This window comes from Devosia ginsengisoli (assembly GCF_007859655.1).
GTDB classification, from domain to species: Bacteria; Pseudomonadota; Alphaproteobacteria; order Rhizobiales; family Devosiaceae; genus Devosia; species Devosia ginsengisoli.
In genome coordinates, this window is record NZ_CP042304.1 from 2,373,628 (window position 1) to 2,429,904 (window position 56,277).

Genomic DNA, 56,277 nt, shown 5'->3' on the forward strand with positions numbered 1-56,277 from the left:
CTTCTGCGCCTCGATCTCGACCAGGCCCATGCCGCGGCGCAGCGCATTATGATGGCTGAGCAGGCGTTCGATCTTGACCATCAGCGTATCGGGTTCGCTGAGGTCGATCAGGCGGATGGCGCGGCGGCCCACCTTGTCTTCGTAGGCCGGGCCGATGCCGCGCTTGGTGGTGCCGATCTTGAGGCCGGAATTGGAGTCTTCCCTGATGGCATCGAGCTCGCGATGCAGCGACAGGATCAGCGGGGCATTGTCGGCAATGCGCAGCACTTCGGGGGTGATCGTCACCCCCTGCCCGCGCAGCTTTTCCATCTCGGTGACGAAATGGTGCGGATCGACCACCACGCCATTGCCGATGACGCTCAGCTTGCCCTGTACGAGGCCCGAGGGCAGCAGAGCCAGCTTGTAGCTCACCCCGTCGATGACCAGTGTGTGGCCGGCATTGTGGCCACCATGATAGCGCACCACCACATCGGCACGCTCGGAAAGCCAATCGACGATCTTGCCCTTGCCCTCGTCGCCCCACTGCGAGCCGACGACAACCACATTAGCCATTAGATTACCTTCTCCAGGATAGGCGCAACACCGGGGCTCCGGCCGCCACGGCCGCACCCCATCTTCCCTTGGACGACTGTCCCTCCGGCCACCTTGGGTAAATTTTGATCGCGGCCGAATAACTGCTAAGTCCTGATGTCCTTACATCACCCTGAAGACGATGACAAAGCCGCTAGAGAACCAAAATCGCGGCATATTTGCCCGACTGCTCGATCGGCCTTATCTCCTGTTGATTCTGGCGCCCCTGTTCTGGGGTGGCAATGTGGTGGCGGCCAAGCTGGTGGTCGGCGAAATCGACCCCGTGCTGCTGCTGGCCAGCCGCTGCGTGCTGGCGACGGCGGTCATCCTGCCCTTTGCCTGGCGCTACCTGCTGGCCGACTGGGCCGTGGTGCGCCGCCACTGGCTGGTGCTGATGGCGTTTGGCGCCGTGGGCTATGCCTTGTTCAACGTGTTTCTCTATATCGGCCTCACCAGCACGACGGCGGTCAATTCGGCCATCGAACAGGCCTCGCTGCCCATGCTGATTCTGGGCGCCAATTTCATCGTGTTTCGGGTGCGGGCCAGGCTAATCCAGATCGTGGGCGTGCTGCTGGCCATATCGGGCGTCATCCTCACCGCCACCCATGGCGATCCGGCGCGGCTGCTGACGCTCGACATCAATGTCGGCGACGGCTTCGTCATTCTCGCCTGCCTGGCCTATACCACCTATACGCTGGGCCTGCGCTTCCGGCCCAAAATGCATATCATGAGCTTCATGGCCGTATCCTTCTTCGGCGCGGCGGTGACCGGGGTCATCATGCTGGCCTTTTCCGGTGGCGGACTGGGCCAGGTGACAACGCTCGCCCATGCCTCGCCCACGGTCTGGGCCGTCATCGCCTATGTGGCGATCTTCCCCTCCATGTTCAGCCAGGTTTCCTATGCGCGCGGCGTCGAATTGCTGGGCGCCAACCGCGCCGCGCCGAGCCACAATCTCATCCCGGTCTTCGGCACGCTGGGCTCGGTGATCATTCTGGGCGAGCGGCCGGAAGCCTATCATTACCTGGCCGCGGTGATCATCATCAGCGGCATCGTGCTGGCCGAATGGGCGGCTCGCCGAAAAATATCCGCCGAGGCCTAGGCAGGGCACATCCATGTAACCATGTAGCACTCTCCCGGTCACGGAACCGTGACCAAACACGGAGAGAGGACTCCATGAATACCCATCTTTCCCCCCGCCCGGACATTGCCAGCCTTGCCCGGACCCTGGCGGGCCGCGTCACGCTGCCGGGCAACCCAGAATATGACGAGAGCCGCGCCGTGCTCTTCGACCCCGCCGGTTGCCGCCCTGCCGCCGTCGCTCGCGTCGCCCATGCGGATGACGTTTCCCAGGTCATCGGCTTTGCCCGCGAGCATGGCTTCGATATCGCCGTGCGCGGCGGTGGGCACAGTTCATCGGGGCATGGCACGGTGGATGGCGGCATCGTCATCGACCTGCGCGACCTCAATGATGTCTCGGTTGACGAGGCCAGCAAAACCGTATGGGTCGGTGGCGGCGCAACGGTCGGCGCTACGCTCAAGGCGCTGGAACCGCATGGCCTGGTGGTCGGCTTCGGGGATTCGGGCGATGTGGGCGTCGGCGGCATCGTCACCGGTGGCGGCGTCGGCTACCTGTCGCGCCTGCATGGCGTGACGGTCGACTCGGTGCTATCTGCCGAAGTGGTGCTGGCCGATGGTCGCGTCGTCATGGCCAGCGCGCAGAACGAACCGGACCTGTTCTGGGCGATCCGGGGCGGCGGCGGCAATTTCGGCGTGTTGACGCGCATCCAGTTCCAGGCGCAGGAATTGCCGGCGTTCAGCGGCGGGATGTTGGTACTGCCCGGCACCGCCGAGGCGATCGCGGCTTTCACCGCGGCGGCCCAGACGGCGCCCGACGCGCTATCGGCCATCGCCATGGTCATGCCGGCGCCACCGGCACCCTTCATCCCGGAAGCGATGCGCGACCAGTTGATCATCTTCGCGCTCATGGCCTATGCCGGGCCGGACGACATGGCCGGTGCGGCGCTGGCGCCCTTCCGCGCGCTCGGCCCGATCCTCGATACGGTCAAGCCGGGGCCTTTCCTCGACCTCTATGAGGGGCCAGGCGGCGAGCCACCCGGCCTGCCCGAAACACGGACGCTGTTTGTCGATCGCATCAGCAAGGACAATGCCCGCACCATTGCCGGCTTCCTGACCGAATCGGACTCGGCCATGCGCATGGTGCAGATCCGCGTGCTGGGCGGCGCGGTGAACCGGGTTCCGGCCGAGGACACGGCCTATGGCCATCGCGATGCTCAGGTCATGCTGTTTCTCGCCAATTTCTACAGCGACCAGGCCGACCGGCCGCAGCGCGTGGAATGGGTGGAGGACCTGATGTCGGCCCTGCGCCAGGACAATGAGGGCGTTTACGTGAACTTTCTCGGCGACGAGGGCGCGGCCCGCACCCGCAACGCCTATCCCGGCAAAAGCTGGGACCGGCTCCGCCGCATCAAGCGGCAATATGACCCGGACAATGTGTTCCGGCGCAACCAGAACATTCCACCAGCGGAATGACAAAGGCCGGCCCGACGGGCCGGCCTTTGTGTTTTCGGGTATTCATCGAGCCCCCTTCTCCCCTTGAGGGAGAAGGTGCCCGAAGGGCGGATGAGGGGTCCTGCGTTATCCATCTGCATCGAAGCATGGGAGAACGCAGAACCCCTCACCCGGTTCTTCCGCTGAACGCGGAAGAACCACCCTCTCCCTCAAGGGGAGAGGGAAGATCGGTGCCTAAAACCGCAGCGCTTTCGCCTGCTTGACGCCTTCCAGTGCGGCGATTTCGGCCAGTTGGGGTTCGGTCAGCGTGCCGTCAATGGAGACGAGCGCGATGGCGTCCGAACCGACATCGACGCGGCCGAGGTTGAAGTTGGCGATATTGATGCCGAGCGTGCCCAGCAGCGTGCCGAGGCGCCCGATATGGCCCGGCTTGTCCTCATTGGTCACATAGAGCATGGACGGCGTCAGTTCGGCTTCCATGTTGATGTTCTTGACCTGGATGATGCGCGACTTGCCGTTGGCAAACAACGTGCCGGCCACGCCGCGCTCCTGCCGCTCGGTGGTGACGGTGAGGCGGATATAGCCCTCATAGGCGCCCTGCTGATCGCGGGTGGTGGTTTCCACCGTGATGCCGCGATCCTTGGCGACCTGGGGGGCCGAGACCATGTTGACGTCGCCCAGCGAGGGCTTCAGCACGCCATTGACGGCCGCCGCGATCATCGGCTTGACGTTGAGATTGGCGACATTGCCCTCGAACTCGAGCTTGATGCCCTTGATCGCCGTCTCGGTGAGCTGGCCAGCGAACAGGCCGAGATTTTCGGCCAGTTTCACCCAAGGGGTCAGGATCGGCGCTTCCTCGGCCGAGATGGACGGGAAATTAAGCGCATTGGTGATTTCCCCGCTCATCAGATAGGCCGAGATCTGCTCAGCCACCTGCAGGGCGACATTCTCCTGCGCTTCGGTGGTCGCCGCGCCCAGATGGGGCGTGCAAATGACATTGGGCAGCTCGAACAGCGGATTGTTCTCGGCCGGCTCCTGCAGGAACACGTCGAGCGCCGCCCCGGCGACATGGCCGGACTTGAGGGCCTCGTAGAGCGCCGTCTCGTCGATCAGCCCGCCACGGGCGCAGTTGATGATGCGCACGCCCTTCCTGGTCTTGGCGAGATTGTCGGCATTGAGAATGTTGCGGGTGGCGTCGATCAGCGGCGTATGCAGCGTGATGAAATCGGCGCGGGCCAGCAGGTCTTCGAGCGCCACCTTTTCGATCCCCAGTGCCTGGGCACGTTCGGGCGTCAGGAAGGGGTCATAGGCGATGACCTTCATCTTGAGGCCGATGGCGCGGTCGGCCACGATGGAGCCAATATTGCCGGCGCCGATCAGGCCGAGGGTCTTGTTGGTGACTTCGACGCCCATGAAGCGGTTCTTTTCCCATTTGCTGGCGCGGGTCGATGCATCGGCTTCGGGCAACTGGCGGGCCAGAGCCATCATCATGGCAATGGCATGTTCTGCGGTCGTGATGGAGTTTCCGAAGGGCGTGTTCATCACGATGATGCCCTTCTTGGTCGCGGCGGGGATGTCGACATTGTCGACACCGATGCCGGCGCGGCCGATGACCTTGAGATTGGTGGCGGCAGCGATGATCTTTTCGGTCACCTTGGTGGCCGAGCGGATCGCCAGGCCATCATACTGGCCGATGACTTCGAGCAGCTTTTCCTTGTCCTTGCCCAGATCGGGCAGGTAGTCCACCTCCACGCCATTATCCTTGAAGATCTGGACGGCGGTGGGGCTGAGCTTGTCGGAAACGAGAACCTTGGGCATTGCGCCCTCCTGGTTTTGGTTGCGGGAGCAGGATTTGAACCTGCGACCTGCATGAAACTGGGTGAGGCCTCATCCTGAGCTTGTCGAAGGACGAGGCCGGGTTCGGTGCAGGTCACCCTCGTCCTTCGACAGGCTCAGGATGAGGGTGACTGCGAGATCGCGTGATCAGGCGGCGGCAGCCGTAAGAGCCTTGAGCTCTTCGGCGAAGGCATAGTCCAGCCACGGCGTCAGCGCCGCGAGGTCGGAGGCTTCCACGGTGGAACCGGCCCAGATGCGCAGGCCCGAAGGGGCGTCCTTGTAGGCGCCGATGTCATAGGCGACGCCTGATTTGTCGAGGCGCGAGACGATGGCCTTGGCAAAGGCCGCCTGCTGGTCGGCCGCGAGCGCCGTTACAGCAGGATCGACGATGGACAGGCACACCGAGGTGTTGGAGCGATTGGCCGGATTTTTCGCCAGGAAATCGACCCAGTCGGTCTTGGCGACCCAGTCGGCCAGCACCTTGAAATTGGCGTCGGCGCGGGCCTGCATGCCCTTGAGACCGCCAACCGTCTTGCCCCATTCCATCGCGTCGATGGCATCTTCGATGCAGATCATCGACGGGGTGTTGATGGTCGCCGCCTGGAACACTTCCTCGAGCAGCTTGCCGCCCTTGGTGAGGCGGAAAATCTTGGGCAGCGGGCGGTCTGGCTTGAAGCTCTCGAGCCGTTCGACGGCGCGGGGGCTGAGGATCAGCACGCCATGGGCGGCTTCACCGCCCAAAGCCTTCTGCCAGGAGAAGGTGACGACATCGAGCTTGGCGAAATCGAGATTCTGCGCGAAGGCGGCCGAGGTCGCGTCGCAGATGGTCAGGCCCTTGCGGTCGGCGGCAATCCAGTCGCCATTAGCGACGCGAACGCCCGACGTCGTACCGTTCCAGGTGAAGACCACGTCGCGGTCGAAATCGACCTGGGCGAGGTCGGGCAATTCGCCATAGGGAGCGTCGATCACGCGCACATCATCGAGCTTGAGCTGCTTGCTCACATCGGTGACCCAGCCGGCGCCGAACGACTCCCAGGCCAGCATGTCGACGCCGCGGGCGCCCAAAGCGCTCCACAGGAACATCTCCACCGCACCGGTATCGGAAGCGGGGACGATGCCGATGCGGTAGTCGGCGGGAACGTCGAGCAATTCGCGCGTCAGGTCGATGGCGCGCTGGATGCGGGCCTTGCCCGGCTTGGAACGGTGCGACCGACCGACCAGCGCATTGGCCAGCGCTTCAACCGTCCAGCCAGGACGCTTGGCACAGGGGCCCGACGAAAAATTGGGGTTAGCCGGTTTGACCGCCGGTGCGGTTTGGGGCGTATCAGCCATATCAAGCGGCCCTCCCAGGCCTATGCGCCTCTCGTTAGGGAGAGGTGTCCTGAGGCGGGAGATACGCCCAACGGGCCTTGGCCGTCAATGAGTCTTTTGCAGGTGCCTGCTTGGGCATTGTCGCGGCTTGCAATCGGCGCAGCTGCTGGTGCAGGCTTTCGGCCAGACGGTTCGCGGTGAACCGGCCACATGAGGTATATAGGCGTGGCTAGGAAGCTGGATGCCAGTCTCGCATCTGATCTGTGGTTCTTCCGGGTGGCCGCCGAACAGCGGTCGATGAAGCAGGCGGCCAGCGAACTGGCGCTCACCCAGAGCGCCGTGACGCAGCGCATCCATCGCCTTGAAGAGCGGCTGGCGATCAGGCTCTTCAACAGGACTAACAAGGGCATCCACCTCACCGAGGCCGGCGCGATGCTCTATGCCGACCTCAGCAAGGGCTTTGACCTCATCGCCACTGCGCTGACCAATGCCAGCAATGTTGCGGCCTATGGCCGGGTGACGGTGAATTGCGTTCCATCCCTGGCGTTGGAATGGCTGGCGCCCCGCTTGTCCGACTTTACCGAGGCCAACCCCAATATCACCGTCACCTTGCTGGCGGACATGACCATGCTCGACACGACGCAGATGAGCATGGGCGGCATCGACGTGGCCATCCGCTATTCTCCGACGCCACCGTCAAGAGTCCAGGTGATCGCCGAGTTTCAGGAATGGCTCTATCCCGTGGCAACGCGCGACTATATCGAGCGCTACCAGGCCAATCCCGAGGAACGGATCACCCTGATCCACGATGCCGATCCCTGGACCGACACGCCCTCCAAGGTCGCCGAATGGATCATGTGGATCGAGGCCAATGGCCGGCCCTGGGGACGGCGCACGCGGAACACGTATTTCAACATGGCCTACCTGGCCTATCAGGCGGCATCGGGTGGCAATGGACTGGCCATGGGGCGCCATTTGCTGGTGAATGCTTATATCCGCAATGGCCGCATGATCGCCCTGCCCGGCCATGAACCCATGCCCGGCCCGCGCTATTTCGTTTTGAAGCGCCCCGCGGAAAACCGCGATGATATCGACATTTTTGTTGCGTGGCTGATCGAGCAGATGCAGGGCGTGGCCCCGCCGGACAAACCGTCTGTCTATTAGCTCAACTAATAGCAAAGCTAGGAGATGTAATTCGTTTCGCCCCGGAGCCGCGGGCTATGCTGCGCCCCAATGCGATGGCTGCTGACGCGGCCTGCCTGCTGCAGATTGGGAGCGAGACGATGAAGCCTACTGCCCGCGATTATTCCCTGATCGGGCGGAACGCGGAACTGGCCGTGGCCTCCGGCCTGGCAGCAGCCGAATGGTACCAGACCGATATACCCCGCTCGACCATAAAGGCGCTGATGAAGCGCTCGGACGGACCGGCCATCCGGGACACGCTCATATGGTTTGCCCTGCTCGTAGGGTGCGGCGCGGGCGCCTGGTATTTCTGGCCCTCGGCGTGGTCGATCCCGTTCTTTCTTGTCTATGGCGTGTTCTACGCATCGGCGGCGGATTCCCGCTGGCACGAATGCGGGCATGGCACCGCCTTCAAGACGCGCTGGATGAATGACGTGGTCTATCACATGGCCAGCTTCATGATCCTGCGCGAGCCCACCATCTGGCGCTGGAGCCACACAAGGCACCATACCGACACCATCATCGTGGGCCGGGACCGCGAGATTTTCGGGCGGCGCCCGATCGACTTCGCCAAGCTGATCCTGAGCATCGTGCCGGTCTGGAACGTGTGCAAGGCGGTCTACAATATCACCCTGCATGCGCTGGGCCGCCTGACCGCGGAGGAGAAGACCTTCATTCCTGAAATGGAATGGCCGAAGGTTTATCGCGATGCGCGGATATGGCTCTCGGTCTATGCCGGCATCATTGCGCTGGCCGTCGCGCTGCAATCATGGATGCCCGTGCTGCTATTCGGGCCGGTGCCCAAGATCTATGGCCACTGGCTCGCCTATTACCTGGGCGTGCTGCAGCATGCCGGGCTGGCCGAGGATGTGCTGGATCACCGGCTGAACTCGCGCACCGTCTACATGAATCCGGTGCTGCGCTTCGCCTACTGGAACATGAACTATCACATCGAGCACCACATGTTCCCGATGGTGCCCTATCACAAGCTCCCCGAGCTGCATGAGATCATGAAGGCGGATACGCCCCCGCCGGACAAGAGTACCTTCCACGCCTATCGCGACATCCTGCCGGTGCTGTGGCGGCAGAGCAAGGACCCCGACTATTTCCTGATCCGGGAATTGCCGCCCACCGCCAAGCCATACCGCTCGGACCTGCATGGCGGCACCGTTATCGTCAACGCGGCGCAAGCCTCATGAGCGGTGAACTGACCTGGCACCAAGCCTGCAACAGCGACGACGTCGAGCTGGAAGACGTGCTGGGCGTCACCATCGCCGGCAATCGCGTCGCCATCTATCGCAGCCCCGATGACCGTTTCTATGCCACCGAGGGCCTGTGCACCCACGAGCAGGTCAAACTCGAGGACGGGCTGGTGATGGACGACATCATCGAATGCCCCAAGCATAATGGCCGGTTCAACTATCGCACCGGCGAGGCCAGGGGCGCCCCGGCCTGCATCAACCTGCGCACCATGCCCACCAAGGTCGAGGGCGGCGTGGTCTATGTCGGACTGGCCAATGGCGGCTGACCCCATTGTCATTATCGGCGGCGGGGAAAGCGCGGCCTGCGCCATTGCCGGACTACGGTCCGAAGGCTATCGCGGCCCGGTTGTGTGGGTGTGCGAGGAAGCCATCCACGCCTATGAGCGCCCGACGCTCTCCAAGCAGTTTCTCGGCTCCGGCGATGCGCGGCCATCGAGCGTCATTCCGGCGGAACTGCTCGACGACCCCGGCATCGACATCCGCCTCGATACCAGGGCAACGCACCTCGATGCCGGCAATCGCCTGGTGACGCTGAATGGGTCGGAGCAGATCGCCTATTCCGGCCTGCTGCTCGCGACCGGTGCCGAGGCGCGCGACCTCGACCTTCCCGGCCGCAACCCCGCCCGCTGGTTGACCCTGCGCCGGGCGAGCGATGCGGCGCGGTTGCGGCCCTGTCTCAACGCGCAGAGCCGCATCGTTATTGTCGGCGCCGGCCTGATCGGGCTCGAACTTGCTGCGGCGGCCCGCATGGCGGGTGCCCAGGTCACTGTCATCGAGAGCCAGGACCGGCCTCTCGCCCGAGTCCTGCCGCCCGCCATAGCGGACATCGCCCTGGCCCGGCATCGGCGCATGGGTGTGGCGTTCCAGTTTGGGGCGAGCATTGCCGGCGTGGAGAGCGGGCCGGAGGGCGAACGGATCGTGCTCGGCTCGGGCGCCGAAATCACTGCCGATCTGGTGCTGGTCGCCATCGGCAGCGTGCCCAGAACCGAGCTGGCGGAAAGCGCCGGCCTCGCCATCGCCAATGGCGTGGCCCTGGATGCGCAATTGCGGACTTCGCATCCTGATATCTGGGCCAGCGGCGATTGCTGCGCCTTTCCGCTCGATGGCCGCATGGTACGGCTCGAAAGCTGGGAAGCCGCGCGGCTCTTGGGCGAGATCGCCGGACGCAACATGGCCGGCCGTGCGCTGCAGGCCGATATCCTCCCATGGTTCTGGTCGGACCAGTATGACCTCGGCATCCAGGGCCTCGGCCTGCCGCCGGATGGGGCGACGGTGGTTCACCGCACCTTGGGGCCGGACAGCGCGCTCGCGTTTGTCCTCTGCCCAGAGGGTCGCCTGCGGGCCATTCAGGGCATAGGGCCGGAAACCTCGATCGCCAAACATATCAAGCGCGCCAGACAGTTCATCCGCGACGGCGCGGTCTCCGACCCCGCAATCCTGCAGGATGCGGACCAGTCCATCTGGGCGGCCTTCCGGCCGCTGGCGGTCGCGTCATGAACCAGCTTCCGTTCAATCCCGCCCTGTCGGCAAGCATCTATGCCGAAGCGCTGGCCGAACTGGCGGCGCTCGACCTGGCCCCCGGCACCAAGGGCCTGCTGCCGCAAAACTGCCCGATCCCGTTCGGCGACGTGGGCCGGAAAGGCTGGAACCTGTTCCGCAGCGACGTGTCCTTCCCCGTCGCCACGCTGCGCATGTCGGCACTCGAACGCAACAGCCGGACCATGCAGACCTATCTGGGCGCCAACGGGGTCTCGCTGGCGCCGCATGGCAAGACCAGCATGGCGCCGCAGCTTTTTGCCCGGCAGATCGCCGACGGCGCCTGGGGCATTACCATTTCTAGTGTCGCCCATCTGGCCGTGTGCCTGCATTTCGGTTTCAGGCGCCTGATCATCGCCAACCAGGTCATCGGCACTGCCGAGATCGACTATGTGGCGAGCGTGCTGGCCCGGACGCCCGACCTGGAACTCTTCATCCTGGTCGACTCGGTGGCGGGCGCGGAAAGGCTGGCGCGCTGCCACCAATCCGGAAACCTGCCGCAATGCCTGCTGGAAATCGGCTATACCGGCGGCCGCGCCGGTTGCCGTAGTATCGAAGACGCACTCGCCACTGTAGCCGCGATCCGCAGCGCCGGCCTGCCGCTGCACGGTGTTGCCGGCTTTGAGGGTCTGCTTCCCGATGTGGCGCTGGTCGACGAATTCCTCGACCGCATCTGCGGCATTGCCGTGCAATGCGACGCGCTGAATGCCTTTGCCGATCCCGGTGAAATCCTGCTGTCGGCGGGCGGCTCGGCTTACTACGATCGCCTGGCGCAGCGGCTGCAGGCCTCGGCATTGGCCGGGCGGACCCGGATGGTCGCCCGCAGCGGTTGCTACCTGACCCACGATTCCGGCACCTACGAGACGGCTTTCGCCGCCGTGCGCCAGCGCGATCAGGCTCTGCCGGCCGATGGCTTCGAGCCCGCTCTGCTGGTCTTCGCCCAGGTCCTGTCCCGGCCCGAACCCGAAAAGGCGATCATCTCGCTCGGCCGCCGCGACGTGGGCACCGATGGCGGCATGCCGGTGCCCTTGCTGCATTTCCGCCCCGGCCGTGACGCCGGCCCAGCGCCTCTCGGCAGGGACATGCACCTTACCGGCGTCAACGACCAGCACGGGCATCTGGCCCTGCCGGCCGATGCCGACCTGGCGGTGGGAGACATAGTCGGCTTCGGCATCTCCCACCCCTGCACCACCTTCGACAAATGGCAGGTGCTGCTGGCGGTCGATGACGACTGGACGGTCATCGATGCCATCAAGACCTTTTTCTAGCCCGGCGGCGCGCTGCCTTTGCGCCTGCCGACCACCAATACGGCTCTGGTAAAATCAGGAGGAAGACCGAGCATGATGAAGAAGACCAAATGGATGCTGGCCATGGCGGCCGCGATGCTGGCCAGCACGGCGGCATTGGCACAGGATGTTCCCACCCTGCGGATCATGACCCTGTTCAATCCCGACGCCACCTGGACCAATGATGGCGTGGATGCGGTCGAAGCCGCGCTGAACCCGGTTCTGGAGGAAAAGATCGGCGCCCATATCGATCTGATTCCGATTCCGTGGGGCGACTACAACCAGCGCATGAGCCTGGTCATGTCGTCGCGCGAGCCGTTCGACATCGCCATGACGTCGTCGTGGATCAACAATTTCTACCGCAATGTCAGCCAGCAAAACCTGCTGGCGCTGGACGAGTATCTCGATGACGTGCCGCAACTGCAGGCGGACATTCCGCCCGAACTGCTGAAAGTCGGAACCGTCAACGGCAAGCTTTACGGCATTCCGGTGCAGCAGATGTTCCCGAAAACCTTCGGCTTCAACACCCGCGCCGACCTGGTCGAGAAATACAATATCGACCTGGCCTCGATCACCTCATACGAGCAGTTGACGCCCATCTTCGAGGAAGTCGTGGCCGGCGAAGGCGAGGGCTTCTATGCCTTCGGCGGCAAGGTGGCGGCGGCGGCCGAACTGTTCGGCTATGACCCTGTCGCGACCTCGGGCACCTACACGCTGCTTGCCGTGAAGATGGACGATCCGGAGCGGAATATCGTCAACTTCTACGCCACGCCCGAATATCGCGCGCAGGTCAAGCTGCGCCGCCAATGGCATGAAATGGGCCTGACCGATCCCAACCCGATGAACCGCGACCAGTTCCTCTCCGCCGTCACGGCGGGCACGGTCGGCTTCAACATGGACAGCGCCCAGGACCGCCCGACGCATCGCATCTTCCAGGGCCTGCCCTTCCAGCCCAAGCGCATCGCGCCCATTGCCTTGACCACCGCGGCGATGAACGCCTCCATGTGGTCGGTATCGGCCGACAGCGAGCATCCGGTGGAAGCCCTGCGGCTGATCCATCTGCTCAATACCGATGCCGAAGTGGTCAACGGTCTGGCGCTCGGCGTCGAGGGCGTCAACTGGCAGTGGAATGCCGACAAGACCCTGGTCGAGCTGCTCGACAAGGCGTCCTATTGGCCCAATATCAAGTGGGTCTGGGGCAACAGCTTCCTGATCTATCCGCAGAAGGCATCCGATATCGCCGATAACGAGGAATCCCTGCGCATGAATGCCGAGGCGACACCCTCCGTCATGCTCGGCTTTGCCTTCGATATCACCCCGGTCGAGAATGAAATGGCCGCTCTGGGCTCCATCATTCCCAATCTCGAAGCCCTCGATAACGGGCGCGTCGAGGATGTGGACAGCTTCCTTGACCAGCAGCTCGCGGAAATGGAGGTTGCCGGCCTGCCGCGGGTGATCGAGGAATTGCAGCGCCAGATCGACGCCTGGCTGGCCACTTCGAACTGATCTATGCGGGCCCGCGGAAATCCTGCGGGCCCGACCACATTCGCCCATGGAGGGGTTCATGACCGGCGCCGTCACTACACTGACCGAGCTCAATTTCGACGACAGCCTGGTATCGGAAGCGGTCCCTGCCCTCTTTGAAGCCGGACGCGTGCCCGAGAATGCGCGGGCGACCTGGCTCGATCGCTTCGCGCGGGAAATCTATGGCGTCATGCCGCCGGCCCCCGACAGCATCACCATCGAACGCTTTCCGATTGCCGGCGAGACCGCCGAGCGTATTTCCATCACGCTGAAAGTCGCAGAACGGCAGTTCAGGGTAGACGCTGCGCTCTGGTTGCCCGCCGGGCATGACGGCAAGCCGCTTCCGATCGCGCTGGGCCTCGATTTTCTCGGCCCGGCCGGCACGTTTTTCGGCGATGGCTATCCCATCGACCCCGATGCGCGGATTTCCCGCTCGTCGGGCGGCCGCCTGTCCGAGAGCCATCGCGGCATTACCGGCTATCGCTGGCCGGTCAAGCAGATCAACGACGCCGGCTATGCGGTCCTGACCCAGCTGCTACGGCTCATGGGTGCCGGATTCCGAGAGTGAATGGCAGGGCGTCGGCGTCTGGCCGCTCACCCGGCCGGACCCGGCCCAGCCGCAACCGGGCGCCATCGCCCTTTGGGCCTGGTCGATCAGCCGGCTGATCGATGTGGCCGAACGGCTTCCCGAGATCAACGCGAGCCGGGTGATCGCCGCCGGCCATTCGCGGCTTGGCAAGGCCGTCCTGCTCGCGGCGGCCAGTGACACCCGCATCGGCGCCGTGCTGGTCAACAATTCCGGTTGTCTCGGCGCCAGCCTCAGCAGTCGCGATCTGGGTGAGACCCCGGCGGAAATGCTGGCGCGGTTCCCGCATTGGACCTCCCCCAATCCGGCGCCGGCAGGCGCAGCCCCGCTTGATCAGCACCATCTGCTGGCTTCGGTTGCGCCGCGGCGCCTCTATGTCGCCAGCGCCTCGGAGGATCACTGGTGCGACCCCAAGGGGGAATATCTCGCTCTCGCGGGCGCCGCGCCGATGTGGCAGCAGACCCTGTCCCCGTTGCAGGAAGCGTGGCACGAGGATGCCGAATGCCGGTCCGGCGCCATCGGCTGGCACCTGCGGCCGGGGCCGCACGACATTCGCCCCTATGATTGGGCGCGCTTCCTGCGCTTCGTCGCCTGACCGGCAGTTACTGCACTGCGGCAACAACGTTGCGCAGCAATCCGACCCGCTCGATTTCCACCTCGACCACCATGCCCGCCGTGAGGAAAACCGGCGGCTTGCGCCCGGCACCGGCGCCGGCAGGCGTGCCGGTGACCAGCACGTCGCCCGCGGCCAGTGGCGTGAAGCGGGAGACATAGGCGATGATGTCGCGAACCGAGAACAGCATGTCCGCCGTGCTGGCGCTCTGCATGACAGCACCGTCGACGCGCGTGGCTATGGCCAGTTGGCTCGGATCGCCGACCTCGTCCGCCGTGACCAGGAATGGCCCGAAAGCGCCGGTGCCGGGAAAGTTCTTGCCGGCGGTATATTGGCTGGAATGGCGCTGCCAGTCCCGCATCGTCGCGTCATTGTAGCAGGCATAGCCCGCGATATGGTCCAGCGCCGCCGCCTCTGCGATGCCGTGGCCGGGCGTGCCGATGACGACGGCGAGTTCGCCCTCGAAATCGAACATCGCCGATTCCGCTGACAGGGTCAGATTTTCGCCATGCCCGATCTGGGTATCGGCGAAGCGCACGAACAGCGCCGGGTAGTCCGGGCGGCCGGTTTCATCGCCATGGGCGCGGTAATTGAGGCCGACGCAGATGATCTTGCCCGGATTGGCGATCACGGGCGCATATTGCAGCGACGCGAGCGGATAGGGCGTGCCGTCCCGCAGGGCCGCAGCCGCCACCTGCTCCAGAGCCTGCCCGGCAATGGCGCTCTTGAGGTCGGGAAACTGCCCCCGCATTCTGTCGGGAACGGCGTGGATCACCTCACCGCTGACAGGGCCGTAATGGGCGCTATCGCCGACGTTGAAGCTGGCAAATTTCATGATCCATGGGCTCCGTCTGGTGTTGAGGCACCGCCTGCAAGGGCGAGCGAAAAGATGATTGGGGCCGGCCGCCAGGGCTCAGCAAAGCATTCGGCAAGCGAGGCATGCCAGCGCGCGGCCTGTTGTTTGCTCTCCTCGGTCGGCTCGACCGGTGGGCCGGCATGGCGCCGGGTCAGCATGACGAGCAGGTCGTCGAGCCGGTAAATGTCCAGGATGTCATAGCCGCGCCGCGTATTGGCCGCATGGGGCGGCGTCATGCCATCGTGGATGGCTTCGTAGAGCGCGATCTTGTCGCGATGCAACCGGCAGACAAAGACCTGCAATTCAGGCTGTGCGGTCATGCGCATCCTCCAGTCTGTAGACCCGCATGGCATTGCCGCCGAACACCGCCGCGGTTTCCGCTTCATCGAGATCATCGAGCAGTTCCCGGCACAGCTGCAGCCAGTTGCCATAGCTGTCCCCCTTGGTCAGCACCGGCCAGTCGCTGCCCCAGAGCAGGCGCGACGGCCCGAACAGGTCACGCAGAATGGCGACATGCTCGGCCACGATGGTGCGATCTGCCCCCGGCGGAAGCCGGGTCAGGAGGCCGGAAAGCTTGCAGGAAACATTCGGTTGTCCCGCGATTTGCCGCATGCTTTCACGCCATTCACCTCGCACTTTGCCTGCGGAAAGGTCGGGATTGCCACCATGATCGACGATCAGGTTCATGCCGGCATGGCTCTGAGCGAGTGCGGGGATCAATCCGAGCGCCGGACCGACTGCAAGACAGTCCAGCGCGAGGCCGTACCGATCGATCGCACCGAGCGCAGCGCCAGCTGAATCGGTGAGTGCGCCCGCACTGTCGGACAGCGCGGTGAAGGGCGGACGGAAGCCGACCAGGAGTGGCGTTTCCGCCATGCGGGCGATGCGGTCGGCCACGCCGGCCCGAGTGATTTCGAGCGGCGCCACGATGCCGCGAACGAAGCCGGCTGCTGCCGCATGCCTGCCGAGTTCGGCCAGCTCGTCTTCGCTATTGGCTGCCTGCACCAGGATCGTCCCGCCTATGCCGGCATCGCGCAATTGCGGGGCCAGTTCGGCGACTTCGAAATTGCGGCGCAACACGGCGTCGGCGGGTGGGATCCAGTCATAGAGGCCGGTTTCGAGACGCCAGAAATGCTGATGACTGTCGATGATCACGCCCGGCCCAGACCATTGGTGGCGCGGTCGCGCGCGACGAGGAAGCTCACGGCATTCTGCGATGTCGCATGCCAGCCCTCGGGCGGTTTGGCATGCGCGCGCAGATGTTCGAACAGCGGCTCCAGCACGGGTAATGCCGGCGGGCCTGCCGCCACCGCCGCCTTGTCGGGCGAAGCGGCAAACCAGCTGGCCAGCATGTGACGCCCCGGCGCGATGGTCAGCCGGGCCTGCGGCACCACGGCGCGCGGGAAATAGAGATGCGAGCCCGGTGCGCCGATCTGGTGCTGCAACGTCACCGGCGCCGGGGCGGCCAGCACAAGCAGCGCCGAGGCGTCATCGCTGGTCGTCAGTGTGATCGTATTGTCCGTCGCGGCCAGGCTGACCGAGGCGCGGCTCGGCATGGGCAGGGAGAACCCACCCTCCGCCAGATCGAGACCGATTTCGGTATCGATGGCATGCACGCGGAAATGGCCGACGCCCGCGGGAATGCTGGCTGTTTCCACCGTCACGCCGGGCAGCGGGCTCCATCTGGAATATTGCATGCCATCGACGATGCCATGGGCATCGCTGTGCTTGCGCATGGCGAAGTGAATGCCGTCGGCGCTCAGCGCCAGCATGGAGTCGAAAGCCCCATAGGCAAAGCAGCGGCTGTCGCGCTCGACGCCAAAACCGTAGCGGGTGGAATAGGCGAATTTGCCGTATTTTTCGGCGGTGTGCAGGAAGCGATCGGCTGCCTCCTGGCCGCCGGCCAAAACCGTGACCACGCCCTTGTGGCGCTGCATGACCATGCCGGGAACCGGCTGGATGCGCGCCTCGGGCTCGGTGGCGGGCGCTTCCTCTGCCGCCTGCCAGAAGGCGTGGTCGGCCGGCAGCGCCAAGGGCAAGAAGGCCTTGAAGGCCCAATAGGGGCTTTGGGCGGAAGTATAGAATTCGGCGACTACCGGATTGGGATAGGCATAGCCCATGGACAGCACGCCATCGCGGTCCAGCGCCTCGGTATTTTGCCACCAGCGGATATTGCCCAGCGCCAGGCGCTTCAGCGCGCCGGGGCCGAATGCGGAAGCATCCGCGAAGGCCGCCGCGCTCCAGAACGAACCATGCGCGAAGCGATAAGGCAGGCTGCGGCCATAGGGCAGAGCCGCACCATCATCGGCGAACCATTCGCGGAACTGCCGGCCGAAAGCCGTGGCCCGGTCGCGCAATCGCTTGCCGCGCACCGCGTCCCCGAGAATTGGGCATAGAGCAGGCCATAGAAATGCATGGCGAAGCCGACATAGTGATCGACCTGCGGGCGGTGGCCGTCGGACGACCAGCCATCCGGCCCCATGGCGCAGGATTCGAGAAAATCCAGCAACGCGTCGCGCTTCTGTCGGTGGGTGTCGTAGCCCAGCGCGTTGAGCGCCAGATGGGCGAGTACCGAGAAATAGCCCCAATTGTTAGGCGGCGACTTGACCTCGGTCACCTGCCGCAGCCAGCGCACGAGATTTGCCCTGGCCTTGTCGTCCAGTAGCGCCCAGCTCTTTTCCGGCACCAGCATCAGGGTGAAGGAGATGGCCGCCGATTCGACGATGCGCTGGTCGAAATCCACCACATCGCCCCAATATTCGGGATGCTGGGGGTCCACGCCATTGCCGAGGCCCTTGAGCACTTCCGGCCAGAATGGCAGCTCATACCCACCCTTCAGCAGGGGCGCCAGGCCCCAGAGCGGCCGCGCGAAGCCTTCGAGCTCGGCCGATTCCACATCGAAATCCCCGGCGAACGGCGCCAGGCGCACCCTGGCGCGGCCCGGCGAATAATAGGCCTCGAGCGGGGCATGCAGGGAGCGCAGATAGGCCGCCATTTCATCGCGGGTGGTGACCGGCGCGGCATGGCGCGGATGGGTGGGAGCGGCACTCATGGCTTACCAGAAGAAGCGGTGATGGCCGGCGGCGCGCATCAGCGCCTCCATCAGGTAATAGTCGCCATAGGGCAGCATGCTGCGCACACGGCCCTTGGGCACGTTGGCGGCGCCTTCATCGAGAAAGCCATGCGCTTGTGGGTTGTCGGTCAGGTCGCAGCGCTGCAGCAGCCCGTCGAGCAGCCGCAGGCCCATGGTGTGCCAGCGCCGCCGCTCGTCGCCTTCGACGAGACTCGCCAGCAGCAGGTAGCCGGCCGCCGCGATGGCTCCGGCTGAACTATCGACCGGCATATTGTCTTCGCGCGGCGCATCGAAATCCCAGACCGGCACCATGTCATCGCCCATGAGCTGCTCGAACCTGGCGCAGACCTTGCGCGCCGCTTCGAGGCTGAAGGCCTCCCCCGACAGGGCATAGGTCTGGGCGAAGCCATGGATCAGCCAGGCCTGCCCGCGGCTCCAGCAGGAGGCATCGGCATAGCCCTGATGCGTCGCGCCGCCGACTGGCGCGCCTGTTCTGGGATCGAAGGCGAAGGTGTGGAAGCTGCTGCCATCGGGTCGCACAAGGTATTGCGCCGCCGTCTGCGCGTGGCGCGTGGCGATTTCGGCAAGGCGCGGATCGCCCTCCTGCTCGGCAGCCCAATAGAGCAAAGCCAGGTTCTGCATGGTGTCGGCGATCATGCGCCCCTTGACGAACCGCGCCCAGGCCTCGCCCTTTTCATTGTTATCGAAGGCGATTTTCTCGTCCCAGGCCAGCAGGTAGCCGCCATTGTCGACGAAGCGGCTGGCCAGCAGGCGCGCACCGCCAAGCGCTCGCTGCCGTGCCGCCTCCCGGCCGGTCAGCCGATAGTCCGCGACGCAGCTCAGCGAGAAGAGGAACCCCAGGTCATGGTCATGCCAGTCCGTCGTGACCAGCAGCCTGTCATAATAGGCGTCGCGCGCCCGGGCGCGGCCCCGGAAATAGTCGCGACCGGTCTCCTGATAGGCCAGCCACAGCGTGCCGATGCGGAACGAGGCCACCCAGTCATGCTCAGGGCAATAGGTCCAGCTCAGGTCGGCATTGCCCAGTCGCGGCGCCCGGTCGCCATCGATGTCGGACACGCGCTGCAGCAGGGCGATGCACCGCGCCAGCGCCGCGGCGTAGGGATCGTGACGGTCCATGCCATGCTCCCCGGCGGGAGCGGGCCGTGCAACTTCGAAAACAGTCATTATTTGTCCAATGAATAGTGGCGGGCCAGCCCGCATTCGGCGAGGCGGGCCCAGAATTCGGAAGGGATCGGGTATTGGTAATTGGCGAAATTCGCCGCCAGTTGATCGGGGCTGGCCGTGGCCACCAGCAGCGACGGAATGGCAGGGTGATCCTTGGCAAACTGCAATGCAGCAGCCGGCAGGGGCACGCCATATTCGACGCAGACCGCCTGCAACTGCCGGGTTTTTTCCAGCATGGCCTCATCGGCCGGGCGATATTGGAACAGCGCGCCGGGAACGGCGCCGGTGGCCAGGATGCCGGTATTGAACACGCCGCCCAGCAATATGGAGGTCGATTCCTCGCCGCAGAGCGGCAGCAGTTCCGGCTCGGCTTGCGGGTCGAGCAGCGTATAGCGCCCGGCCAGCAGGATGATATCGAGCGCCACCTGTTCCATCACGCGCAGGCAGATGTCGACGCCATTGACGCCGATGCCGATGGCGGCGCAGGCGCCTTCGCGGCGCAATTGCTCCATCGCCTTCCAGCCGGAATCCATCAGGTCGGCGAAGTGGCTGCGCTCGCCATGGACGCCATAGCTTTCCGGGCCGATATCGTGCACCAGCAGGATGTCGAAGCGGTCGAGCCCCATGCGCTGCCGGCTTTCCTCCACCGAGCGCATGATGCCGTCATAGCTGTAATCGAGCTGTCGCTGCAGCGCGCCGGTGGCATCGGGCGCCAATAGCCGCCCCACCTTGGTGGAGAGGGTGAATTCACCCCGCGGCTTTTCGGCGAGGAACCGGCCCATGCGGACCTCGGAAATGCCCGGTCCATAATGGGGCGCGGTATCGAAATGCCTTATGCCGCCGGTCCAGGCGGCTTCGAGCACGGCCTGGGCTCCGGCCTCGCTGACCGTCTCGATGCTGGCGCCACCAAAGGCCAGTTCGCAGATTTCAAGATCGGTTTTGCCGACCTGCCGGAAACGCATCCGCGTTCACTCCTCAGTTGATGCGTTTGCCCGCTGCATCGAACAGGTGCACATGCTCGGGCTGGGGCGTGACGTGGATGGTCTGCCCCTGCGCGGCGAGATAGGTGCCCTCGGCCCGCAGGATGACCGGCCCGAGGGCCCCGCCATCGGCATGCACGATCGTGTCGGCGCCCAACTTTTCGACATAGGTCACGGTCAACGGCCAGGCATCCGGCCCGTCCCCGATCACCAGGTTTTCCGGCCGCACGCCCAGATGCGTGGCTCCCGCCTTCGCGGCGACATCCCCGCCGAAAATGTTCATCTTGGGCGAGCCGATGAATTCGGCGACGAAAATGCTGGCCGGCTTGTTGTAGAGATCGAGCGGCTCGCCGGTCTGCTCGATGCTGCCCTTGTTGAGCACCACGATCGTATCGGCCATGGTCATCGCCTCGACCTGGTCGTGGGTGACATAGACCATGGTCGCGCCGAGCCGGGCATGCAACTGCGCCAGCTCGATGCGCATCTGGTTGCGCAGGGCGGCGTCGAGGTTGCTCAGCGGCTCGTCGAACAGGAACACTTTGGGATCGCGCACGATGGCGCGGCCGATGGCGACCCGCTGCCGCTGCCCGCCCGAAAGCTCGGCCGGCTTGCGCTTGAGATAATCGGTCAGTTGCAGGATGGCGGCGGCGCCGCGCACGCGCTCCTCGATCTGCGGCTTGGGCATGCGCGCGATTTTCAGCCCATAGGCCATGTTGTCGTAGACCGTCATATGCGGATAAAGCGCATAGGATTGGAACACCATGGCAATGCCGCGCTCGGAGGGCTCATTGTCCGTCACATCGACGCCGTCGATAAAGACGGCGCCTGATGTCACTTCCTCGAGCCCGGCAATCATGCGCAACAGCGTGGATTTCCCGCAGCCCGACGGGCCGAGCAGGACCGTGAACGATCCGCCCGCCAGCGCGAGCGACAGGCCGGGAATGACCTCCACATTGCCGTAGCTCTTGGTGACATTGTCGATTCTGATATCGGACATCGATCCTCCTCAGGCGTTGGTGCGCGACGCATAGGCCGCATAATCGGGCAGGTCATAGCCGGGCTCGGCGGCGAGGCGGGCCAGGCCGACATCGAGCCGGATCGTGCTGGCCGGCGGCAGGTCCACCACCATGTAGCGACCGCCAATGGCCGTGGCCTCGCCTGCCCCATCGACGCGAACCGCGGTGATGCGGTGCTCGCCATGGAACCCGCCCTGCACCAGCACGCGACGGGACTCGGTCTTGGAGAGGTTCACCAGTTGCAGCCCGGCGCTGGCTTCGCCCACGGCGTAAACCAGCGCAGCGACATCCTCCGGCAGGCCGGGACGGCCCTGGTCGGGATCGAAATGGCGGAAGCAGCTCTGGATGAAGCCGCCATTATAGAGCGCCTGCGGCGCCCCCAGCGTCAGTTGGATCAGCGCTTCGGTCGTCACCGGATTGTGGTTCTGCCAGTGATGGATATGCACGGTGCTGAGATCGGCGACGTCGGTGCGCACCATCTCGAGGCGATGCTCGACCTGTTCGGCAGCGTGCCGCAGGGCGATCTCGGGATAGTCGGGATTGTTGCCCTCGAGGAATTTCAGCCACGGCCGGTCATGGCTGTCATCGCCCTTGGAATGGAACGGATAGCTCTGCGTCCAGTCATAGGGTTCGTCCTGCTCCAGTTGCACCATGCGGGCGCGGTCGGCGGGCGACTGCGTGACGGCCCAGGTCTGCACCAGGTTGGCGAGGCCGATGGTCTGGAAATCGAACCAGCCGCTATCCTTGTAGCGCTTGGGCATGACATAGGTGTCGTAGCGCCCGGTCACTTCAGCCGCATTGCGGACCCAGGCATTGGAAATCGAGGATTCGATGGTGCGGAAATCCTCGATGCGCTTGCCCTTGGCATAGAGCATGTCGAAGTGCCGCCCCGGCAGGTCGAGCCAACCGGTATCGCCGGTCAGCATGGTGGTGTTGATGGCGGCGACCGTGGCCGCGTCGATCACGCTGTCATAGCCATGCGGCCAGCTCCAGCCATAGGCCGCGCCATACCAACGCCCGTCGAAATATTCGCCGACCGCGCCGCCCAGCCCGACATTGTCGGGCAGCACGCCATCATTGGCCTCGGCGCGCGCCCACCAGCCATCGACATAGCGCACCACCCATTGCCGGAAGACCGGATCGCGCGTCATCAGGAAGGCATTGGTGACCAGGCTCGTCACCGGCAGGTTGGCGACACTGTCGCCCTTGCCCATACGCTCGTTCATCGAGGCGATCAGGCGCTTGCTGTTTTCGGCGCGGCGCGGGTCGTTATGCCAGGCCGCGATATCGTCATAGGAGGTGATGCCGGGCACGTCGTCGAACGGCAGGCCATAGGGCGCCATGCCCTTGGACCACATGGAATCGCCGTCGATATAACCCCAGCGCGGGCCCTTGGAGCCGTTATGCACGGCGCGGATGATATTGTGTTCCTCGTCGTAGTTCGGCGCTTCCGGCTCGGCATTCATGTAGAAGCCGGCAAAGCGGCGCGCCCGCTCCTGCAGCTTGGCATTGTCGGGGTCCGCCGCGCAGAGGAAATAGAACAGCAGATTGCCTTCGCTCTGGTGGAACTGGTCGTAACCGACCTCGTATTCGTTATGCACAAGGCCGAAAGCGGCGCCCTGCACGGTCATCGCTTCCCACTGGCGATGGCCCTTGTCCAGCAGGTGCGCCGGGGCACCCAGCAGGTAAGCGAGCGGGAAATTGTAGAAGGACTCGTAGAGATCATCGAGCCCGTCCCGCCCCTGCACCCAGTTGTCGCGATAGATCAGCGTGCCGTCTGCCTTGAGATATTTGGCCAGGAACGGCTCTACCGCCGTGCCGAGGCGCGCCAGCAGGTCGCGCTCGGCAACGGCCCAGGCCGGTGGATTGGCACAGGCCTGGGTGGCTTTCACGCCGGGATGGGCAAATGATTTGGTCATTGAAAAAAGCTCTCGGCGGGAAAGGGTGTCCGCCGGCGCGGGAAGACGCCGACGGACCGGTCCGGGAGGACCTTACTGTTGCTGCGCTGCCCACTCGGCGATCTGGCGGGTCATTTCTTCCTGCACCCGGGCCAGGCCGGCGGCTTCGAGCGCGGCGATCTGCTGGTCGATATAGCCATCCACGTCCTCGACGCGGCCGCCTTCCAGCGGTTCGAAATTAGCGAGGATCGAGGACATGGCCGCCACTTCGTTCTCGACCGGCGAGGTATCGAAGGAGAAGCCCAGGATGACCGAGGCGACGGCCTCGGCATTGACCTTTTCCGCTTCGGCATTATCGGCCGCATCGGTGGCGCGCTGCGGATAGGCCAGGTAGCTGTTGCCCCACACCCAGTTGATATTCGGCCAGTAGGAGGCGGTGTCCAGCAGCTCGACCAGGCCGGTATCGGCATTGTGCTGCCAGTTCACGCCCTCGATGCCCAGCGACAGGATGTTGAATACCTCGGCATCGGTATGCAGCAGGGTGATCAGCTTGAGCGCTTCGACCGGGTGCTGGCTGTCGGCGGAGATGGCCATCATCGACGCATTCATCGCCGCCGTGGTCAGCACCAGGGGTGCAAAACGCTTGGGCGTGAAATCGAGGCCGAGGAAGACGCGATCCACCGGGCGATCCTGGGCGCTGTCGAGGCTGAAGCCGGTGGTTCCGGCCTGCAGCGCCGCACGGGCCTGTTCGCGGTTCTGCGGATTGGGTTCGGTCAGGCCGGCAAGATGCCATTCGCGGCGCAGCCGCATCAATTCGCGGAATTCCTCGGTGCCGTAGAGGTTGACGACCTTGCGTTCCGGGTCATCCATCTTGACGACGGCTGCCGCATTGGGCCCGAGCGCCGGGTCATAGCCAAAAAGCTCCGGCAGGGCGGCAAGACGACCGCCGAAGGCGTAATAGCCCTCGCCCTCGCCGGCCACGACCCTCTCGAAAACCGGCGTCAGGTCATCGAACCAGTCAATGGCATTGAGGTCGATGTCATACTTTTCCAGCAGCTCGGTCCTGGTGTTGAAACCGAAGCTCTTGGGAAACAACTGCTGCACGGGAATACCGTAAAGCGCGCCATTCATCGTGCCGACGGCCAGGAGTTCGGGGAGACCGCCTGCTGCAGCTCCGGCACGTCGTCCAGATACTCGTCGAGGGCCATGTAATTGCCCTGCGCCACATTGCGATAGACGTTGTTGGTCCAGGGCGCCGTCATGGAAATGTCGAACGGCTCGCGGGCCGACATCACCAGCGTCATGCGCTGGTTGTAGTCGGCCGACGGGATCGGCACGATATCGAGATGCGCGCCGATCTTTTCCTCCAGGATCGGGTTCACCTCAGCCATGACCTTGGCGACGCCGTCGGTGGTCCAGGTGCCGGTGGCACCAAAGGGCAGCATCATGCGCAGGGTGGGCACGTCCTGCGCACTCGCCAGGGCGGTGCCCATGAGCATGAACGCACCGACGGCCGCCGTGATCGACGTTATCCGCATTGTCATTGTCGTTTCCTCCTGATTGACGGGTTCTTGTGGTTGGCAGGTGTTCCCGGCGGGGAGCTCACTTGAAGGCCCCCAGGGTTGCGCCGCGAACGAGATATTTCTGGAAGACGAGGAACAGCAGGGCTGCCGGACCGGTAGCAATCACCGCGATGGCCATGCGCACGCTTTGCGCCGGAATGGCCACGCCCATGCTGGCATAGACATCGCTTTCCTGGAGCAGTTGGATGTTCTGCTGAATCTGGAACAGCAGGTATTGCAGCGTGACCTTTTCGGGGTCGCGGATGAAGTAGAGGACGTTGACCCACTCGTTCCAATAGGTGAGCGCCGTCATCAGGCCCACCGTGGCCAGAGCCGGCGCCGCCATGGGCATGGCGATCTGCAGGAAGATGCGGAACTCGCCCGCGCCGTCCATGCGCGCGGCCTCGAACACCTCGCCCGGCAAAGCCGCGAAATAGGTGCGCAGGATCAGGACGAAGAACACGTTGACCAGGTTGGGCAGGATCAGCGCCAGGTAATTGTCCACCAGCCCCAGATACTGGGTCATCAGGATGTAGAACGGCACGAAGCCGCCATTGAACAGCAGGGTGAAGAACACCGCGAAGGACAGGATGCGCCGGAAGCGGAAATTAGGCCGCGACAGGGCATAGGCCAGCAATGACATGACGAAGAGGCCGACAGTCGTGCCCACCACTGTGATGCCGATGGTGACGAAATAGGCGCGATAGATCTGCGTGCCCGTATCGGCCACATATTGATAGGCGAAAGTTGTGAAGCCCTGCGGCAACAGTGAGAAGCCCCGCCGCGTCAGCAGCGTATCATCCGAAAACGACGCCGAGACGATCAGCAGCAGCGGCATCAGTGTCGCGCCGGCGAAGACGATGAGCGCGACATGGGGCAGCGCGTTGGCGATGAACCGGTCCCACCGGAAGGTGCGTTTGCGAGCAATGGCAGTCATCAGAACAGCGCCTTGTCAGGATCGATACGGCGGACCACCCAATTGGCCAGGATGACCAGCACGAAACCGATGACGGATTTGTAGAGATCGGCGGCCGCACTCATCGACACGTTGCCGACCTGGACCAGGGCCCGGTAGATGAAGGTGTCGAGCACGTCGGTGCTCTCGTAGAGCAGCGCCTGGTTGAGCGGCACCTGGTAGAACAGGCCGAAATCGGCGTTGAAGATATTGGCCAGCGACAGCAGGAACTGGATGATCACCAGCGGCATGATCAGCGGCAGCGTGATGGTGAAGAACTGCTGCACCTTGCTGGCGCCATCCACCCGCGACGCCTCGTAGAGCTGCGGATTGATCGCCAGCATCCCCGCTAGGTAGATCAGCGTGCCCCAGCCCGTGGTCTTCCACAGCACGACGATCAGCAGGATCAGCGGCCACCAGGCCGGGTTCTGGTAGAATTCGATCGGCTGGGACAGCAGCCCGTTGATGATGCCGTTGCTGCTCAGGAACCCGAAGACGAAATAGCTGACGATCACCCAGGAGATGAAGAACGGGAACAGGAAGGTCGTCTGGTAATATTTGGCCAGCCGGCTGCGGAACACGTCGAACATCAGCGCCGAAATGAACAGCGTGAAGATGGTGCTGCCGACGATGAAGAGCCCGTTGAGCAGGATCGTGTTGCGCGAGGCATTGAGCGCGGCGGCCGAGGCGAAGAGGAATTCGAAATTCCTCAAACCGACGAATTCGCTGCCGAAAATGCCCAGCCGCGGCCGGAAATTGGTGAAGGCGATCCAGCTGCCGGCCAGCGTCGCATACTTGAATACCAGCAGCCACAGCAGCGCCGGCAGGCACATCAGCAACAGCACGATCGTCCGCTTGCGACTGGCGGAAGCGCGGCGGCTTTTGGCGACAGCAGCCATCAAGGGTTTCCTTCTGCTGTAGTCCTGACGCTGTCGCGCCAGATGATCTGGGGTGGCAACAGGATCTGCCGCGTGCCGGTCCGGCCGGTGACCTGCTCGATCAGCGTGCGGCCGGCATGCTGGCCCATCTCCCGCCCCGGCAGGTCGATCGTGGTGGTGCGGGGCGTGGTGATTTCGGCCACCGGATCAGGCAGGATCGAGACCAGCGACACCCTGCCCGGCACATCGACCCCATCTTCGCGGAGCCGGTTGAGAATCTGCGGCATGGCCACGTGGCCGCCGATGAAGAAGCAGCTCGGCACGAGCGCGGCAGTGAGCCCGTCCTTGATGGCCTGCACCACGCCATCTATGCTGAATTCGGTGTCGATAACCAGCGGCTCCAGGCCCAGCCCGGCCATGCCGGACTGATAGCCATCATGGATCAGGCGGGCGCTGAAGCGGCGCACCTTCTGATGCAGGGCATTGCCGATCAGCACGATGCGCCGGTGCCCCCTTGCGGCCACGGCCTCGACCATTTCATGGGCGCCGCGGACGAGATCGACGTCGACATAGCTGACCCCGGCCGTGTCCTCGGTCCGGCCGACCAGCACGAAGGGCTTGCCGCTCTGGCGCAGGGCCTCGACACGCCAGTCATTGGTCTGCACTTGCAACAGGGCAATGCCGTCGAACTGTCCCGAGCCGAACAGCGAGCGGAGCTTTTCCTCGCTCGTGCTGCGCGGCAGCAGGTTGACGGAGAAATCCTCGGCTTCGGCAGCATCGACGATGCCGGTAATATATTCATAGGTCACGCTGCCCAATTCGCCCGCCGTGGCATGGGGCAGCACGGCGATGACATTGCTGCGGCCCGAGGCGAGACGCCGGGCGCTGGCATGGGGCTGGTAGCCCAGCCGCTGCATGACATCGCGCACCTTGGCGATGGTTTTCGCCGACACATCCGGCTTGTTGTTGAGAATCCGCGACACTGTGGTCACGGAGACACCCGCCGCTTCGGCGATGTCGAAAATGGTCAGGTTCTGCTGAAATTCAGAACTCATTATCTCCCCTTCCGGACGTCTTCTCTTCAAATGGAAGCGCTGCCGGTAGCGCTTTCGGTAGCGCTTCCGGTATGCTATGTCAACTCGCGTCGCCAACTAACATTTTAGGAGGAATCGCGGTGGGACGGACGATTGCCAGCATGGTCGTGAATACGGATGACCTGCTCGCCCGGGTACAGGGCCCGCTCATGAAACGGCTGCAACAGGCGGTTGCCGGGCTATCCGGAACAGGCCTGAAAGCGAGGGCCGACCGGGCTTTGACGCAGGACTGGCCCGTGCTGACGGCCACCGGCTACCTCGATTTCGCCCGCACTGGAACCCGGCAGACGTTCGAGACCAAGACCCGCACCCGCCGCGACATCCTGCGCGATCTCGTTTTGGGCGAAGTGGCCGAGCGCAAGGGGCGCTATACCGAGGCGATCGTCGATGCGCTCTGGTCCACCAGCGAGGAGGCGAGCTGGTGCATGCCCTGCCACCTCTTCCTGCAGGAGGCCGGCTATGGCCTGCCCGACCCCGACGAACCCGTAGTGGATCTGGGGGTCGGCATCGCCGCGGGGCTCGTGGCGATGGCCAGCGTGCTGCTCGGCGACGAACTCGATGGCGTCAATCCGGCCATCGGCCAGCGCATGCGCCAGCAATTGCGCGAACGCATCCTCGTGCCCTGCGGCGCGCGCGAGGACTTCTGGTGGATGAGCCTCACGCCCCACCCCATATTCAAGACGATCAGGATCAATAACTGGAACCCGTGGATCGTTTCGAACTGGCTGCTGACGGCGGCGCTGATCGAAAGTGATGAAGCCGAATTCCGCCAGACCGTGGCAAAGATCGTGGCCGTGCTCGACCGGTTCGTGGCGGTTTATGGCGAGGATGGCGGCTGCCCCGAAGGGCCGGCCTATTGGAAGCATGCCATGTCGGGCCTGCTGCAATGCCTCGAAATCCTCAGCCCCATCCTCGACCAGCAGGCGCTGCAAACTGATGAGCGCCTGCGCAACATGGCGCGCTTCATCGTCGATACCCGCATTGCCGACGACTATTTCGTCAATTTCGCCGATTCAGCGCCGCGCGTCGCGGTCCCTGCCTGCCTGGTGCAGCGCTGGGCCAACCTGCTGGGCGATGAAAAGCTCGAGCGCTATGCCCGATGGCAGTCGCAATCGCAGGACCTCTCGACCAACACGGCTCCGGAACGGCTGGCCGACATGCTGGTAAGCGGGCAAAGCCTGTTCGAGGCCGTGGTGAGCTTTGCCGTATTGCCCCAACTGGACGGCCCACCTGCACCCATCGACCTGCCTCGCGATCGCTGGTTGCCCAGTCTCGACCTGCTGGTCACGCGCGACATGGCCGACAGCAGCCAGGGCTGGATGCTTGCTGCCAAGGGTGGCCACAATGACAACAGCCACAATCATAACGATGTGGGCAGTTTCGCCATCTATCGCGACGGGTTGCCGCTGCTCGTCGATGCCGGCGTGGGCACCTATACCTCGCAAACCTTCAGCGCCCAGCGCTACGACATCTGGACCATGCGCTCGCGCTACCACAATGTGCCCCTGATCGGCGGCATGGAGCAGCCGGCCGGCCGCAGCTATGAAGCCGGCCATGTGCAGCACACGATAGACGAAGCTGCCGCCAGCCTCACCGCGCGGATCGAGGGGGCTTACCCTGCCGAAATCGGCCTGTCGCGCTGGACGCGCCGCATGACCCTCGAGCGCCGCCGGGGCGTGACCATCAGCGACAGTTTCGAGGCCGCAAGCCCGCTCGACGCGAGCCTGCACCTGCTGACGGCCGCAAAGGTGGATCTGGCACAAGCCGGCGAGATACACCTGCTGCCGCGCCAATTGGGAACGGGCCATCCGTCAGGGCAAGGCATGATCAGCTATGACCCGGACCTGCTGGTCGCGGAAACCGAACATATCGAACTCACCGACCCGCCGCTGATGGCCAATTGGGGCAGTCACCTGACGCTGATCATGCTCCGCCTGCGCCGGCCTGCAGCCAGGCAAGATCTGACTATCAGCGTGCGCTGAGCCGTTCGGGACCGGCGCACGGAACCCGCGCGCCGGTCGCTTTTATCGCTCTTCCACGACGATCAGCTTGCTGAGCATTGAAACCAGGCCCACGGCAATGGCGGCATAGAGCACGATCAGCAGGATCACCGCATAGAGCTGGTCCATGGAGAACACGGTGCCGTATTTTTTCACCAGGCCACCGAGGCCGATGATCGCGATCAGCACTTCGCCATTGATGAGGCCCTTGACCCCGCGGGCGACGCCCAGCCGCAGCCCGGCGAGGAAATAAGGCGCGCCGGCGGGCAGCCTGACATCCCGGAAAATGGCCCAGCGGCTGGCGCCGAAGGAATGGGCCATTTCGATGAGCCGCGGATCGCTGGACCGCATGGCCGTCGCCGCATTGGTGGCCACGATGAAGACCGAGAAGGCGACGACCGTCGCGATACGGGTCGCCGGGCCGATGCCGAAAATCATCAGGAAAACCGGCACGAAGGCAATCAGCGGCGCCGAAAGCCCGGCCTTGACGTAAGGCCCGATGGCGACATCGACAAAGCGGGACAGGCCCATGCCGATCCCGATCAGGCTGCCGAATACCAGTGAGATGACCAGCCCGTAGACCAGCGCCAGCGTGCTGTCCAGCAGGGGGGGCCGTCACGTCGCCGCTGACCCAGAGCTTGTAGAAGGCGGCGAGCACGTCCGATAGCGGCGGCAGGGTCAGCAGGTCGGTGCTGCGGCCGCCGATTTCCCAGACCGCGGCCAGCACCACCAGCGAGATGAGGAATGGCCCATTGCGCTGGGCCAGGTTCAGGATGCCTGCCATCACGCCGCCTGCCCGTCTTCCTGGATCATGCCGCGCAGCCGGTCCCAGACAAAGCCGGTCAGCTCCACGAAGCGCGGATCGCGGCGCGTTTCCTCGTTGCGCGGACGCGGCAGGTCCACGTCGATCACGTCGGTGACATGGCCCGGCCGTGCGCCCATGATCACCACCTTGTCGGAGAGGAATACGGCTTCGTCCATCGCGTGGGTGATGAACAGCACGGAAAGATCGGTCTTGGACCAGATGTCGAGCAGGTCGGTCTGCAGGATCAGCCTGGTCTGGGCGTCGATCGCCGAGAAGGGCTCATCCATGAGCAGCAGTTGCGGGGACACGGCCAGCGCACGGGCCAGGCCCACGCGCTGCTGCATGCCGCCGGAAAGCTGGCGGGGATAGGAATTCTCGAAATCGGCCAAGCCGACCGATGTCAGCAAAGTCCGGGCAATGGCATAGCGCTCCTGCTTGGCCATGCCGCGCACCTTGAGGCCAAAGGAGACATTGTCGATGACCGTCATCCAGGGCAGCAGCGCGAAGGACTGAAACACCGTCGCGCGTTCCGGGCCGGGGCCGGTGACCCCCTTGCCCAGCACTTCGACCGTGCCTTCGTCCCACCCCAGAATGCCGCCGACCATTTTCAGCATGGTGGTCTTGCCGCAGCCGCTGGGGCCGATGATCGAGACGAACTCGCCGCGCCCGACCGTCAGGTTGACGTTTTCCAGCGCCTTCATGCGCTGGCCGCCGGCAGGACCGTAATATTTGGTCAGGTTGCTGATGGAAATGGCGGGGGCTTGTAGGTCGGTCATGATTGACTCCAGCGACCGAGGCGACGCTCGATCCATTCAACAATGGTCATCAGCAGCACGCCCTCGAGAACGATGGTGACGGCAATGGCGAGCACCGGGGCGACACGGAAGCGACCCTGCAGGTCTGCGATAAGGCTGCCGACGCCGGCGCCGACAATGGTTAGTTCCGCAACCACCATGCCGATCAGCGCCTGCCCCAGGGCAATGCGGATGCCGGCCATGATGCCGGGCACGGCCGCCGGCAGCACGACGTCGCGCATGATCACCCAGCGCGAGGCACCGAAGCTGGCGGCCATCTCGGTTAGCACAGGATCGACCCGGCGCACCGCCACGGCGGTATTGATGATGACATAGGGAATGCCGAACAGGGTCACCACCGTGACCCGCGCCCCGAAGGTCAGCCCGAGCAGGGCCTGGATCACAGGGATCAGGGCGATGATGGGAATGGCGACGAGGAAGCTCAGATAGGGCGTGACGATGCTGTCGACCAGCTTGATGCGGGCGGTGACGATGCCGGCGGGAATGCCAATCAGCAGGATGAGGGCAAAGCCGGCAACCAGTGTCTGGTTGGTGATCAGCAGGGCAAGCTGCAGCGTGCCGTCGCTCACCAGCGACCAGAACGCGGCCAGCGTGCGGCCGAAAGTGGGGAAGAGCAGGCCGATCGTGTCATTGCCGACCATCTGCCAGGTGCCGAGGAATGCCAGCAGCATGCCGACGCGGACGACAATGCGCCCGGCGCTCGTTTCGACCAGGCTGTCCAGTGTCAGGCGGGGCTTGCGCGCCCCGCCTTGTTTCAGTTCGGTTGCGCGCATTACTCGGCCAGAACTTTGTCCAGCAGCGCGCGATCGACGACGTCGGCGGGTGCCTTGATGTTCTCGAAGGGCTCGCCGTCATTGTTGAAGAAGTTGATGGTATCCATGACGCCCTGATCGGTCAGGCCGCCATTGACCGGCCACACCTGGGCCGCAAGGAAGGCTTCCACGATGGCCGGCAGGGCTTCGGCGTCGATTTCGCCCAGCAGTTCGAGGCCTTTTTCGACCAGCAGATCGGGGTTCTGGTAGCTCTCGCGATAGACGTCCAGATGGACGCGGATCCAGTCCTCGATCAGTTGCGGGTTCTCGGCGATGAAGCTCTGCTGCGCGGCAAAGGCCGCCCGCATGATCGGCATCATCTTGGTGAAGTCGCCGGTGACGGTGAACTCACCCGGCTTGGCGCGCTGCAGTAGCGTCCAGTCCTGCAGGTCGACGACGCTGGAATCGAGCTGGTTGGCCAGCAGCGCGGCGAGGCGATTGTCCGACCCTTCGATCACCGTCAGGTTTGCATTGGCGGTGGGGCAGGCCTGCGCCAGCCACTGAATGGCGAGCTGACCCACGAAGGAGCCGGTGGACTGGATGCCGACAGCCTTGCCGTCGAGCGACTGGCAGTCCGGCAATTCGGCCTTGGAGACCAGCAGGAACTCGTTGGTATTGGCTTCCATGAAGAAGCGGCTGTCGAGGCCCTGATCGATGGCGTCCATCACCTGGGCAATGGCGGTGATCTGCACCGCGCCGGTCGCCGCGGCCTGCAACTGATTGCTGTTGCCGCCCAGCTCGGCCACTTCGATGTCATAACCCATTTCGGTCAGACGATCGATGGCCACGGCGGTCGGCAGATAGCCAACCGACCAGCCCGAAAAACCGAAGACGGCATCAGCCGCCACGGCAGGCGCTGCGCCGAGCAGCGCTGCCGCCATGGCCACGGCACTGACTTTGGTCCAATTTCCTGAAATGCGCACCCGAGTTCTCCTTCACTCGCTCCCTGTGGTGACCTTCACTAAACGAGGTGTTGATCAAGCCGTCAAGATATTTTCGAAAATATCTTACTTTGTCGGTTTTACATCTACTTATCCAGAATCCCGTTGCATGGCTCCGGCGGCGGGCCTACTTATCGTGGTGCAAGAGGGAGATTTCCATCTGTCATGACTATGGACGAACAGCCGACTCTAAACGCCACGGTGTTCAACCTGCTGCGGCAGGACATATTGACCGGGCGCCTGCGGCCGGGAGAGCGCCTGCGCGCCGAAACCCTGCGCCAGCGTTATGATGTCGGCGGCAGCCCGGTACGCGAGGCACTGATGCGGCTCGAGGCCGAGGACTTCGTCGTGCTCGAGCAGAACAAAGGGTTTCGGGTCGCTGGCGTCTCGGCCGAGCATTTGCAGGACCTGTCGCGCACCCGCGTGGAAATCGAGGGCCTGGCGCTCAAATGGTCGATCGCCAAGGGCGGTGTCGACTGGGAATCGGCGATCGTGGCCTCCATGCACCGGCTGGCCAGCGTCCCCAAGCACCTCGATGCGGAGGGGCAGGAACGAAACGTCGATTGGCTGCGATATCACCGCGAATTCCACGCCGCTTTGGTGGCGGCCTGCGATTCCCCCGTCCTGGCGGGCGTTCGCAACCACCTGTTCGACCAGGCCGAGCGCTATGTCGCCCTGTCGATTTCGGTAGGGGGCGAAGTGCGTGACGATGTCTCCGAGCACCAGGGCATCATGGAGGCCGCCCTTGCGCGGGATACCGAGCTGGCCCTCGCCCTCAACCGCCGGCATATCGAGCGAACCACCAAGAAGCTGCTGGCCGCTATCGAGCATTACGCATCCGTCTCCTGATACATTTTCGAAAATCGTCTTGATTGTCGGAATTTCATTGTCTATCCTCCTGACGTGAATGGATCGGGCCTGGCATGTCCATGCCGGCAGACCGCAATCGCGCAGGTGAGCAATGACGCAGAACAAAACGACCGGCATGCCCCCCGGGGGCGCCGTCCCTCGAGGAAATACTGCTTCAGACCAATGACATGCCGTGGCGCGCCAAATCCCTGAAGGGCGTCCATGAAAAGATGCTGTGGCGCGACGAGGCCACCGGCGCATCGGTGGCGCTGATCAAGTTCGAGAAGGGCGCCAGCATCCCGACCCCGCATATGCATGCCTCGAACCAGATGATGTTCTGCCTGTCGGGACATTACGAATATACCGCGACCGGCGTCACGCTGAAGCCCGGCTCCTTCTACTGCAATCCCAAGGGCAATGTGCACGGGCCGACCCTGGCGCATGAGGACACCGTGGTCGTCGAAATCTATGACGGCCCCCACTACCCGCAACGCCCCGACTGGTACGACAATGACGAGGATGCTCGTTGATGCTTGCCGACCAGAACGGAACCGTGGGCGCGGCAGCGCTGCAGCGCGCGGTCGCCGCCATTTTCGCGGCCTGCGGCATTGCCTCTGACTCGGCTGACATGGTCGCCGAGGATCTGGTGGCCGCCGATATCGAAGGCGTCGCCTCCCACGGCGTCATGCTGGTTCCGATGTATGTCCAGCGCCTCAAGGCCGGTTCGGTTTCGAGCGCCAGCCAGGGTGCCGTCGTGTCTGACCGCCAGTCATCGGTCGTTGTCGATGCGCAGGACGCCCTCGGCCAGCTCACCGCGCGCCAGGCGGTGGACCTCGCTGTCGAGCGGGCGCGCCAGTTCGGCATGGGCGTCGTGGCGATCCGCAATGCTTTCCACTTCGGCACGGCCGGCCGCTATGCCCGCATGATGGCTGACCAGGGCGCGGTGGGCATCGTCATGTCCAACACCCGCCCCCTGATGCCGGCGCCGGGCGGTGCCCAGCCGCTGACCGGAAACAATCCGCTCGCCATAGCGGTGCCGAGCGATTCTGCCTTTGCGCCCGAGGTCGACATGGCCCTGAGCGCCGCCGCCATGGGAAAAATCCGCAATGCGGCCACGGCCGGCCAGTCGATCCCCGATGGCTGGGCAACCGACAAGGACGGCAATCCGACCACCGATCCGCAAAGCGCCATAGCCGGCATGCTGTTACCCGCCGCGGGGCCCAAGGGGTTCGGTCTGGCCTTCATGATCGATCTGCTGGCCGGCGGGCTGTCGGGCGGGGCAATCGGGGCGGAGGTCAATGGCCTCTATGGCGATCCGGCCACGCCCTATCGCTGTTCCAACCTGTTCGTCGCCATCGATGTCGGCCATTTCGTGCCGGTCGAGAGCTTCGGGCAGCGGGCCAGCGCCGAACTCGATCGCGTCTCGCGGTCGAAGGCGGCGCCCGGCGTGGAACGCGTCTATGCACCCGGCGAGCTGGCCTATGCGGCGCGCCAGAAATCCGCAGGCCGCGCGCCCGTTGCGCCGGCCGCGCTCAACAGCCTGATCGAAACCGGCGCGTCGCTGGGCCTCGATCTTCCGTCTTACTTCTAGCCAAGAGAGCATTATGAAAGAGCAGATTTCTTCCCCCAAGCTGGCAAAGCCGAACGGCCACTTCTCGCAGGCCACGGCCATCGAGGCGCAGGGCAAGTTGGTGTTCATTTCGGGCATGACGGCGCGCACCGCCGACGGCTCGGTCGCCGGCATCGGCAATGTCGAAGTGCAGACCCGTCAGGTTTGCGAAAACCTCAAGGCGGCGGTGGAAGCTGCCGGCGGTTCGCTGGACGATATCGTGCGCGTTGACGTCTATGTCCGCAATATCGAGCACTTCCCCACCATCCACAAAGTCCGCGCCGAATATTTCAAGGCGCCGGTCCCCGCTTCCACCATGGTGGAAGTGGCCAAGATGGTGAATGCCGAATACCTGATCGAAATCAGCGCCATCGCTGTCCTGCCGAACGGTTAGGCCCATGAAACTCGCAACTGTCGTCATCTCGGGCAATTATCGCGTCGGCGTGGTCGAAGGCGAGACCATCCGCCTGCTGCCCGAAAGTGAGGGGGACATAGTCGCGTTGATCGGACGCGGCCTGCCCGAAATACGGCGCCTGGCATCGGCATCGGCAGAGGTCGTTCCGCTGTCCGCCGTCACGCTTGCCGCGCCGATCCAGCGCTTCAACCGCGATGTGCTCTGCACCGGCTGGAACTATTGGGACCATTTCGAGGAGAGCCGCGGCAAGCGCGAAGGCCAGGATGTCGATGCGCCCAAGGCCCCAACCTTCTTCACCAAGGGCCCCAATACGGTCATCGGCCCCAATGACGATATCGGGCTCGACCCCTATATCTCGGCCAAATGGGACTATGAGGCCGAGGTGGGCATCGTCATCGGCAAACGCTGCCGTTCGGTGTCGCAAGCCGAGGCGCTCGACCACGTCTTCGGCTATTTCCTCGCCAACGACGTGTCCCAGCGCGATTTGCAGCGCCGGCATGGCGGACAATGGCTCAAGGGCAAAAGCATCGACCGGACCATGCCGATCGGGCCCTATATCGTGACGCCGGATGAGTTGGATGTGCCCGAAATCCGGCTCGAACTCACCCTCAATGGTGAGCTCATGCAGAGTGCCCAGCTCAAGCAGATGGCCTTTCCCATTGCGGCACTGGTGGCCGAACTCTCGTTCGGCATGACGCTTGAAGTGGGCGATGTGATCATCACCGGCACGCCTTCGGGCATCGGCAATGCGCGGGAACCGGCAATCTTTCTCAAGCCGGGCGACGAAATGGTCGTGTCGGCAACCGGCCTGGGTGAATTGCGCAATCGCCTCGTTTCGGCGGATTTGCATGGCACGACGGATATTCCTGCAATGAGCCCGGCACCCTAGCATCAACCAGTCGCCGGCCCCGCAATGGGCCGGCGATCCTCCTTCAGCCAACGAGACCCGCCGTGACCGAAGCTATCGCCCTTGACGTGCACACGCATCTCATCCCGATCGTGGAGGAGCGCCTGCAAGGCTTTGACGGCATCGCCTGGGACCAGACCAGGCAGGTATTGACGGTCGATGGGCACGCGGTGGGGATGAAACCGCTATTCCAACCGGCGGCTCTGCTGGACTGGATGGAGAAAAACGGCGTAGCGCATGCCTATGTGTCGGCGCCGCCGCCCGTCTATCGCCAGCATTTGCGTGGCGCCGATGCGCGGCGCTGGGCCGACTATATCAATAACGGGCTGCGCGACATTGCCGAGCACTCGGCCGGCCGCCTGACGGCCCTGGTTCACCTGCCCACCGAAGAGCCCGCAGTTGCCGCTGCCATTGTCGCGGAATGGCGCACGGCGGGGCACCGCCACTTTGCCATGCCGGCGGGAACCGGCGATCAGCGCACCCTTGGCCTGGCCGAATTCGAGCCGCTGTGGAAAGCCCTCGATATTGCCGGCGCCTTCGTCTTCTTTCATCCCGGCGAATGCGCCGATGGCCGCTTGCAATCCTTCTATCTCACCAATCTGCTCGGCAATCCCTACGAGAGCACGGTGGCCATCGCCCATCTGGTGCTCTCGGGCGTGCTGGAGCGTCATCCGGCCATTACGCCCTGTTTCGCGCATGGCGGCGGATTGACCCCCATGGTCGCGGGCAGGCTGCAACGCGGCTACGACACGGCTCGCCCCGGCGTCGCAACAGACCTGCAGCCGCCAGAGGCCGTCTATGGCCGGATATTCGTCGACTGCATCTGTCACAGTGAAGCCGCAGCCGTAGCCGCGGAGGCAACCTTCGGCCAGGACAGGGTGGTGTTCGGATCGGACTGGCCCTTTCCCATGGGCCTGGTCGAACCCCACGCCCAACTGGCCGGTTTCGAGCCCCAGCGCCGCAAGCGCTATTTCACAACCAATGCGAATGGTCTGGCCGGCCGGATAGGCACCTGACGGGCGCGGCTCACATCATGAACCGACGCGCCCGCCCAACTCGTCCTCGATATGGATCCGGATGATGTCGTCGAAACTGGCGTCGCCGCGAAAGCCAAGGGATTTTGCGCGATTAGCCTCGAAGGCCTTGGGCCAGCCGGCGACGATGTTAACGATGGTTTCGTCGGGCACGCGCTGGATCAGTGCCGTGGCCTGGGGGCCGGCGACGCGCTCCAGCGCGGCGATCTCTTCGCCCACCGTAGCCGCGAGGCCGGGCATGCTCAGGTTGCGCTGGTCGCCCAGCAGGGCCGTGTCCATGGCGGCGGCATGCAGCAGAAAGCCAACAGCGGCGCGCGGGCTGGCAAACCAGTGCCGCACGCTATCGGCCACCGGCAGCACGGCCGGCTGACCGGAAAGCGGTTCTCGAAGAATGCCGGAGAAGAAACCAGAGGCCGCCTTGTTGGGCTTGCCGGGGCGCACCACGATGGTCGGCAGGCGAATGCCCACGCCATCGACGAAACCGCGCCGCGAATAGTCGGACAGCAGCAGCTCGCAAATGGCCTTCTGCGTGCCGTAGCTGGTGAGCGGCGTATGGTGGTGGGTATCGCCGATGATTTCGGGCAGCGGCTCGCCGAAGACGGCAATGGACGAGGTGAAGACGAGGCGTGGCCGGTATGGCCCGCCCTGCCCGGCCAGGCGGATCGCCTCCAGCAGGTGGCGGGTGCCGTCGAGATTGATGCGATAGCCCTTCTCGAAATCGACCTCGGCCTCGCCGGAGACGATGGCCGCCAGATGAAAGATCAGGTCCGGACGATCGGCGACGAGTTGCTCGGCCACCTGCGGCGCGGACAGATCGACCGCCAGCGCAGTGATCGGGATGGCCGCAGCGGGCGGAACGGGCGCCACGACATCGGCCAGGGTCAATTGGGCGACCGGCTTTCCGCCGACCTGCTCCGCCGCCAGCAGCGCCGCGACCAGCTTGCGCCCCACCATGCCGGCTGCGCCGATCACCAATACCTTCATGCCATGTCCCTCGGGTCTTCACTTCAAGGCAAGGGTAACGTCCCCGTCAGAGTCGGCAAAGAAAATCGGCGCTCTTTCGAGCGCCGATTTGATATCGATAGCAGCGGGCTCGTGGCTCGCCCGCTCCTCGATCAGTTGAAGCGATAGCGCAGGGTGGTGCGCAATTCGTGGGTCATCGGGCTGTTCAGGTAGAACGAGGTATTCGGCCCCACCTGAGCATTGCTGACCTGCGGCATGTAGATGCCGCGATAGCCGATATCGGCAACCAGGGCGCCCATGTCGTAGGTCACGCCCGCCATGACAGCGGCAGCCGGCGCCCAGGACGAACCCTCGGGCGTCACGAGCGGGCCACCGGTAACCGTGACCTGGTTGTAGGCGCCGCCGAGGCCCGCGCCGACATAGGCACCGAACCCGCCTGCCGCCGAACCGTAGTCGCTGAACGAGAAGTCATAATAGGCGTTGGCCAGCAGCAGCGTGGAGCGCAGGCCCAGCGTATAGTTGCCGTCCGACAGGCCCTGGTTCTTGCTGTAGTCGAGCGTGAGGTCGGCACGCAGCCCGGTGCCGGTTTCGTAGCCGAAGCCTGCGCCGAACGAATAACCGTAGCCGGCAGTGGTCAGGGGAATGGTCCCCGGGCCGCCGCAAACAACACAGGCCGGAGTATAGTCCTTGGCCCAGAGCAAGTTCCCCGCAGCGCTACCGCGCAGGTAGAACGAGCCGGAAACGCCGTAGTCGACGTCGGGAATTTCGATGATCGGGGGATAGTAGGGAAGATCGGCAGCGATCGCCTGCCCACCGACGAGAGCGGCACTTGCCACCATCATCGCAGCGATGAACTTACGCATGTGAAACGTCCTTTGGGTTGCCACGGCACCATTTGATGCAACCCAGTATCGACGAATTTCCTTAAAGGGCGCTTAACCTAAATACTTAACCCTAACGAGAGCAGAACGGCCCCCTCATAGTTAACCGTAAGTAAATATCCGAGGAACGGTCAGATCTGCTGCAGCTATGCTACGTCGCGAATGGCAGCTTCGATCTGCGACACGACGGTGGTCACCAGCGAGGCGTCGTCGGCTTCACCCATGACGCGGATAACCGGCTCGGTGCCCGAGGCGCGAACCACCAGGCGCCCGCCATTGCCCAGCATGGCCTGGCCATCGGCAATGGCCTGGATGACGTGGCTGTCTTCGAGCGGCTTGCCCGACTTGAACTTGACGCTGCGCAGCAACTGGGGAACCTTGGTGAAGCGCGCGCAGATCTCGGAAATGCTGCGCTCCTGCTGCTTGAGCACGGCAAGCAGTTGCAGGGCCGCCACCAGGCCGTCGCCCGTGGTGGTGAAATCGGACAGGATGATGTGGCCGGACTGTTCGCCCCCCACATTGAATCCCTTGCTCCGCATGGCTTCGAGCACATAGCGGTCGCCGACCTGGGTGCGCTCGAGGGTCAGGCCCAGTGAGGTCAGGTAGCGCTCGAGCCCGAGATTGGACATGACGGTCGCGACAATGCCGCCACCCATGAGCATCTGCCGCTCCAGCCAGCTCTGGGCGATGACCGCCATGAACTGGTCGCCATCGACCACTTCGCCCTTCTCGTCGACGATGATGACGCGGTCGGCGTCGCCATCCAGCGCAATGCCGATATCGGCACGCACTTCCTTGACCTTGGCCGAGACGGCCTCGGGTGCGGTGGACCCCACCTTGTCATTGATGTTGAAGCCATCGGGCTTGTTGCCGATGGTGAAAACCTCGGCGCCGAGTTCCCACAGGGCCACCGGGGCCACCTTGTAGGCCGCGCCATTGGCGCAATCGAGCACCACCCGCAACCCGGCCAGGTCGGTATTCCGCGGCAGCGTGCGCTTGGCATATTCGATATAGCGGGTGCGCGCTTCCTCGTCGCGATGGGCCCGGCCGATATCGCGGCCATGCGCCAGGAAACCGGACATGTCGCTGTCGATCAGCCGCTCGATTTCGGCCTCGACCTTGTCGCTCAGCTTGTAGCCGTCGGGGCGGAACAGCTTGATGCCGTTATCCTCGAAGGGATTGTGCGAGGCCGAGATCATGACGCCGAGATCGGCGCGCAGCGAGCGGGTCAGCATGGCAACGGCCGGGGTGGGCATGGGGCCGAGCAGGTAGACATCCATGCCGACGGCGGTGAAGCCGGCGGTCAGCGCCTGTTCGAGCATATAGCCCGAGCGGCGCGTATCCTTGCCGATCACCACGCGGTTGCGATGATCGCCGCGCACGAATTTCTGTCCGGCAGCCATGCCGACGCGCAGGGCCAGTTCCGGCGTCAGCTTGGCGCCATTGGCCAGACCGCGAATTCCGTCCGTACCAAAATACTTGCGTACCATAGCGTGTTCGTCCCCTGAGCCTGCGATTCCGGTTGCGTCGGATAATACCACTTTCGGGCGAAATAACGGAGATTCCCGACAAGCAAAAGGGCCGCCCTGCGGCGGCCCTTGCAAAGTTTTCCCCTGGCCTAGCTGTTAGGCTGCGGCTCCATGCCCGACTCGGGCGGTGCATCGGGGCGCTTCTTGCTCGACTTGCCGGCCGACGGCACGCCGCTGGCCTTGGTGGTGGGGCCGCTATCGTCCGGACGGATCGGCTGCTGGCCATCCATCAGGGCGCGCAACTCGTCGCCGGTCAGCGTCTCGTATTCAAGCAGCGCCTGGGCGATCGCCTCCCACTCGTCGTGGTAGGTGGTGAGGATATCCTTGGCCGAAGCCTCGCCATCCTCGATCAGCTTGCGCACTTCCTGGTCGATGATCCGCGCCGTATCGTCGGACATGTGCTGGCTCTGCGTCACCGAATGGCCCAGGAACACTTCCTGGTCGTTGCTCTTGTAGCGGACGCGGCCGAGCTTTTCGCTCATGCCCCATTCCATGACCATCGAGCGGGCCAGGTTGGTCGCCATCTGGATATCGCCGGACGCGCCTGACGTGACCTTTTCCGGGCCGAACTTGATGATCTCGGCCTCGCGGCCACCGAACAGCATGGTGAGGCGGGCCAGGGCCTTTTCACGCGAGAACGAATAGGCGTCGCTCTCGGGCAGGGTCATGACCATGCCCAGTGCCCGGCCGCGCGGAATGATCGTCGCCTTGTGGATGGGGTCGATGCCCGCAACCTTGAGCGCGATGATGGCATGGCCGGCCTCGTGATAGGCGGTCAGCTTCTTCTCGTCCTCGGACATGGCCATGGTGCGGCGCTCGGCGCCCATCATGATCTTGTCCTTGGCGTCTTCGAATTCGGCATGGGTGACGAAGCGCTTGTTGCGCCGCGCCGCCATCAGCGCCGCCTCGTTGACGAGGTTCATCAGGTCCGCGCCGGAGAAACCGGGCGTACCGCGGGCCAGCACCTTGAGATCCACATCGGGCGCCAGCGGCACCTTGCGGACATGGACCTTGAGCACCTTTTCGCGGCCCGAGACGTCGGGGTTCGGCACCACGACCTGACGGTCGAAACGGCCGGGACGCAGCAAAGCCGGGTCGAGCACGTCGGGGCGGTTGGTGGCGGCGATGAGGATGATGCCCTCATTGGCCTCGAAACCGTCCATCTCGACCAGCAACTGGTTGAGGGTCTGTTCGCGTTCGTCGTTACCGCCGCCCAGGCCTGCGCCACGCTGGCGGCCGACGGCGTCGATTTCGTCGATGAAGATAATGCAGGGCGCGTTCTTCTTGGCCTGCTCGAACATGTCGCGGACGCGGCTGGCGCCGACACCGACGAACATTTCGACAAAGTCCGAACCCGAAATGGTGAAGAAGGGCACATTGGCTTCGCCGGCAACCGAGCGGGCCAGCAGCGTCTTACCGGTACCCGGAGGGCCGACCAGCAGCACGCCGCGCGGAATACGGCCACCCAGACGCTGGAACTTGCCGGGATCGCGCAGGAATTCGACGATTTCCTCGAGGTCCTGCTTGGCTTCATCCACGCCGGCCACGTCCTCGAACGTCACCTTGCCATGGGTTTCGGTCAAGAGCTTGGCGCGCGACTTGCCAAAGCCCATCGCGCCGCCACGGCCACCGCCCTGCATCTGGCGGATGAAGAAGAACCACACGCCGATGATGACGATGAAGGGCAGCCAGGAGCTGAGCAGGATCGACCAGAACGGGCTCGATTCGGGCGCCTGCGCGGTGATCGACACGCCCTTGTCTTCAAGGCGGGAAATCACGTCGGCGCCAGCCGGCAATACCGTCTGGAAGCGCGTACCGTCGCGCAGAGCGCCGCTGACGATATTGTCAGTGATGGTCACGCTGGTGACGCTGCCGGCTTCGACATCGGTGACGAACTGGCTGTAGCTCTTGTCGGAAACCGACGTCGAGCGGGTCGAGGATTGAAAGACCTGGAACAGGCCCATCAGCATGAAAAGTATGACCAGCCAGATGGCGAAGTTGCGGAAATTTCCGTTCATCAATCCTGTCCCGGAGAAGCCGGCGCAAAGAGAGCGCGGCGCGTGTGCCGAATGTATGTCCGGCATTAGGGCGTTACAAGGGCAAGACCTGCTGTCCTTTGCCCGTTCCGTCCAGTCATAATGTCGCGATTGGGTTAATACGCGGTGGGGATTTAGAAGGTTCCATCGGGCTTGGGGAAGCGCGGCCTGTGCAATCTTGGGGTGGGGACAAGATGGATAAGTTTGTGTGCGTGAGTGCCCCCACCCTCATTCCCTCCCCACAAGGGGGAGGGAAGCCCGCTCCGTGCCTGCAAAGATATTCGAGATGATCCTTGAAGGTAGATCTAGCGCCTCCCTCCCCCTTGTGGGGAGGGATTGAGGGTGGGGGTGTTTGGCCCCGATATCAGGGCTCTGTGCACGGCCCCGCGATCAATCGATCAGCAACTGCACCTTGATCCGCTCATCGAACGACCAGCCACCCAATGAGAGCACGCCACCATCCGCATCGCGGACGATTGGGGCGGTGCGGATGGCTTCGGCGGGGGCGGTGACCTTGAAACCCAGGAACTCCTCGAGCCGGTGGCGCGGCAGGTAATCGGCGACGCTGGCAGTGAGGCCGGCCTCGGGCGAGGCATTGACGATGCGGAAGCGCTCGTCCCAGACCAGTTCGCCATGCGGCGCCAAAAGGGCATCCGGCGGCAGTGAGCGGCCGGGTTCGCGCGCCACGGCAATGGCCCCGTCCTTGATGCGGATGACGCAGCCGAGCGCGGTGGTTGTTTTCGTGAGGCCGGATTCGGCAATGGTCTGGCGCAGGCGCTCGACCTGGCCGAGCGCGCGCGGCTTCTGGCGACCGCCGACGATATTGAGCACGCGGCCCAGCAGGCGCGTGGAAATAGCCGGGCTGAGACCGATAAAGGGCGCCAGCTCGATCCGCGCGGCCCCGAACCCGTCCAGCCGCACGATTTCGGTGAAACAGCCATCGGCCATCTGGGCGATGGCGGCATCGACCTCGGCCATGCGGTCGGCAAACAGGGCCAGCGCCCCGGCATCGAGACCCAGCAAAGCCAGTTGCGGCATGGCCTGGCGCCAGCGCACGCGTTCGTAATGCGGATCTTTGTTGGAGGGGTCTTCGGCCGGCGTGAGCCCTGCCCCATCGACCACGGCACGCAGGGCGGAGGGGTCGATATCGAGCAGCGGGCGATGCACGCGTACGCCTTCGATCTCGGCCATACCACTCATGCCCTTGAGGCCCTCGATGCCGCTACCATGGGCCATGCGCATCAGCACGGTTTCGGCCTGGTCCTGCAGGTGATGGGCGGTGAGCAACACGCTCGCGCCGTCCTCCGCCATTGCCGCGCTCATCAGGCGATAGCGGGCAATGCGGGCCGCTTCCTGCACGCCGGTTGCCGGCTTGGCGCCGGTCCAGGCGAGGCCCCGCGCCGCAAGGCCGAGCGCCTTGGCAGCACCCAGCACCATGGCCACTTCGCTTGCCGCTTCCCGGCGCAGGCCGTGATCGACCGAATAGACGATGAGCTTTGGTGCGCCAGACAGGCCCGCCGCCCAACGCTGGGCCAGCACCATCAGGGCGAGGCTATCGGCCCCGCCCGATACGGCAAGACCAACGGCCTGTTCGCCGGCCACCGCTGCGAACAGGGCATTGAGCCCTGCCATGTCATCGATGGCGGGGGTCAGGCGGGCGGGCATTCGGCCCGTGTCTTCTCCTCGCCCAGCCGCGTCACGAAAGCCGGCGTGAGCGTGGTATAGCGCTTGTCGATCTCGGCAAAGGTGCGGCAGGCGGTTTCGCGCTCGCCGGCACCCGACAGCGACATGCCCAGCTTGAGCAGCAGGTCGGGCGCCCGCGGGCTATCAGGCGTCTTCTGGAACGCGGCCAGCAACACTTCGGCCGCCTCGTCATAGGCGGCGCGCTGCAGCAGCACATCGCCCAGGAAATTGGCGGCATCGGGCGCCTGCTCACTATCAGGGTAAAGCGACAGATACTGGCTGAACTGATCCTCGGCAAAGGCGTAATCGCCCGAGGTGAAGGCCTCGTAGCCGGCGGCGAACTGGGCATCGGCATCGGCATTGCCGGATTTGGGCGCGGTCGGATCGAAGCTCAGATTCATCGGCTGGCCGGTGGTGAGATCGACGCCTCCGGTCGCGCCAGTGCCTACCAGCGGATCGGCGGATTCGCCCAGCTCATCAGTGGGTGGCACGCTGCCATCATCGAATGTGGGATCGAACTCGGCCTCGCCGGGCAGCGGCTGCACGCCCTGCTCGGGAATATCGGTGAGGGGAACGCCATTGGCGTCCACGGGCACACTATTGGCGTCCATGGGCGCGCCATTGGCATCAGCAGGCACGGCATTGGGGTCCTGCGGCAGCGCCTCGGGCTGCGTCACGCCGCCCGGTTGGGCTGCCGCCTCAGGTTTTGGGCCAGCACCGCCTTCCAGCGCCTGGAAGCGGAATTCATTGTCTTCCTGCATGCGGTTGAGGATTTCCTGCAGCTGGGTGAGCTGGAAGGTCAGGCCCTCGATCTGCCCGTTCTGCAGGCGCAACTGCTCTTCGAGCTGCTGGATACGCACCATAAGCTGAGCGGCATCCTGCGCCTGGGCAACATGGATGCGCGCCGGCGCGGCATTGGTGAGGGTCAGCCCCCCAGTTCGGCCGGCGGCATGGGCGTCGTCTGCGCCGCCATGCCCGGAACGGTGATGCCGAGGGCGACGGCGAGCGTGCATAACGCAGTCCGTCCCCCCTTGAGAATGGCCGATAACTTCAAACGACGCCTCCAACGCGCGAAACCTGATCGCACCAACATGGTGCGGATAGAGGTGCGGATAAAGGGCAATTTTGGTGAAAAGAAAGCGCCCGGGCCAAATACTTGGCTCCGGGCGCTATTGCCTCCAGTTTGCACTGGATTCTCTCGGCCTTGCGGCCGTTATTTGTTACTGGACGACAGTGACCGCGCGGCGGTTCTGGCTCCAGCAGGAAATGTCGTTACAGATCGCCACCGGGCGTTCCTTGCCGAAGGACTGGCTGGTGATGCGGCCATTATTGACGCCACGCGACACCAGATAGTTCACCACGACCGAGGCACGGCGGGCGCCCAGCGCGATATTGTATTCGCGGGTACCGCGCTCGTCGGCATGGCCTTCGATCATGATGCGGTAGTTCTGGTACTGGTTGAGCCAGGAGGCCTGCTTGTCGAGGGTGGCCATGGCTTCGGAGGTGAGGCTCGACGAATCGGTTTCGAAGAACACGCGGTCACCGACCGAAACAAGGAATTCCTGCTGACTGCCCGGCGCGCCGCCGCCCGGGCCGAGATTGCCGACACCGGTCGGCATGGTGTTGGGCGTGCGCGAACAGGCCGCGATGACCGCCACGAAAAGCAGCATCGCGACGGCGCGCAACGCGGTGTTGAGAGGTGCGGTGATGACCACGGGGAGGCTCCTGAAAGGCAACAATCTTAAGCACGGCATTTACCGCGCTTAATCTTAAGGCCGGGTTTTCCAGCGTGGTTAATCTTGTGCTATTCGGGCGTGAATGTGGCGGGAAACCGGGCTTTTTTGTGATGATGCCAGTTTGCCACAGCGATGTGAGGCGATCACATTAAGGTTAAGTGGTCCGGGCGGAGCGCAAATGCGTTCCAACCACCGGCGCTTCCCGCGGACTTGATCCGCGGGTCACTCTCAACACGGCGCGCGCTTCGACAGACCCGCGGATCAAGTCCGCGGGCGGCGATTGTGGGTGGGAGAGATGGCGTCTGGTTTGCGCCCCTTCGCCCCCTACCCCCGCAGCCCCGACCAAGCCGGGTCGGACGCATAGCTTTCGGTGGGGATCGTGAGCAGGTTCCGGCCCCAGATATCGACGCTCATCAGCTTGGGGCCGTCATTGCCGCCCGGATCCTGGAAGAACATGATGACGCGGCCATTGGGTGCCCAGGTGGGGCCTTCGGCGTGGAAGCTGGAATAGAGCATGCGCTCGCCCGAGCCATCGGGGTTCATGATGCCGATGGAGAATTGGCCGCCGCCCTGGCGGGTGAAGGCGATCAGGTCGCCCTTGGGTGACCAGACCGGCGTGGAATAGAGCCCCTGCCCGAAGCTGATACGCTGCGCATTGCCGCCGCCCGAACCCATCATGTAGATCTGCGGCGAACCGCCCCGATCCGATTCAAAGACGATACGGCTGCCATCGGGCGAATAGGACGGGCCGGTATCGATGGCCGCGCCCGAAGTGAGCTGCTGCGGCTGGCCGCCGCCCGTACCCACGGCATAGATATTGGTGGCGCCGTTCTGCTCCACCGAAAAGGCCACCGTGCCGCCATCGGGCGAAAACCGCGGGGCGAAGGTCATGGCGCCGACATTGGCCAGCCGCTGCTGGCGGCCAGTGGACAGTTGCAGCAAATAGACCTGCGGATTGCCATCGGCGAAATTCATATAGGTGACCATGTCGCCATTGGGCGCGAAGCGCGGCGTCATCGCCATGGTCGCGCCATCGGTCAGATACTGCACATTGGCGCCATCCTGATCCATGATGGCGAGGCGCCGCACACGGTTGGCCTTGGGACCGCTTTCGGCGGTGTAGATGACCCTGGTATCGAAATAGCCGGTGCTGCCGGCCAGCGATTCATAGATCGCGTCGGAAATGATATGGGCGACGCGACGGCTGGAATTGGGATCGGTATTGTAGCTCTTGCCGACCACCTGGGCCGCCTGCTGGGTATCCCAGACCCGCACCGACGACGAGATCTGCCCGCCGCGCTCGACCCCGCCCATGACAAGCGCATCGACATTGGCCGTACGCCAGGTGTTGAAATCGGGCGTGTTGTTGACGTCGCCCACCTGCACCGGCAGCGAAGCCGGATCGAGCGGCAGGAACAGGCCGGAGCGGCGCAGGTTGTTGCGCACGATCTCGGCGATTTCCTTGCCGAAGGCCGGATCGGATGAGGCGAAATCGGGAATGGCGATGGGCAGGGGCTGGAAATTGGCGCCTTCCACCACGATGCGCAATTGCGCCATCGCCATCGAGGAGCCGGCCAGCAGGGCCCCGCCGGCCAGGCCGAGCTTGAGCGCATTGCGCCGTGTGATGAGGGTCATGTTCGTCTCCATTCTCCGCCGGGGCCATTCTGGCCACGCGACGCATCAAGTTCAAAATCAGGGCCGCAGTTCCACATCGATCTGCCGCCATTCGTCATATGCAGCCGCCGACAGGCGGTAGGGTCCGCAATTTCTCACCGCACTCTGCGCCGCCCGGGCAATTGATCTGCCGGCCAGCGAGTCATCGGCCGAGATGATGGCCGGCGTGCCATTGACCGAGCCGTCCGGGTTGAGGCTCACCATCAGCCGCACATTGAGGCCGCTGTTGATGTCGCTGGGCAACAGGTTCCAGCATTGCTTGATCTGGCCCACCAGCCCGTCGATTTCCGACCGGCTGAGCCGCGCCGACGTACCACCAGTATCGCCCAGCGTCGGCGTACCGCCCTGCCCGGTCGTGCCGCCGGTGGTGTTGTCCGTGTTGATGATGGCAGAAATATCGTCGGCCAGCGACGCATCGAGCTGCGGCGTCGACGGTTGCTGGGCCTGCGCAGCCGCGGCCTGGCGCTTGCGCTCCTCTTCCTCGCGCTTCTTGCGCTCGGCTTCGGCCGCGGCGAATTGCTGGCGTTTCTGTTCCAGATTGGTCGGCCGGCTCGCCGGCACAGGCGCGGCCACCTGCGGGGTAGGCGGCTCGGGCACGGGTTCCGGTGCAGGCTCGGGTTCTGGCTCCGGCGTGGGTTCGGGGGTTGGCTCGGGCGTCGGAGCCGGGGTTGGTTCAGGCGCCGGGGCAGGCCGCGTCGCCGGCACCGGCGGCGCCACCGGCTCAGGCGTCGGTTCAGGCTCGGGGGCCGGTGTGGGTTCGGGCGCGGGAGCCGGCTCGGGTTCGGGCACAGGCTCGGGTTCCGGGGCGGCTTCCGGCGCCGGGGCGGTATTGGTCACCGGGGCCGGCGTCGGCACATCTGCCGGCGACGGGGTGACCTGGTCTTCTTCGGTATTGCCCGTGGGCTGGGCCAGTTCGGCCACTTGATCGTCCTCGACGATGGAGGGCGTATTGGTATCGACGATTTCGCTGTCGAGCTGGCCGGCGCGGATATTGGAGAATTCCTCGATCGGCACGAGATCGACCGAAATCGACTCCACGGCAGGCGTCAGCGGCTCGGTAAACCCCAGATTGATGAGGCCGATTGTCAGCAGGACGATATGGGCGACGATCGATACCGAAAGGCCGGTGCGCACTGGACTAGCCCGGTTCCCGCTCGGTGATGAGCCCGATCTTGGTAAAGCCGGCAGCCGAGAGAATGCCCATGACGCGCATCACCGAGCCGTAATTGGCGCTGGTATCGCCGCGCAGGAAGATGCGGTCCTCGGTGCCATTGGTCGCCTTTGAGGTGACCGTGTTGACCAGATCGGTTTCGGCCACCACGTCCTCATCGACATAGATCATGCCCTCGGGCGTCACCGCGACGGTGATCGGCTGGCTCTGGCTCGGCATTTCATTGGCGGCGGTCTTGGGCAGGTCGATCGGCACGCCCGATGTCATCATCGGCGCGGCCACCATGAAGATGATGAGCAGCACCAGCATGACGTCGACCATCGGCGTCACGTTGATCTCGCTCATGATCGCCCGGCTCTTGCGGCGCCGGCGGCGACCGCCGCCGCCTCCACCGCCTGCTGCGGCACCCATGCCCATGCTAGCGGTTCCTTGCTTCGAGCTGGCGGCTGAGAATGGTCGAGAACTCGTCGGCAAAGCCTTCCAGCCGCCCGATCATCTTGCCGGCATCGGAACTCAGCTTGTTATAGGCGATAACCGCCGGAATGGCCGCGACGAGGCCGATGGCCGTGGCGAACAAGGCTTCGGCAATGGGGCCGGCGACCACGGCCAGATTGGTGCTCGACGAGGCGGCAATGGCGGTAAAGGCATTCATGATGCCCCAGACCGTACCGAACAGGCCAATGAACGGGCCGGCCGAACCGATGGTAGCCAGGAAGCCAAGGCGCTTTTCGAGATGCTCGCTCTCGCGGGCAATGGCCACATCAAGCACCTTGTCGAGGCGTTGCTGCATGCCCACGAAGCTGGCGGCATTCTGCTCGTGGCTGCGCTTCCACTCCTTCATGGCGGCGACGAAGACGGCGCCCAGCCCGCCCGAGGCCCGTTCGGACTGCTGCTGATAGAGCTCTTCCAGCGACTGGCCGGACCAGAACACGCGCTCGAAGCGGTTCATCTCCGCCTGGGTGCGGCGATAGGTGATGGTCTTGTCGACAATGATGGCCCAGCACCAGATCGAGGCGCCCAACAGGCCAAGCATCACCGCCTTGACCACCAGGTCGGCGGCCCAGAACAGCCCCCAGATGGATAAATCGGCGTGCGGGGCAACCGCCCCCACAGCGTCCATGGCTTCCATGTCGTGATCCCTTTCGGCCCGGTTCGCGCACCCGACCCTCAAACATCAGGCGATGGGGTCGAAATCTGTCAAAATTAAGAGAAATGCCCCGAGAACCGGCCCTTTGCTGGATGGCTCCCGGACACGTGTCCGCTTTGCCGCAATTATGGTCAAGAAGAGGTTAAGAAAGAGAGTCGGGGCAACAAGTTGTGAAGGAACGTCATCCCCTGGAGCCCGTTGAGCGGCAGGCGCCGTTCCCGGCGCATTCCACAGGAGGAAGCTCATGACGATCCGTATCGCGTCCCTGGCCGCCATCACGTCGGTCGCAATGCTGCTGGCCGCTCCGGCTTATGCCGAAATGCTCAACATGACGGCCGAGCTTACCGGGGCCGCCGAGGTTCCCGCCAATGATTCCGCCGGCACGGGCACGCTCGAAGCCACCTATGACACCGAGACCATGATGTTCACCTGGACGGTCAACTATGAGGGGCTGACCGGCGATGCCACCGCCGCGCATTTCCACGGACCTGCCGCTGCCGACGCCACGGCCGGCCCGGTTATCCCGATCGATGGCGATCTCGCCAGCCCGATCGAAGGCTCGGCCACGCTGACCGAGGAACAGGCCACCCAGCTCCAGGATGGCATGTGGTATTTCAACGTCCACACCGCCGAATATCCCGATGGCGAAATCCGCGGCCAGGTAACGGCTGCGGCGATGTAGCAGAAGGGGACCGTCAGTCGGTCCCCTTTTTATCGGCAAGCGCCCTGATGGCGGCGGGCATCCGTGCGGCGCCGCCACTGGTCCTGATGGCCACGACGATCACGCTGGCGCGCGTCAACACTACGCCGTCACGTAAAATTGTCTGCGCCAGCGTCAGCCGTGCGCCGCTGACAGCGGCGATTTCGGTGGTGACATCAAGCAGATCATCGATATGGGCGGCGCCATCGAAGGCGATTTCCATGGAGCGGACGGCAAAGGCGATACCTTCGGCTGCCAGCTCGGAATGATGGATGCCCTCGTCGCGCAGGAATTCGGTGCGGCCGCGCTCGAAGAATTTGAGGTAGGCCGCGTGATAGACATTGCCGGAAAAATCGGTGTCTTCGTAATAGATGCGGACGGGGAAGCTGTGCCGGGTCACTCCACCGCCTCGCCTTCGTGGAACACGACATGTTCCGGCACGCCGGACAGCGCGCGCAGTCGCGCCGGCAGCCAGGGCGGCAGCAGGTTGGCGTCTTTCAGCGCCGGCCCTTCGAGCGGCAGCCAGGAGAATTGCAGCAAATGCCCCTCATCCTCGCGCACGAGGAAAGGCTGCTGGCCGCCCGGCCGCACATTATCGGGCAGTTCGATGGCATAGATGAAGCCGAGCTCGTGATAGCGGTCGCCCTCGCGGCCATAAAAACTCTCCGAGGTGAAGAGCAGCGGGCCGATCTCGACCGGCATGACCAGTTCCTCGGCCATTTCGCGCACCAGCGCCACATTGCTGGGCTCGCCCATCTCGACGCGACCGCCCGGCAGCATGCAATAGCTGTCATGGTCCTCACGGCAGACCAGCACATGCCCATCGCGCATGGCCACACCGGCCACGCGATAGTTGAAACAGGTGCCCCCGACCGGAAAGCTCAGCAGGATGCGCTGGTTCATTCCGCTTCCGGCTCCTCGAAGAGGCTCTGCTGCAGGCCGACAAAGCCCTGCGGCACGACCTTGCCCAGATGCTGGAAGGCGGCGCCGGTCAGCATGCGCCCGCGCGGGGTACGCTGGATAAAGCCCTGCTGGATCAGATAGGGCTCGACGATTTCCTCGATGGCGTCGCGCGGTTCGCTCAGTGCCGCAGCAATGGTTTCGATGCCGACAGGACCACCATTGTAGAAATCGGCAATGGTGGTGAGATAGCGCCGATCGAGCTGGTCGAGCCCGCGCGCATCGACATCGAGCCGCAACAGCGCCTTGTCGGCAATGGCACGGGTGATTTCGCCCGAGCCATCCACCAGCGCGAAATCGGTCACCCGGCGCAGCAGGCGCCCGGCAATACGGGGCGTGCCGCGGGAACGGCGGGCGATTTCCATCGCCCCATCGGGCGCCATCGGCATGCCGAGCAGCCGCGCGCCGCGCGTCACGATTTGCACCAGTTCCTCGGGCGTATAGAAATTGAGCCGCACCGGAATGCCGAACCGGTCGCGCAGGGGCGTGGTAAGCAGACCCGCGCGCGTGGTGGCGCCGACCAGGGTGAACTTGGCAAGGTCGATCCGCACCGAACGGGCAGCCGGCCCCTCGCCGATGATGAGATCGAGCTGGAAATCCTCCATCGCCGGATAGAGCACTTCCTCGATCGCCGGATTGAGCCGATGGATTTCGTCGATGAACAGCACATCGCGCTCTTCGAGATTGGTCAGCAGCGCCGCGAGATCACCCGCCTTGGCGATGACCGGACCGGACGTGGCGCGGAAACCGACGCCCAGCTCGCGCGAAATGATCTGCGCCAGCGTGGTCTTTCCCAGGCCCGGCGGACCGACGAACAGCACATGATCAAGCGCCGTGCCGCGCTTCTTGGCCGCTTCGATGAACACTTCGAGATTGGCCCGCGCAGCCGCCTGCCCGACGAATTCGGCAAAGCCGGACGGGCGCAGAGAGACGTCAAGCGGATCGTCGCGGCCGGCGGCGGGAGAGGTGAGATCGGTCACGCGAGCATCCGAGCTGCAATCAGGGTCAGTGCAAAAAGCAGCTTCGCTTCCCGCTCATGATCAGTGAAGCCCCCGAACCCGTCGATCGGTCCATCATAGATCTCTTCTCCGCCAGCATCTGGATAAATCACTTGCATACCCCCGTGACGAGCTTTGATGTAGCCGGATAACTCATCTAACTTCAAAACCTCGTACTGCTCTGGAACCGAAGGCGCGGTCAGCTTTAGCGTTAGGCCAAGGCGCTCCGCAGCTTCGAGCACCAGTTCAGGTGTGGCAGGTGGCTTTGGCCTCGCCAGGCCTAATTTCTCAATCTGCTCGACAAAAGACGTCATCATGTTCACCAGAGAGGTTCCACAAACGCTCCAAATGAGCGTTCAACGAGCCTCAATTGCTCAACTCCCTAAGCCCCAGCCGGATCAGCTTTTCCGTCGGCACGCCATCCCCCTCCCGCGCCACGATCCGCGCCAGTGCCGCCGACGCTTGCGCGCTGGAATAGCCGAGATTGGTGAGCGCCGAGACGGCGTCGGCAATAGCAGACGGAGCGACGCCTTCGCCCAAAGCCGCCTGCAGGCCGAGCGTGCCGGCGTCGATACCCGGGCCGGTGGGCGCCTTGCCCTTGAGTTCGGTGACGAGGCGCACGGCGAGCTTGGGGCCGACGCCATTGGCGCGGCCGACCATTGCCTTGTCCTGCAGGGCCACCGCGCTGGAGAGTTCGGCCGGCGACAGCACAGAAAGAATGGACAGCGCCACGCGGGCGCCGACACCCTGCACCGTCATCAGCAGGTTGAACCAGCCCTTCTCGCCTTCGCTGGCAAAGCCATAGAGCCGGATCATATCCTCGCGGACAATGGTCTCGATGAAGACCACCGCCGCCTCGCCGACGCGCGGCAAGGCCTGCAATGTCCGGCTTGAGCAGAAGGCCTCGTAACAGACGCCGCCGCAATCGATCAGCACGAAATCATCGCCGAAGCTGTCGACCAGCCCCTTGAGCTTGCCGATCATGCCAGCGCCCTCAGCCGCTGATTGGATACCCGGTGATGGGCATGGCAGATAGCGATGGCCAGCGCATCGGCGGCGTCTGCTCCCTTGAAATCAGCCGCCGGCAGCAATGTCTTGACCATGAGCTGGATCTGTCCCTTGTCGGCATGCCCGGTGCCCACCACCGATTTCTTGACCAGGTTGGCGGCATATTCGGCAACCGGCAGGCCGCGCGCCGCCGGCGTCAGCAGCGCCACGCCGCGCGCCTGCCCCAGGATCAGCGCCGAACGCGCCCCGGCATTGACGAAGGTTTCTTCCACCGCCGCCTCCTCGGGCGCGAAACGATCGAGCACCTCGCCCAGCCCTGTGAATAACAAAGCAAGACGTTCGGCCAGCGAACCGTCGACATCAGGCGTCACCGTGCCTGACGCAACGAAGGTCAGCCGGTTGCCCAGTGTCTCGATGATCCCCCAGCCGCAGCGGCGCAGGCCGGGGTCGATTCCGATGATTCGGGTGGCAGCACTCATGGCCCAATCCTTAACAACGCAGGGCCAGCCTACCAAGGCCAATGTGAACAAATAGGCAACAGGGCCGGTGGAAAACCTTATAGTCGATAAAATTCTACCCATCGCGCAAACACCATCTTCAAGCCGCGCCCCTAGTTTCCGCCACGGGAATGCAGGGGCAAAGCATGACGGAACTCGGCCGGAACCTACCGAAGCGCGCGTGGCTGCGCATTTATCGCGTCACGGGGGGCAATCACCCTCATCTCGGTAGTGCTGTCGGTAATCCTGACCAACATGATCATGGAAACCTTCTCGGCCGGGATAAACGTGCAGGGACTGGCGGTTTCGATCCTCATGCCGCTGACTTTGGGCGGACCGATGACCTGGTTTCTGGTGCTGAAACACCAGCAGCTGCGCCACGCCAACGACCAGCTCAAGCATCTGGCGAGCACCGACTGGCTGACCGACTGCCTCAACCGCGGCGCCTTTACCGGCGCGGTCAGCCGCCATCTCGACCGCTGCGCACCCAGGGATCCCGGCGGCGCATTGCTGATCGTGGATGCCGACGACTTCAAGAGCGTCAACGACCGCTTCGGCCATGATGCCGGCGACGAGGCCCTGCAGCTGATCGCCTGCGCCATCCGCAAGGCAGTGCGCGATAACGATCTGGTGGGCCGTCTGGGCGGGGAGGAATTCGGTGTTTTCCTCGCCGAAGCCAATGTGGCGACTGCCGACCAAGTGGCTGAGAGCATTCGCCACGCGATCTCCGTTCTCGTTTTCGCCCCCGGCGACACACCCTGCCCGCTTTCGGTCAGTATCGGCGGGGCTACCTATGCCCCTGGCGCAACCTTTGCCGAACTCTATCGCCTTGCCGACCAACATCTCTACGAAGCCAAGAATACGGGCCGCGATCGCGTCGCCATGATGCAGGCCGCCTGACTATGGAGACGCCGACCGCCTGATTGTTTCGTTCATTGCCACGGCACCCGCGCCGCCCTGCCCGATGCAGGGTGGCGAGCCCGCCATTTCAAACCGAGAGTATGCAATGATGCCGTCCAAGACTTTGACTGCCCTGCAAAGCTGGTCCAGCGTCGGTCGCTGGACACTGTTTGGCACGATGGCCTGCGTCCTGGTCTCGGTGGGATTCAACGCCTTGATGTTCGGCAACATGGGACCCGAGGCCCTGCGCCGATCCGTCATCAGCGCCATCGTGCTGCCCATCCTGCTGGGCGTGCCGCTATTCTTCTATATGAGCATGCGGGTGCGCGGGCTTGCCATCACCAATCTGCGGCTTGGCCTGGTTGCCCGCACCGACAGCCTGACCGCCTGTCTCAATCGCGGGGCCTTCACCGGCAAGGTGAGCACGCTGCTGGCCCAGCGCGGACGCGACACCAATGGCGCCCTGCTGATGATC

57 protein-coding genes and 1 pseudogene (2 of these 58 cut by a window edge) are annotated in these 56,277 nt (G+C 64.2%); 20 read left to right on the forward strand and 38 right to left on the reverse strand.

All coding sequences use genetic code 11. The features are described 5' to 3' along the window. Window positions 1-552 carry the 5' end (the start) of an adenylosuccinate synthase gene (locus FPZ08_RS11575; RefSeq protein ID WP_146290164.1) on the reverse strand. 738 nt of this gene lie to the left of the window's left edge, so only the first 552 of its 1,290 coding nucleotides appear in the window; its start codon is at window positions 550-552; its stop codon lies beyond the left edge, outside the window. Between the two features lie 160 nt (window positions 553-712). Between FPZ08_RS11575 and FPZ08_RS11580 the strand changes: the two genes are divergently transcribed. Beyond that, window positions 713-1,669 (forward strand): DMT family transporter, encoded by a 957-nt coding sequence (locus FPZ08_RS11580; protein WP_146290165.1) that lies wholly within the window; start codon window positions 713-715, stop codon window positions 1,667-1,669. A gap of 74 nt (window positions 1,670-1,743) precedes the next feature. Then, complete coding sequence (locus FPZ08_RS11585) at window positions 1,744-3,120, forward strand: FAD-binding oxidoreductase (RefSeq protein ID WP_146290166.1); 1,377 nt, start codon at window positions 1,744-1,746, stop codon at window positions 3,118-3,120. A 213-nt stretch (window positions 3,121-3,333) separates the two neighbouring features. On the opposite strand, the gene serA is transcribed toward FPZ08_RS11585, so the two are convergent. Beyond that, entirely contained in the window at window positions 3,334-4,917 is a 1,584-nt protein-coding gene (serA, locus tag FPZ08_RS11590) for a phosphoglycerate dehydrogenase (RefSeq protein WP_146290167.1), read from the reverse strand. Between the two features lie 165 nt (window positions 4,918-5,082). Further along, window positions 5,083-6,267, reverse strand: coding sequence for a phosphoserine transaminase (locus FPZ08_RS11595; protein WP_146290168.1), 1,185 nt, complete (start codon window positions 6,265-6,267; stop codon window positions 5,083-5,085). A 204-nt stretch (window positions 6,268-6,471) separates the two neighbouring features. On the opposite strand from FPZ08_RS11595, the gene FPZ08_RS11600 reads away from it, so the two are divergent. From FPZ08_RS11600 to FPZ08_RS11635, 8 genes are all read left to right on the forward strand, one after another. After that, on the forward strand, window positions 6,472-7,410 hold the full coding sequence (locus FPZ08_RS11600; protein WP_186766957.1) for a LysR substrate-binding domain-containing protein: 939 nt from the start codon (window positions 6,472-6,474) through the stop codon (window positions 7,408-7,410). A gap of 119 nt (window positions 7,411-7,529) precedes the next feature. Beyond that, window positions 7,530-8,627, forward strand: a complete 1,098-nt coding sequence (locus tag FPZ08_RS11605; protein ID WP_146290170.1) for a fatty acid desaturase family protein — start codon at window positions 7,530-7,532, stop codon at window positions 8,625-8,627. Then, a complete protein-coding gene (locus FPZ08_RS11610) occupies window positions 8,624-8,956 on the forward strand; it encodes a MocE family 2Fe-2S type ferredoxin (RefSeq protein ID WP_146290171.1) in 333 nt (110 codons plus the stop codon). The genes FPZ08_RS11605 and FPZ08_RS11610 overlap by 4 nt, the downstream gene beginning before the upstream one ends. Continuing rightward, window positions 8,946-10,187, forward strand: coding sequence for an NAD(P)/FAD-dependent oxidoreductase (locus FPZ08_RS11615; RefSeq protein WP_186766958.1), 1,242 nt, complete (start codon window positions 8,946-8,948; stop codon window positions 10,185-10,187). The genes FPZ08_RS11610 and FPZ08_RS11615 overlap by 11 nt, the downstream gene beginning before the upstream one ends. Next, entirely contained in the window at window positions 10,184-11,494 is a 1,311-nt protein-coding gene (locus FPZ08_RS11620; protein WP_146290173.1) for a type III PLP-dependent enzyme domain-containing protein, read from the forward strand. Before FPZ08_RS11615 ends, FPZ08_RS11620 begins: the two co-directional genes overlap by 4 nt. Before the next feature lie 72 nt (window positions 11,495-11,566). Further along, window positions 11,567-13,018, forward strand: a complete 1,452-nt coding sequence (locus FPZ08_RS11625; protein WP_146290174.1) for an ABC transporter substrate-binding protein — start codon at window positions 11,567-11,569, stop codon at window positions 13,016-13,018. Between the two features lie 58 nt (window positions 13,019-13,076). Then, window positions 13,077-13,604, forward strand: a complete 528-nt coding sequence (locus FPZ08_RS11630) for a hypothetical protein (protein WP_146290175.1) — start codon at window positions 13,077-13,079, stop codon at window positions 13,602-13,604. Then, the gene (locus FPZ08_RS11635) at window positions 13,585-14,217 is read left to right on the forward strand and encodes a glucuronyl esterase domain-containing protein (protein WP_146290176.1); all 633 of its coding nucleotides are present in this window, start codon (window positions 13,585-13,587) and stop codon (window positions 14,215-14,217) included. The genes FPZ08_RS11630 and FPZ08_RS11635 overlap by 20 nt, the downstream gene beginning before the upstream one ends. A 7-nt stretch (window positions 14,218-14,224) precedes the next feature. Here the strand turns inward: FPZ08_RS11635 and FPZ08_RS11640 are convergent, their stop codons facing one another. From FPZ08_RS11640 to FPZ08_RS11700, 14 genes and pseudogenes are all read right to left on the reverse strand, one after another. Next, window positions 14,225-15,070 carry a fumarylacetoacetate hydrolase family protein gene (locus FPZ08_RS11640; protein WP_146290177.1) on the reverse strand — a complete coding sequence of 282 codons (846 nt, stop codon included), beginning with the start codon at window positions 15,068-15,070 and terminating at the stop codon, window positions 14,225-14,227. Beyond that, complete coding sequence (locus FPZ08_RS11645) at window positions 15,067-15,411, reverse strand: hypothetical protein (RefSeq protein WP_146290178.1); 345 nt, start codon at window positions 15,409-15,411, stop codon at window positions 15,067-15,069. The genes FPZ08_RS11640 and FPZ08_RS11645 overlap by 4 nt, the downstream gene beginning before the upstream one ends. Next, window positions 15,395-16,246: an amidohydrolase family protein gene (locus tag FPZ08_RS11650; protein ID WP_186766959.1), complete on the reverse strand. Its 852-nt coding sequence runs from the start codon at window positions 16,244-16,246 to the stop codon at window positions 15,395-15,397. Before FPZ08_RS11650 ends, FPZ08_RS11645 begins: the two co-directional genes overlap by 17 nt. Next, window positions 16,243-17,034, reverse strand: a complete 792-nt coding sequence (locus FPZ08_RS11655) for a DUF2264 C-terminal domain-containing protein (RefSeq protein WP_425457602.1) — start codon at window positions 17,032-17,034, stop codon at window positions 16,243-16,245. Before FPZ08_RS11655 ends, FPZ08_RS11650 begins: the two co-directional genes overlap by 4 nt. 105 nt (window positions 17,035-17,139) lie before the next feature. Further along, window positions 17,140-18,143, reverse strand: a pseudogene (locus FPZ08_RS22800) (DUF2264 domain-containing protein); the annotation flags it as partial. 3 nt (window positions 18,144-18,146) lie between these two features. Then, entirely contained in the window at window positions 18,147-19,301 is a 1,155-nt protein-coding gene (locus tag FPZ08_RS11660) for a glycoside hydrolase family protein (protein ID WP_186766961.1), read from the reverse strand. 47 nt (window positions 19,302-19,348) lie between these two features. Beyond that, window positions 19,349-20,311 carry an aldo/keto reductase gene (locus tag FPZ08_RS11665; RefSeq protein ID WP_146290182.1) on the reverse strand — a complete coding sequence of 321 codons (963 nt, stop codon included), beginning with the start codon at window positions 20,309-20,311 and terminating at the stop codon, window positions 19,349-19,351. A 13-nt stretch (window positions 20,312-20,324) separates the two neighbouring features. Beyond that, window positions 20,325-21,326: an ABC transporter ATP-binding protein gene (locus FPZ08_RS11670; RefSeq protein WP_146290183.1), complete on the reverse strand. Its 1,002-nt coding sequence runs from the start codon at window positions 21,324-21,326 to the stop codon at window positions 20,325-20,327. Window positions 21,327-21,335: 9 nt separating this feature from the next. After that, entirely contained in the window at window positions 21,336-23,264 is a 1,929-nt protein-coding gene (locus tag FPZ08_RS11675) for a DUF8034 domain-containing protein (protein ID WP_146290184.1), read from the reverse strand. A 72-nt stretch (window positions 23,265-23,336) separates the two neighbouring features. Then, complete coding sequence (locus FPZ08_RS11680; RefSeq protein ID WP_146290185.1) at window positions 23,337-24,374, reverse strand: ABC transporter substrate-binding protein; 1,038 nt, start codon at window positions 24,372-24,374, stop codon at window positions 23,337-23,339. After that, window positions 24,371-24,787, reverse strand: coding sequence for a hypothetical protein (locus tag FPZ08_RS11685; RefSeq protein ID WP_146290186.1), 417 nt, complete (start codon window positions 24,785-24,787; stop codon window positions 24,371-24,373). Before FPZ08_RS11685 ends, FPZ08_RS11680 begins: the two co-directional genes overlap by 4 nt. 58 nt (window positions 24,788-24,845) lie before the next feature. Next, a complete protein-coding gene (locus FPZ08_RS11690) occupies window positions 24,846-25,742 on the reverse strand; it encodes a carbohydrate ABC transporter permease (protein ID WP_146290187.1) in 897 nt (298 codons plus the stop codon). After that, window positions 25,742-26,659, reverse strand: a complete 918-nt coding sequence (locus FPZ08_RS11695; RefSeq protein WP_146290188.1) for an ABC transporter permease subunit — start codon at window positions 26,657-26,659, stop codon at window positions 25,742-25,744. Before FPZ08_RS11695 ends, FPZ08_RS11690 begins: the two co-directional genes overlap by 1 nt. Further along, entirely contained in the window at window positions 26,659-27,693 is a 1,035-nt protein-coding gene (locus FPZ08_RS11700) for a LacI family DNA-binding transcriptional regulator (protein WP_146290189.1), read from the reverse strand. Before FPZ08_RS11700 ends, FPZ08_RS11695 begins: the two co-directional genes overlap by 1 nt. Before the next feature lie 119 nt (window positions 27,694-27,812). On the opposite strand from FPZ08_RS11700, the gene FPZ08_RS11705 reads away from it, so the two are divergent. Continuing rightward, complete coding sequence (locus FPZ08_RS11705; protein WP_186766962.1) at window positions 27,813-29,714, forward strand: heparinase II/III domain-containing protein; 1,902 nt, start codon at window positions 27,813-27,815, stop codon at window positions 29,712-29,714. Between the two features lie 42 nt (window positions 29,715-29,756). On the opposite strand, the gene FPZ08_RS11710 is transcribed toward FPZ08_RS11705, so the two are convergent. The 4 genes from FPZ08_RS11710 to FPZ08_RS11725 form a co-directional block, all read right to left on the reverse strand. Beyond that, the gene (locus tag FPZ08_RS11710) at window positions 29,757-30,263 is read right to left on the reverse strand and encodes an ABC transporter permease (protein ID WP_146290191.1); all 507 of its coding nucleotides are present in this window, start codon (window positions 30,261-30,263) and stop codon (window positions 29,757-29,759) included. 252 nt (window positions 30,264-30,515) lie between these two features. After that, complete coding sequence (locus FPZ08_RS11715) at window positions 30,516-31,313, reverse strand: ABC transporter ATP-binding protein (protein ID WP_146290192.1); 798 nt, start codon at window positions 31,311-31,313, stop codon at window positions 30,516-30,518. Further along, window positions 31,310-32,125 carry an ABC transporter permease gene (locus tag FPZ08_RS11720; protein WP_146290193.1) on the reverse strand — a complete coding sequence of 272 codons (816 nt, stop codon included), beginning with the start codon at window positions 32,123-32,125 and terminating at the stop codon, window positions 31,310-31,312. Before FPZ08_RS11720 ends, FPZ08_RS11715 begins: the two co-directional genes overlap by 4 nt. Then, window positions 32,125-33,087, reverse strand: a complete 963-nt coding sequence (locus FPZ08_RS11725; RefSeq protein WP_146290194.1) for an ABC transporter substrate-binding protein — start codon at window positions 33,085-33,087, stop codon at window positions 32,125-32,127. Before FPZ08_RS11725 ends, FPZ08_RS11720 begins: the two co-directional genes overlap by 1 nt. 183 nt (window positions 33,088-33,270) lie before the next feature. Between FPZ08_RS11725 and FPZ08_RS11730 the strand changes: the two genes are divergently transcribed. The 6 genes from FPZ08_RS11730 (at window position 33,271) to FPZ08_RS11755 (ending at window position 37,901) form a co-directional block, all read left to right on the forward strand. After that, window positions 33,271-33,954 carry a GntR family transcriptional regulator gene (locus FPZ08_RS11730; protein WP_146290195.1) on the forward strand — a complete coding sequence of 228 codons (684 nt, stop codon included), beginning with the start codon at window positions 33,271-33,273 and terminating at the stop codon, window positions 33,952-33,954. A 188-nt stretch (window positions 33,955-34,142) separates the two neighbouring features. Next, window positions 34,143-34,484 (forward strand): cupin domain-containing protein, encoded by a 342-nt coding sequence (locus FPZ08_RS11735; RefSeq protein WP_146290196.1) that lies wholly within the window; start codon window positions 34,143-34,145, stop codon window positions 34,482-34,484. Continuing rightward, window positions 34,484-35,545: an Ldh family oxidoreductase gene (locus FPZ08_RS11740; protein WP_146290197.1), complete on the forward strand. Its 1,062-nt coding sequence runs from the start codon at window positions 34,484-34,486 to the stop codon at window positions 35,543-35,545. Before FPZ08_RS11735 ends, FPZ08_RS11740 begins: the two co-directional genes overlap by 1 nt. A gap of 13 nt (window positions 35,546-35,558) precedes the next feature. Beyond that, entirely contained in the window at window positions 35,559-35,957 is a 399-nt protein-coding gene (locus FPZ08_RS11745) for a RidA family protein (protein ID WP_146290198.1), read from the forward strand. A gap of 4 nt (window positions 35,958-35,961) precedes the next feature. After that, window positions 35,962-36,867: a fumarylacetoacetate hydrolase family protein gene (locus FPZ08_RS11750; protein ID WP_146290199.1), complete on the forward strand. Its 906-nt coding sequence runs from the start codon at window positions 35,962-35,964 to the stop codon at window positions 36,865-36,867. Between the two features lie 62 nt (window positions 36,868-36,929). Next, window positions 36,930-37,901 (forward strand): amidohydrolase family protein, encoded by a 972-nt coding sequence (locus FPZ08_RS11755; protein WP_186766963.1) that lies wholly within the window; start codon window positions 36,930-36,932, stop codon window positions 37,899-37,901. Between the two features lie 15 nt (window positions 37,902-37,916). Here the strand turns inward: FPZ08_RS11755 and denD are convergent, their stop codons facing one another. The 11 genes from denD to tolQ form a co-directional block, all read right to left on the reverse strand. Further along, the gene (gene denD, locus FPZ08_RS11760; protein WP_146290201.1) at window positions 37,917-38,903 is read right to left on the reverse strand and encodes a D-erythronate dehydrogenase; all 987 of its coding nucleotides are present in this window, start codon (window positions 38,901-38,903) and stop codon (window positions 37,917-37,919) included. Between the two features lie 131 nt (window positions 38,904-39,034). Continuing rightward, the gene (locus FPZ08_RS11765) at window positions 39,035-39,745 is read right to left on the reverse strand and encodes an outer membrane protein (protein WP_146290202.1); all 711 of its coding nucleotides are present in this window, start codon (window positions 39,743-39,745) and stop codon (window positions 39,035-39,037) included. A 164-nt stretch (window positions 39,746-39,909) separates the two neighbouring features. After that, window positions 39,910-41,253 (reverse strand): phosphoglucosamine mutase, encoded by a 1,344-nt coding sequence (gene glmM, locus FPZ08_RS11770; RefSeq protein WP_146290203.1) that lies wholly within the window; start codon window positions 41,251-41,253, stop codon window positions 39,910-39,912. Window positions 41,254-41,381: 128 nt separating this feature from the next. Continuing rightward, window positions 41,382-43,310 carry an ATP-dependent zinc metalloprotease FtsH gene (gene ftsH / locus FPZ08_RS11775; RefSeq protein WP_146290204.1) on the reverse strand — a complete coding sequence of 643 codons (1,929 nt, stop codon included), beginning with the start codon at window positions 43,308-43,310 and terminating at the stop codon, window positions 41,382-41,384. A gap of 408 nt (window positions 43,311-43,718) precedes the next feature. Further along, window positions 43,719-44,993: a tRNA lysidine(34) synthetase TilS gene (gene tilS, locus FPZ08_RS11780; RefSeq protein WP_146290205.1), complete on the reverse strand. Its 1,275-nt coding sequence runs from the start codon at window positions 44,991-44,993 to the stop codon at window positions 43,719-43,721. Continuing rightward, the gene (gene ybgF, locus FPZ08_RS11785) at window positions 44,978-46,024 is read right to left on the reverse strand and encodes a tol-pal system protein YbgF (RefSeq protein ID WP_146290206.1); all 1,047 of its coding nucleotides are present in this window, start codon (window positions 46,022-46,024) and stop codon (window positions 44,978-44,980) included. Before ybgF ends, tilS begins: the two co-directional genes overlap by 16 nt. Window positions 46,025-46,231: 207 nt before the next feature. After that, window positions 46,232-46,681, reverse strand: coding sequence for a peptidoglycan-associated lipoprotein Pal (pal, locus tag FPZ08_RS11790; RefSeq protein ID WP_146293107.1), 450 nt, complete (start codon window positions 46,679-46,681; stop codon window positions 46,232-46,234). Between the two features lie 390 nt (window positions 46,682-47,071). Further along, window positions 47,072-48,382 carry a Tol-Pal system beta propeller repeat protein TolB gene (tolB, locus tag FPZ08_RS11795; RefSeq protein WP_146290207.1) on the reverse strand — a complete coding sequence of 437 codons (1,311 nt, stop codon included), beginning with the start codon at window positions 48,380-48,382 and terminating at the stop codon, window positions 47,072-47,074. Between the two features lie 57 nt (window positions 48,383-48,439). Next, a complete protein-coding gene (locus FPZ08_RS11800; RefSeq protein WP_146290208.1) occupies window positions 48,440-49,555 on the reverse strand; it encodes a cell envelope integrity protein TolA in 1,116 nt (371 codons plus the stop codon). 4 nt (window positions 49,556-49,559) lie between these two features. Continuing rightward, window positions 49,560-50,009, reverse strand: a complete 450-nt coding sequence (tolR, locus tag FPZ08_RS11805; protein ID WP_146290209.1) for a protein TolR — start codon at window positions 50,007-50,009, stop codon at window positions 49,560-49,562. Between the two features lies 1 nt (window position 50,010). Next, complete coding sequence (gene tolQ, locus FPZ08_RS11810) at window positions 50,011-50,712, reverse strand: protein TolQ (protein ID WP_146293109.1); 702 nt, start codon at window positions 50,710-50,712, stop codon at window positions 50,011-50,013. Between the two features lie 271 nt (window positions 50,713-50,983). On the opposite strand from tolQ, the gene FPZ08_RS11815 reads away from it, so the two are divergent. After that, window positions 50,984-51,421 (forward strand): CHRD domain-containing protein, encoded by a 438-nt coding sequence (locus FPZ08_RS11815; RefSeq protein ID WP_146290210.1) that lies wholly within the window; start codon window positions 50,984-50,986, stop codon window positions 51,419-51,421. A gap of 13 nt (window positions 51,422-51,434) precedes the next feature. Here FPZ08_RS11815 and FPZ08_RS11820 read toward each other — a convergent pair whose 3' ends face one another. From FPZ08_RS11820 to ruvC, 6 genes are read right to left on the reverse strand one after another with little or no spacing between them, the layout of a single operon-like run. Beyond that, window positions 51,435-51,839, reverse strand: a complete 405-nt coding sequence (locus FPZ08_RS11820) for a YbgC/FadM family acyl-CoA thioesterase (protein WP_146290211.1) — start codon at window positions 51,837-51,839, stop codon at window positions 51,435-51,437. Further along, complete coding sequence (locus FPZ08_RS11825) at window positions 51,836-52,342, reverse strand: NUDIX hydrolase (RefSeq protein ID WP_146290212.1); 507 nt, start codon at window positions 52,340-52,342, stop codon at window positions 51,836-51,838. The genes FPZ08_RS11820 and FPZ08_RS11825 overlap by 4 nt, the downstream gene beginning before the upstream one ends. Then, a complete protein-coding gene (gene ruvB / locus FPZ08_RS11830; protein ID WP_146290213.1) occupies window positions 52,339-53,379 on the reverse strand; it encodes a Holliday junction branch migration DNA helicase RuvB in 1,041 nt (346 codons plus the stop codon). Before ruvB ends, FPZ08_RS11825 begins: the two co-directional genes overlap by 4 nt. Continuing rightward, window positions 53,376-53,720 carry a hypothetical protein gene (locus FPZ08_RS11835; RefSeq protein WP_146290214.1) on the reverse strand — a complete coding sequence of 115 codons (345 nt, stop codon included), beginning with the start codon at window positions 53,718-53,720 and terminating at the stop codon, window positions 53,376-53,378. The genes ruvB and FPZ08_RS11835 overlap by 4 nt, the downstream gene beginning before the upstream one ends. A 43-nt stretch (window positions 53,721-53,763) precedes the next feature. Continuing rightward, window positions 53,764-54,381, reverse strand: a complete 618-nt coding sequence (gene ruvA, locus FPZ08_RS11840) for a Holliday junction branch migration protein RuvA (protein ID WP_146290215.1) — start codon at window positions 54,379-54,381, stop codon at window positions 53,764-53,766. Next, window positions 54,378-54,884: a crossover junction endodeoxyribonuclease RuvC gene (ruvC, locus tag FPZ08_RS11845; protein WP_146290216.1), complete on the reverse strand. Its 507-nt coding sequence runs from the start codon at window positions 54,882-54,884 to the stop codon at window positions 54,378-54,380. Before ruvC ends, ruvA begins: the two co-directional genes overlap by 4 nt. A 249-nt stretch (window positions 54,885-55,133) precedes the next feature. Here ruvC and FPZ08_RS11850 point away from each other — a divergent pair, with 249 nt between their 5' ends. Further along, a complete protein-coding gene (locus FPZ08_RS11850) occupies window positions 55,134-55,802 on the forward strand; it encodes a GGDEF domain-containing protein (protein WP_146290217.1) in 669 nt (222 codons plus the stop codon). A gap of 106 nt (window positions 55,803-55,908) precedes the next feature. Further along, on the forward strand, window positions 55,909-56,277 hold the 5' portion of the coding sequence (locus FPZ08_RS11855) for a GGDEF domain-containing protein (protein WP_186766964.1). It continues 414 nt past the right edge of the window; only the first 369 of its 783 coding nucleotides appear in the window; the start codon lies at window positions 55,909-55,911; the stop codon falls past the right edge of the window.

Bases quoted from the DNA above. Each gene is read 5' to 3' on its own strand.
- FPZ08_RS11645 (WP_146290178.1), bottom strand. From the start codon at position 15,411: ATGACCGCACAGCCTGAATTGCAGGTCTTTGTCTGCCGGTTGCATCGC.
- FPZ08_RS11595 (WP_146290168.1), bottom strand. From the start codon at position 6,267: ATGGCTGATACGCCCCAAACCGCACCGGCGGTCAAACCGGCTAACCCC.
- FPZ08_RS11690 (WP_146290187.1), bottom strand. From the start codon at position 25,742: ATGACTGCCATTGCTCGCAAACGCACCTTCCGGTGGGACCGGTTCATC.
- glmM (WP_146290203.1), bottom strand. From the start codon at position 41,253: ATGGTACGCAAGTATTTTGGTACGGACGGAATTCGCGGTCTGGCCAAT.
- pal (WP_146293107.1), bottom strand. From the start codon at position 46,681: ATGCTGCTTTTCGTGGCGGTCATCGCGGCCTGTTCGCGCACGCCCAAC.
- FPZ08_RS11750 (WP_146290199.1), top strand. From the start codon at position 35,962: ATGAAACTCGCAACTGTCGTCATCTCGGGCAATTATCGCGTCGGCGTG.
- FPZ08_RS11620 (WP_146290173.1), top strand. From the start codon at position 10,184: ATGAACCAGCTTCCGTTCAATCCCGCCCTGTCGGCAAGCATCTATGCC.
- FPZ08_RS11735 (WP_146290196.1), top strand. From the start codon at position 34,143: ATGCCGTGGCGCGCCAAATCCCTGAAGGGCGTCCATGAAAAGATGCTG.
- tolR (WP_146290209.1), bottom strand. From the start codon at position 50,009: ATGGGCATGGGTGCCGCAGCAGGCGGTGGAGGCGGCGGCGGTCGCCGC.
- FPZ08_RS11765 (WP_146290202.1), bottom strand. From the start codon at position 39,745: ATGCGTAAGTTCATCGCTGCGATGATGGTGGCAAGTGCCGCTCTCGTC.
- FPZ08_RS11585 (WP_146290166.1), top strand. From the start codon at position 1,744: ATGAATACCCATCTTTCCCCCCGCCCGGACATTGCCAGCCTTGCCCGG.
- FPZ08_RS11720 (WP_146290193.1), bottom strand. From the start codon at position 32,125: ATGCGCGCAACCGAACTGAAACAAGGCGGGGCGCGCAAGCCCCGCCTG.
- ruvC (WP_146290216.1), bottom strand. From the start codon at position 54,884: ATGAGTGCTGCCACCCGAATCATCGGAATCGACCCCGGCCTGCGCCGC.
- FPZ08_RS11740 (WP_146290197.1), top strand. From the start codon at position 34,484: ATGCTTGCCGACCAGAACGGAACCGTGGGCGCGGCAGCGCTGCAGCGC.
- serA (WP_146290167.1), bottom strand. From the start codon at position 4,917: ATGCCCAAGGTTCTCGTTTCCGACAAGCTCAGCCCCACCGCCGTCCAG.
- tilS (WP_146290205.1), bottom strand. From the start codon at position 44,993: ATGCCCGCCCGCCTGACCCCCGCCATCGATGACATGGCAGGGCTCAAT.
- FPZ08_RS11745 (WP_146290198.1), top strand. From the start codon at position 35,559: ATGAAAGAGCAGATTTCTTCCCCCAAGCTGGCAAAGCCGAACGGCCAC.
- FPZ08_RS11700 (WP_146290189.1), bottom strand. From the start codon at position 27,693: ATGAGTTCTGAATTTCAGCAGAACCTGACCATTTTCGACATCGCCGAA.
- FPZ08_RS11685 (WP_146290186.1), bottom strand. From the start codon at position 24,787: ATGACAATGCGGATAACGTCGATCACGGCGGCCGTCGGTGCGTTCATG.
- FPZ08_RS11660 (WP_186766961.1), bottom strand. From the start codon at position 19,301: ATGGACCGTCACGATCCCTACGCCGCGGCGCTGGCGCGGTGCATCGCC.
- tolB (WP_146290207.1), bottom strand. From the start codon at position 48,382: ATGACCCTCATCACACGGCGCAATGCGCTCAAGCTCGGCCTGGCCGGC.
- FPZ08_RS11680 (WP_146290185.1), bottom strand. From the start codon at position 24,374: ATGAATGGCGCGCTTTACGGTATTCCCGTGCAGCAGTTGTTTCCCAAG.
- FPZ08_RS11675 (WP_146290184.1), bottom strand. From the start codon at position 23,264: ATGACCAAATCATTTGCCCATCCCGGCGTGAAAGCCACCCAGGCCTGT.
- FPZ08_RS11640 (WP_146290177.1), bottom strand. From the start codon at position 15,070: ATGAAATTTGCCAGCTTCAACGTCGGCGATAGCGCCCATTACGGCCCT.
- FPZ08_RS11605 (WP_146290170.1), top strand. From the start codon at position 7,530: ATGAAGCCTACTGCCCGCGATTATTCCCTGATCGGGCGGAACGCGGAA.
- FPZ08_RS11670 (WP_146290183.1), bottom strand. From the start codon at position 21,326: ATGTCCGATATCAGAATCGACAATGTCACCAAGAGCTACGGCAATGTG.
- tolQ (WP_146293109.1), bottom strand. From the start codon at position 50,712: ATGGACGCTGTGGGGGCGGTTGCCCCGCACGCCGATTTATCCATCTGG.
- FPZ08_RS11665 (WP_146290182.1), bottom strand. From the start codon at position 20,311: ATGCGTTTCCGGCAGGTCGGCAAAACCGATCTTGAAATCTGCGAACTG.
- FPZ08_RS11715 (WP_146290192.1), bottom strand. From the start codon at position 31,313: ATGACCGACCTACAAGCCCCCGCCATTTCCATCAGCAACCTGACCAAA.
- FPZ08_RS11695 (WP_146290188.1), bottom strand. From the start codon at position 26,659: ATGGCTGCTGTCGCCAAAAGCCGCCGCGCTTCCGCCAGTCGCAAGCGG.
- ruvA (WP_146290215.1), bottom strand. From the start codon at position 54,381: ATGATCGGCAAGCTCAAGGGGCTGGTCGACAGCTTCGGCGATGATTTC.
- FPZ08_RS11815 (WP_146290210.1), top strand. From the start codon at position 50,984: ATGACGATCCGTATCGCGTCCCTGGCCGCCATCACGTCGGTCGCAATG.
- FPZ08_RS11580 (WP_146290165.1), top strand. From the start codon at position 713: ATGACAAAGCCGCTAGAGAACCAAAATCGCGGCATATTTGCCCGACTG.
- FPZ08_RS11730 (WP_146290195.1), top strand. From the start codon at position 33,271: ATGACTATGGACGAACAGCCGACTCTAAACGCCACGGTGTTCAACCTG.
- ybgF (WP_146290206.1), bottom strand. From the start codon at position 46,024: ATGCACGCTCGCCGTCGCCCTCGGCATCACCGTTCCGGGCATGGCGGC.
- denD (WP_146290201.1), bottom strand. From the start codon at position 38,903: ATGAAGGTATTGGTGATCGGCGCAGCCGGCATGGTGGGGCGCAAGCTG.
- FPZ08_RS11630 (WP_146290175.1), top strand. From the start codon at position 13,077: ATGACCGGCGCCGTCACTACACTGACCGAGCTCAATTTCGACGACAGC.
- FPZ08_RS11610 (WP_146290171.1), top strand. From the start codon at position 8,624: ATGAGCGGTGAACTGACCTGGCACCAAGCCTGCAACAGCGACGACGTC.
- FPZ08_RS11655 (WP_425457602.1), bottom strand. From the start codon at position 17,034: ATGGTCATGCAGCGCCACAAGGGCGTGGTCACGGTTTTGGCCGGCGGC.
- FPZ08_RS11625 (WP_146290174.1), top strand. From the start codon at position 11,567: ATGATGAAGAAGACCAAATGGATGCTGGCCATGGCGGCCGCGATGCTG.
- ftsH (WP_146290204.1), bottom strand. From the start codon at position 43,310: ATGAACGGAAATTTCCGCAACTTCGCCATCTGGCTGGTCATACTTTTC.
- FPZ08_RS11825 (WP_146290212.1), bottom strand. From the start codon at position 52,342: ATGAACCAGCGCATCCTGCTGAGCTTTCCGGTCGGGGGCACCTGTTTC.
- FPZ08_RS11710 (WP_146290191.1), bottom strand. From the start codon at position 30,263: ATGGGCCTGTCCCGCTTTGTCGATGTCGCCATCGGGCCTTACGTCAAG.
- FPZ08_RS11615 (WP_186766958.1), top strand. From the start codon at position 8,946: ATGGCGGCTGACCCCATTGTCATTATCGGCGGCGGGGAAAGCGCGGCC.